Below are 55576 nucleotides of genomic sequence, written 5' to 3'. Positions count from 1 at the left end.
CCAGCCGATTCCATGGCGCCGTCATCCATGACTGCCCACACTTGTGCCCCCATGCCGTCGTCGAGAGCTGGCTGGCCGTTGACCATGGCGCCGCCCTTGCCCATGTCAGAGCTGATCACAATGTCGAGGCTCGCGCCCATCGCGTCGGCCTGACCTTGACGCGCGTCTGCCTTGGGGATCGAGGACGCAGGCGTGGTGGAAGTATTTGCCGACGTCCACGCCAATGACGAAGTCATAGGCCATGGGTGTGTTCCTCCTAGCGATGAATTAGAAGTTGGACTATTTGAGCTTCATCGCTGGGGGTGGTCGGACATACTTAGTACTGGCATCTACATTACTGTGAGACCTCATACCACCTGGGCTGGGTCAGGTTCCTATTAGCAGTTTGAGTATGTCACTGTCTTCGGCGGCATCACCCCCGGATCATTTTCAGACAGGGGCGGGAATAAGCCATACCGAAGCCAGCGACTAGTTCTACTGTCCTTTCAGACGGAGGGAACGGAAATAAACATAACCCGCCCAATCGGGTGGACAGGCTATGAATCTTCGGTGCCCTGAGGTGGAACTGCTAACAACGAAATGGAGGGGAACGGGGGCAAAGTCAATAAATTGAGTCTGGCATAAGTTGATAAGGATTGCCTAACCTAATACTGTTTCAAGTTATGGTCCCGATCGGGAATCGGCAACGGAAGCGAGGCGGCGACGATGAACAGAAAACGTGGATCGACCAGAGAACCCCTCTCCGGAGGGGGAGTCGGGGACGCGGGCCCGGACGGGACGGGCGACGGCGACGCGGTGGCGTCGCAGACGGACGACGGGCGGTTGGTACACGTCGCACCGGTCGCAGTGGGTGGCCGACCATCCACCCGCGACATGCTCGTCGCCGCCGCGATCGGCGTCGCGGGGTCTCTCATCGTCGTGCCCCTGACCTACCTGCAGGTGTTCGCCGGCATCGCCCACGTTTATCTCGTCGCGGCGACGCTCGGGTTGTGGTTCCTGCCGTGCGTCGTTCCCCTCATCGTCGTCCGCAAGCCTGGCGCGAGCCTCATCGCGTGCCTTGCCATGGGCGTCGTGTCCGCGGCGACCACCCCGTTCGGCGTCGCCGCGATCGGGGCGCTGATCATGGAAGGATTGCTCATCGAGCTTCCGTTCATGGTCACCCTGTACCGGCGGTGGACGCGTCCCCAGTTCGTGGCGTCGGCGATGTTATTCTCCGCGCTGATGGGAACGATGGCCCCGCGTGCCGTCGGCGTCGACTCGCCGACCACGCCCATGGCCCTGATCAGCTTCGCCGTAGCCTTGGCATCGAGCCTGGTGTTTTTGGTCCTGGGCTTTGCCGTCGCAAAGGGGCTCCGCAGCCGCGGGGTCACCCGATGACCGGCGGAGCGCCCGCGTGCGCCGGTGCGACACGCGGGACGGCCCCGGCCCGGTTGCGGGTCAGTGGCGCGGGAGTGCGGCACGCCGATGGGCGATGGGCACCCGACATGGTGGACCTCTCCTTCGATTTCGGCACGATCAACGCCATCACGGGACCCGTGGGATGCGGAAAGACGAGCCTGGCCCACCTCATCGCTGGACTGATACCCTCGCACATCCCCATCGACCATGCCGGATCCGTGCACATCGTCGATGCCGACTGCACCGAATGCCCCGTGGACCGGGACCGGGTCACCTTCGTCGGGCAAGACCCGGCGACGCAGGTGCTCACGCTCCGAGTCGTCGATGACGTGTCCATGGCCCTCGAGTTTTCCCTCGTGGAAGCCGGCATCGTCGTCAAGCGATCAGCCGAGGCCCTAGCGGAGCTCGGGCTGTCAGAGCTCGCGGAGAAGGATCCGTGGGCTTTGTCGGGCGGGCAACGCCAGCGGATGGCCATCGCCGGTGCGGTGGCCAGGGCGCCGGAGGTCATGATCTTCGACGAGCCCGCGGCCCACGTCGACGAGGACGGTCGCCGGTCGCTGTTCGCCGCCATCCGTGACTTGCGGGCCCCGGGGCGCGTCATCCTGCTCATCGAGCACGACCTCCGCCCGTTCGACGGGTGGGTCGACACGGTGACGATTCTCGATGCGGACGGGAGCGTCGCCGCCCACGGAGCGCCGGATGGCATCGCGGTGAAGGGCATTGCGACGTCTGCCGCGACCGCCGGAACGCCGGACGCCAGTACGCCGGGCACGGGGGCGCCGGACCGTCTCAGTCCGGGCCGGCGGCGAAGGCCCCGGGGAGCCGGGGATGGCGCCGATCCGGAATCGGAGGCGGATGCCGTTCCACTGCTGGCCTTGACCGGAGCCCATGTGACCCGGGGCAGGGAGCGGATCCTGAACGGGGCCGAGCTGACACTGGAACGGGGCGAGATTCATGCCCTAGTCGGCACCAACGGAGCTGGTAAGTCCACCTTGCTGGCGGTGCTGTCGGGCCAGATGAAGGCGGGAGCGGACATCCGGATCGACGGCGAGCCAGCCCGGCGCGTCCCCGACGCCTTCGCGTCGTGGGCGTTCCAGAACCCCGAGCACCAGTTCACCCGCGCGACCGTCGCCGCGGAAATCGACTCCGCGCTGGCCGGCACGGACCCGCACGGGCCACTCGGCACCGATGAGCTGCGGAAACTGCGGGAAGCCCTGTTCCCCCGGGCACTTGACCCCGTCTCGCCGTTCGTCCTGTCGGGCGGACAGAAAAGACGGTTGGGCATCTTCCTGGCGGTGGCGGCCAATCGCCGTTTGCTGCTTCTCGACGAGCCGTTGGCGCACCTGGATTCGCCGAGCGCGCGCATCGTGCTGGATGCGCTGGCGGAATACGCCGGGGCCGGCGGAACCGTTGTGTTCACGTGCCACGATCGCCGTGTCGCGCGAACGTGGGCGGATCGGGCGAGCATCGTCGCCGAAGGGAAGGTCGCCTGGTCCGGTCCCGCGGCCGACGTGCCGGCTGCCCCGGAGTCGTCCCGGCGGGATCGCGCACTGCCCGCGGCCGGCGCACGGACGTCCGGGGACGACAGCCCCTGGACCGGTGAATCCGCCGCTCGGAGGCGCGCGGGGTTGAACGCCATCACGATCGTCGCGGCGGTGATGCTCGTCCTCGTCGCCGGGCTGCTCTCCGGCGGAGACGCCGTTCTCGCGCTGACGGGGGTCGCGTTCCTCGCACTCGCTGCAATCGCGGAGCGCGACGTTCGGGCGACGGCGGGGAAGGTCCTCCTCGTCCTGTTGATCGGGGTGTTCTTCGGCCTGCTCGGGTGGCGCTCCGAGTTCTACGGCGGTGGGGATCCGGCGGAGGCCGTCCGCCACGGCATCCATCACGGACTGCTGCTGACGGCCGTGTTCGCGGGGACGGTCCTGGTCTCCGCGTGCATGCGCGTCGAGGAGCTTTTCGACGCCATGGTGCAACGCTTCCGGGTGCCCTACACATGGTGCACCATAGCGATTTCCGGGGTGAGCATCGCGGCGTTCCTGCGCAGCGAAATCCCCCATCTGACATGGGCGATTAGATTGCGCTCGATGCGACCGGGGCAGTCTTTCCGCTCCGGCTTCATTCGCGCGACGACGCCCGCGCGCATCGCCTTTCCCTTGTTCGTCAGCGCCGTGCGCTGCGCCGAAAAGCTGTCCTTGACCCTGGCGATGCGCAACTTCGGCCGCCATCCGCGGCGCACCTTCCGCACCGATCACCCCTGGCGAGTGCGTGACGGATTCGCGGCCGCAGCGTCCGCCGCAGCCTTCGTCGCCGCCCTGGTGTCCGCAGTGACTTGACGGACGCCCGGAACCGGCGGGTCCCGGGCCCGCGAGCGTTTCCGAGCTTGTGCGGAGACGCGCCCCACCCAGTTGCTTTACCCTTTCAACCCTTCAGACACATCCTCCGGGTCACGCCATGCGGGCCCGGTCCGCCCGGCACCGGCATGGCGCCGACAACCGAAAGAGGTACCAATGAACACGATCCGGACCATCAGCGACGTGCTTCGGGACAAGGCCGATGAGACGAAAAAGGGGGCCGATCTTGATCCCGCGCTGGTGTTTCTCGACAGCCTGGCTCCGGGGATCGCGGTCGACGTCGGGGATTTCGGCGCGGAATCCGAAAAGGGGCTGCTGTCCCGGGTGGCGCCCTCGATCGCCGATCTCCCGCACGGAACGCCGGTTGCCCGCCTCTGGGCGGAGTTCGACGGGGTCGATGAGACCGACGGGGAACGGGGGGCCCGTCTGCGTGCCCTGGCCGCAGCAGTCGCACCGACGCTCCTGGAGGACCTTGGGCTTTCCGGCGACCGGGTGACGGCGACGGAGTTCAACTCGCTGCGCTCGCTCATCGATGCCCGCACCCGGTACCGGCCCGAGGGTCGGGTGGGGGAGGCGTTGTTCGTTCTCCCCGATGACGGCGAGGCTCACAACCACGACCAGTGGCGGGACCACCTCGTCGATGACCTCTGCGTCGCCGGCGTCGCGGGAAACCACTATTCGTTCGTCCTCGGAGAGGATGCCGCGCTGACCGGGGCCCTCATCGGGGAGTACATCGAACGCCGGCGCCAGGCGCCGGAAACGGACGACAGGGCAGCGGACCCGTCGTCCGAAGGAATCGACCGGTCGCGGGACCGGGGAAACGAAATGGAACATGACTGACCGACGAAACGGCGGGGAAGCACGGGACCGCGACGCGGGCGAACCCGTGAAAGTGCTGGTGGCCGGAGGTACCGGCGTCAACGGACGGCTCGTCCGGGGGATGCTCGGCGTCGTCGATGGGATTGAGCTGGCCTACACTTCCCGGCAGAAACCGGACGATGGCCCGGGGCGGCACTTCCCGCTGAGGATCGCCGCCGGCCACAACGAGATCTGCAGGGTCTTCCGCAAACACGATTGGGTGGTCAACTGCACCGGCCCGTTCGAGGTGCATGCAGACTCACTCGCCCGTGCTTGCATCGACTCAGGCACCGGGGACATCGACGTCAACGATTCGATCGACGCCCGCCGCGCGATCATGGCCCTCGACGGGGATGCTCGGCGGGAGGGGGTTCCCGTGCTCACCGGGTTCGGCCTGTGCCCGGGCTTGTCGACGGCCCTGTTGATGCTCGGGGCCCGCGCTGCGGGGGCCGAAGAGGTCCGCGATGTGCGGGTCGATCTGCGAATTGGCGCCGACCAGGAATCCGGGGCCGCGTCGGTCGAGTCGATGTTCCGGACTATCCGCGGCGGATACCGCACGATGCTCGGCGGCACCATCGTCGAGGTGCGGCGCAACCCGGTGTCGTCGCAAAGCGGAATCAGCTACGAATGCCCGGACATCGACGTCGTACGCGAGGTGTGCCCCTCGATCCGTGGATATTCCTACCACGTCGCCTTCGATGCCCTCCCCGATGAGTCGGTGGAGAAAATCCGCACGTCGAGACTGTACTCGATGCCCGTTGTCTCCGGTCTGCTCGCCCGTCTCGGGGCGGCCGTGACATCGCGGAAGGCGCGGGCGAAGGGCACTCCGCAACCCGCCGAGCTGGTCGTCGCACTGTCCTCCGCCGGCGCGGGCGATGCGGGGCCGGCGGCCGAGACGACCGTCGTCCGGGCGACCGGCCCGGGTTCCTACAAAATGACCGCGGCGATTGCTGCCGCCACCGTTGTGGCGGTCGCGGGGAAGCCGGTCGCGCCGGGGTGCCGGGATCTCGTCGGCCACCCCCGGCTCCTCGAACCGGTCCTCGCCTTCGCCCGCGATGTGGGCATCCATATCGAGGTGCCACATGACAACCCGACCACGGGGCCGCTGCCGACAGCGGCCCACTGCGATACCAAAGAAAAGGGGAAACGATGACGGATCAAGCTGAACGAGGTGCGGCGATCGTCGTCCGCGACCTCACGAAGAGCTACCCGATTGCGGGCAAAGCGGGCACCCCGCCCGAAGGCGGGGCAGGTGCCCCGCCGGACGGCGGGCGCAAGGGAAAGCGCGGTGCCCGGATGCGCAAGCATGTGCTCGACGGCGTGAGTTTCACCGTGCCCACCGGGGCGATCGTGTCGTTCCTCGGCCACAACGGGGCAGGCAAGACCACCCTCATCCGAATCCTGTCGACGCTCATCACCGCCGACTCCGGCGAGGTGAGCATCTTCTCGCGCGACGTGAAAGAGGACCCGGCGGGCGTGCGCGCTGACATTGCCACCACCGGCCAATTCGCGGCGATCGACGAGAACCTCACCGGCCGGGAGAACCTGGAGTTCTTCGGGCGGCTGCGCGGACTCGACCGCGCCGCCGCGGCCGCCCGCGCGACGGAACTGCTCGCGCAATTCTCGCTCGCAGACAGTGCCTCGACGCTGGCGTCGGCCTATTCGGGTGGCATGCGGCGCCGCCTCGACATCGCCGCGTCGCTGTGCGTCGTGCCCAGGCTGCTGTTCCTCGACGAACCCACGACGGGGCTGGACCCGGTCAGCCGCGAAGAGCTGTGGGGCTTCATCCGGCAACTGCGCGACGACGGAATGACCCTGGTGCTGACCACCCAGTACCTGGAAGAGGCGGAGGCGCTGGCAGACCACGTCCATCTGCTCAAGGATCGCCGCATCGTCGCCAGCGGAACGCCGGAGGAATTGCGCCGCGCCTTCGGGTCGCACGTGCTCCGCGTGTCCTTCGCCACCGCCGCCGAGGCGGAGGCGTTCGCCCGCTGCCTCGGGGGAACGTGCCTGGACGGCGCCCGCGTCGCGGGGAAGTCGGTGTCCCTCGACGTCGACCCCGGACCGCGGGTCCTCGAGGCGGTGGCGCAGGCGATGGAGGCCTCGGAAGCGTTGCCGGATTCGCTGAGCGTGTCGCCGCCCACCCTCAACGAGGTGTTCATATCGATGAACGCAGGGGGTGCGGCGCGATGAGTGCGACGTCGGTCGCGGCGTTTCTCCGTCGGGATCTGCTGCTGTTGCGACGCAACACCGCGTCGCTGATCTCCATGTTCGTGGTTCCGCCCCTCTTCCTGCTGTGCCTGTACGCGGTGTTCGGGTACTCGGCGGAGCAATCCGGCTTCGGGTACCTGCGTTTCGTGCTCGGCGGCTGCCTGTTCCAGGCGGCGATGTTCACCGCCGCGGCGTCGGCGATGGCGGTGGGACAGGACGTCGAATCCGGGCTCGTTGACCGCGTGCGCGTGTTGCCCGGGGCCACAGGCGGCTATGTCGCCGGCAGGCTCGTCACCGATGTGCTGCGGATGTCCGCGTCGATCGCGGCGCTGCTGGTCGTCGCGTGGGCCTGCGGCCTCGACATGGCTGTCGGTGACGTCGCGTGGACTGTCCTGTGGTCGCTGCTCGCCGCGGCGGTCCTGTCCCTGGTCACGGACGGGGTGATCCTGATGGTGCCCGCCCCGGTGTCGACGGCCTCATCGATCCAGGCGCTGGAAATGCTGCTGCTCATGTTCTCCACCGCGTTCATTCCGGCGACCGCTTTGGACGGCTCCCTTCGCGACGTCGTGCGCCACATGCCTTTTTCGCCGGTGATCGAGGTGATTAGGGCGGCGTCCCCGGACGCCTTCCCGGATCGCGCCGGGGAAGAGGCCGCCCTGTGGCTCGGTGTCGCGGCGGTCGCCGGAATCGTCCTGTTCATCCGCCGGTTCACCTCGAGGAGCGAATCATGATTGGCGCCATCTTCGTGCATCTGCGGCGCATCGCCCACATTTGGCTGCGGCGCCCCGACTTCTGGTTCATGACGTTCATTGCTCCGCTCGTGTACCTGTTCATCGTCAACCGCATGTTCGGTGGCCTGGTCAGGCAGCTCACCGGAGAGTTCGAACTCCGGAACGCGGTCATCCTGGTCGTGACGGCGTGGGCGTTCATCCTGGCCATCACGGGATCATCCACCGTGTTCGTTGAACGCAGCAATGGCTTCCACGAGCGGTTGATCACCATGCCGGCGCCGTACGCGGCCGTGCCGGCCGCACGGATCATTGCCGAGTTCATCCGGATCATGGCGATGACGGCCGTCGTCGCGGCGGTGGCCGCCTTGCTTTCCGACGGCCCACCGGAGGTGTCCTGGTGGTGGAGGATCGCGGTGACCGGCGCGATGGTTGCCGCGGCGGCCGCATGCACCGGCACGTACATCGCGTTCTCCATCACCAGCCCCCAGGGTTCCGTGGCCCTCATCCCGTTAATCATCGTTGCGATGTTCGTCAACACGGTGCTGATGCCCGCCGACCACTTCCGTCCCCTCCTGCGCGGAATCGCCGGGCACACCCCCGTATCCGCGGCCGGCGAGGCCGTCAACGGCACCGGGGCTGCGGGTCTGGTGGTCTGCGCGGCCTGGTTCTTAGGCATCGCCGTGCTCGCGGCGTGGGGCATCGCCGTGAAAACGAGGCCGGGGGAGTCTGCATGACGGCCCGCGAATCCGAGCATCTAACCCGAAACCGCCGCGTGGACGCGGCCCACACACCCGGAGACAGAACCAGATGAAGTCGATCGCCCAGATCGTCCAGAACAACCGCAGGCTCCTCGCGGCCTACGAGGACAAGGTCCAGCCGAGGTTCCTAAGCCGCTATGCGCGCGAACCGATGGACGCCGCCGCCGTGTACCGGAAGCTCCGTGCGCTGGACCCCGGGCCGGATGCGCCGGCCCGGGGCCTCGACCTCGGTTGCGGAACCGGGTGGCGAACGGCAGCGCGTTTCGGTGGCCCGCGCCGTGTTGAAGCGGGCGCCGGTGCTGCTGGTGGATGAGGGGACTTCATCGCTCGACGCGTCCGCCGCCGTCGCTGTGCAGGAGGCAATTCGCGAACTTGCCGGGTCGGCGACAGTGCTGGTGATCGCACATCAGGAACACACGGTGGCCGCTGCCGATCAGGTCGTCATGCTCGATGGCGGACGCGTGGCCGCGGCGGGGATACACGAGGATTTGCTGGCTTCGTCGCAGGCGTATGCCCGGCTGTGGGCGCGATAGCCGCATCCGTGACAAGTGGGCATCCACGGGTTGAGAGAACGACTGTTGGACTGTCCGGCTGCCGACGAGTTTTGCGCTCTGCGGCAGTTCGGCGGCAACGAGTGACCGAAGCGGTCAGGAGATCATGACTCGACGATGGATCGGGGCTGCGTGGCCTGTTGGGCCGCAGGCAGGCGGTAGCGTTCCTAGTCCTCCGGTCGCACGAGCTACAGGAATCGCGCAGCGGCGACTCAGGAGTAGTCTGCAAGAACGCGCTGGTTTGACGCTATCAACGGTCATCATGCCACCGTGCGGAATGATCCACTGCGCTCGAGTGTGTCCCAACGGGAAGCCGATGCACACCACGGCGTCGGGGCTGTAGGTGTTGATCTGCTCCAGAACTGCGTCACGGCTTGCCTCCGCATCAGAAGGAAGCGGTAGCCAGGATCCGGGAGGGATTCGAACCCCACGATCGAGGCAAGCGGATCTCCGCGTGCGGCACGGAAAAGACCACGCCAATTGCCCATCACGGATTCGCATCAGTAGGGTGAAACCATGTCGAAGAGCCAGGCGCAGCGTAGCGTGTCGCGCAACCCCCGCACACGCCGACGCTCACCCGGTTGGGTGCCCGACCAACACGGCGCCTGGTTTATGGTCACCGTCCCCGCTATCACCGGCGTCATCCTGGCGCCGTCGTGGACTGCGATTCCCCTGTTGCTGACCTGGTGGCTCGGCTATTTCACGTTTTTCGCCAGCAGCGTCTGGATCCGCTCGCGCTTCCGCGAACGCAACCGGCCCCCGGTCCTTGTCTACGGGGCGCTCGCGGCCGTCGCGGGTGTGACAACGCTGATCTTCGACTGGCGGCTTCTCATGTGGGTCCCGGCGTTCGCACCGTTGGTGGCCATAGCCGTATTCGAGGCATGGAAGCGGCGTCCGAGGTCGCTGTTGTCGGGTGTGTCCACTGTCGTAGCAGCCTGCCTCATCCTGCCGGTGGCCGCCTGGGCCGGGGGAGGCCTGGATGCGGAAGCGTGGGCCGCATTTGCCGTGTACCTGGCGTACTTCGTCGGCACTGTGCCCTACGTGAAGACGCTCATCCGTGAACGCGGCTCCAGACCCTGGTTCATCGGGTCGGTGGGCTATCACGTCGGCGTGCTTGTCGCCGCCGTCGTCGCCGTGCTCGTAACCGGCGGGCATCCGTTCCACCCAGCGATCATCGTCGTGGCCGTCGTGTTGCTCGCGCGGGCGACGCTGATGCCGATCACCGGCGCACGTCGTGAGAAGCCATGGACGCCGAAGGTCGTCGGACTTCTGGACGCTGCCATCACAGTGCTGGTGGTCATCGTTGTGCTGCTCTGAGGCGCCCCATTCGCTGCAGCGTCACAGGATCCTCCGCCAGTAACGCCGCAGGTCAGCAGGGGTAGTGCGGCGGCTTCATGGGCGTCCCTATGTCGCAGGGCCGCGGCAAGGATGACAAGAAGCAGCGCCCGAAAGCGGTCACCAGTGCGGTTGAGAGGGAGGGCAACATCCACGCCCTGCTTGGCGACGCCCCCTTGGTCAACCCCGGCGTCATCGGCTTCAATGTGCGTGGCCGGTAGGCAGGCCAGCGCGCTGGTGTAGTTCGGCGGCGCGCTCGGGGCGTGGCCGCAGCCGCCAGATGTGCGCGCTCACCCCGGCACCGATCCCGACGAGCAGCAATGCCACCGGCCACAGCCCGACCACCACAATCACCACCCATATGGAGGCGCCCATCCCCAACCAGAGTAGCCCCACAATCCGCAGCTTCTGCGCCCGCGTCAGCTGTCCTGAGTAGTAATCAATAATGAACGGCCCGAACGTGTCATGGCGTAGCAGGTAGCGCTCCATCCTCGGCGAACTCCGCGTGAAGCACATCAGCGCAAGCAACAGAAACGGCGTCGTGGGCAGGATCGGCAGCCACACGCCGGCCGCGCCCAGGGCGAACGCCACCAGCCCCACAATCATGTACACGTATCGCATCGTTGCCACATTCTAGGCGCAACATACAACAATAGTTGTATGACTGCCTGCACTATCTTGTACGCCTCGTTCTACGGATCTACCAAGGAATACGCGGATGAGCTTGCAAAACGCCTCGGTACCACCGCCGAGCCAATCCCCGACGCCGACTTCAACCCCGAAGGCCCCATCGTGGTCCTCGCCCCCCATCCATGGCCCGAACAACCCCGGCGCCAGCTTTATCGGCAAGCTTCCCACCCCACTTTTCGGAGCCCGCACCGAGCGCCTCTAGCGACGGCGGACGAGGTCCATCGCGCGCGCGGCGTCGAGGACGTCGAGGTAGGGCAGGGGATCGATGTCCATGTCCTCGACGTAGTCGGTGAGCATGGTGCGCACGACCTGGTGTAGCTCGTCGACGTCCCAGGGCTTGGCAATGTAGTGGTCCAAGTTGGCCTCGTTGACCGCGCGTACCGTGTCGTGCAGCTGCGCCTGGCCGGTGACCAGGACTTTGCGGGTGGCGGCGGTGCGGTCGTCGTCCATCATCTGGACTAGGAACTCCACGCCGGTGGTGCCGGGCATGCGGTGGTCGCAGAGGGCGAGGGCGAGCACGTCGCCGTCTTCGGTGAGCTCGTCGATCACCTCCCAGGCTTCCTCCACATCGGAGGAGACCTCCACGCGGATGTGCTCGGCAAAGGGGAGCAGGTCGCGCTCGACGGCGGCGCGGACTTCCGCCTCGTCCTCGAGGATCAGGATGGCAAGGTTCATGGTGTGTCTCCTTCGTCGTGTGCGTGCGGGCCGTCAATTGGCAGGCCAACGGTGGCGCAGGTGCCATTTGTTGAAGAGGTCAGTTCGATGGTGCCGTGGTGTGCGCTGACGATGCCGCGGCAGATGCTTAAGCCGATACCCATGCCGAAGCGGACCTCCCCGTTCTTCGTGGTGAAGCGGGGTTCGAAGAGTTTATCGATGCGCTCGAGTGGGATGCCGGGGCCGTCGTCAATGACCTCCACGCGCACCCAGCCGGGCTTCGGGGCGCTGGTGCGGATAGTGATGGTGGTGCCTTTGCCGGACTCTTCGATGGCCTCGGCGGCGTTGGTGATCAGGTTTGTCCACACCTGCGCGATCTGCCCGGGCGTACACGTCACGTGCGGCAGTTCGGCAAAATCCCGTTTGACCTCCACACCGCGCAGTTTGTGGGCGATCAGCTGCAGCGTGTCCTCGATGCTTTGGTGCAGGTCCACGTCGGTGACCGGGTCGCCGTCGGGCCGCGCGTATGCGCGTAGCGAGGCTACCAGCTGCGTAATGCGGGTCGATGCGGTGGAGAGGTTGCGCAGGGCAGTGCCTATGGACGCCGCGTGCTCCACCGTCTCGTATTCCAGCTTTCGATTCGCGCGCACCTGCTTGGCAAACTCCACGTCGTGCAAGCCGGCGAGTACCCAGCGCTGGGCGAGCGCCCGATCGCCGGTAACCTCGGTCAGTTCGCGCCGCAGCGCGCGTGCCTCCTTTGTGCTTACCGCGTGCGAGCTGCGCGCCGCCTCCAGCGCGTGGCTGGTCGCTTCCCGCCACCTGCGGTTGGGGCTGGACGCGATCAGGCCTTCGACGTCTTCGGCGAGATGCGCTGCGGTGCGCTCGATCGCCGCCATCGGGTTGTTCAGCTCGTGGGCAACGCCTGCGGCGAGTTCGCCGAGGGAGGCGAAGCGCGCCTGGCTCATCAGCTCGCGGCGCGCTGCTTCCAGGTTGTGCAGCGCCGTGGTCAAGCGTGCGCGCTCGTCTTCGAGTTGCGCGGTGAGTTCGTGCTGCTCGATCTGGATGTCCTCGGCGCGGCGCAGGCGGCGGTCGTAGGAGCGCACGAAGAGGATATTGAACAGGCGCGCAAGCTCCGGCTCCTGGCGGATGAGGTAGTCCACCTGCTCGGTGGGCAGCTGGACTGCGACGACCTCGGTGGTGGTACGCGCGGTAAAGAAGCCGACCCGGTTGCTCGCCAGGGCGAGTAGCCCGATGACGTGGCCTGTGGAGGCGTGGTGCATGACGATATCGCCGGCGTCAGTAAAGCGCTGCAAAAGCACCTGGCCGGAAAGGGCGAAGATGACCTCCTCGACGTAGTGGCCCTCCTTAGTCAGGTAGACCCCCGGCGGGAAAACCAGGCGCGGCTGGTAGCCCAGGTGCATGTCGGCGGCCTGGATGATGCGGCTGATGATCTCCTGGTCGGTCAGCCCTACGTCCAGTTCGGTGACCTCTGGCAGGGCGAAGGTGCCAGCGATAGAGGGGTCGTGCTTGGCGCGCATGTACCAATAGCGGTTGAGCTGCTGCTGGATGTTGTGCAGGAGTGCTTCTGCCTTGATCGCCGGGGTGAACACGAGCATGTCGAGCCGCCCCATGTCCGTAAGTGCATCCAGGCCCGCGATCTCTGGCGCGGTGGTCAGCACCATGACGCGGGTGTACTCGAAACCGGGCTCGGAGATCAGCTCCAGCAACGGGTGGTCGGGCGCCAAGCCGTCCTCGTGGACGGTGACGGTGACAAGCGCGAGCGGGTTACCGTTGAGTAGCGAGCGTAGGTGCTCGACATTATCGGCGGCGAGGATGTCATGCGTGGCGCCCAGTGCCTCGTTGACCACCTGCTGCACGTCGCGGGTGGCCTGGGACTTTCCCACGATAGAGAGGGTGGAACGGGGCAGCACCTAGCTCACCAGCCCCATCAGCTGCCAAACGGAAGGCAGAGCAAAGATCAACAGCAGCGTGGCCACGGTACCGACCACGAGTCCGACTAGCGCCATCTGTGGAATGGAGATCTCCTTGGTGGCGTAGGCAATCGCGTTCGGCGGAGTGGAGATTGGCAGCGCCATGCCCAGCGAGCAGGCGATCGCCACCACCGCGGCAACCACGAGCGGGTCGATGCCGTCGAGCGAGAGCGCCAGCGAGACCGCCAGTGGGACCAGCAGGTTGGCGGCCGCAGAGTGCGAGATGACGTTCGCCATGCCGAAGCCGATCAGGGCCAGCACGGCGAGGATCGCCAGCGCACCCATGACCTCCCAGCTGACCGAACCGACGAGCCACTCGTCCAGGCCACTCGCACCCACGCCCGTACCGAGCGCGATACCACCGGAGACGAGCCACAGCACCGGCCAGTCAAGTGCCTGGACGTCCTTGCCCCTCATCACCTGCAGGCACAACAGTGCCACGACGGGGATGAATCCGACGGTGTTGGAGGAGATGCCGTGGAGCGGCTCGCTCATCCACAACAGGATGGTCAGACCTGCCACGGCGTAGAAAAGTTTCGCGTCGGTGGCGGTGTTCCACTTCGAGCGCATCTCGATGGAGATGCGGGTCTCAGCGGGGATGAAAACGAGACAGAGAAATACCCAGGCAAAGGCGAGGACAACCAGCATGAAAGGCACCGCCATGAGCATCCAATCCACGAAGGACACACGGATGCCGTGCTCGGCGAGCGCACCGATCGCGATCGCGTTCGGGGGTGTGCCCACCGGGGTGCCGATGCCACCCACGTTGGCAGCGAGCGGGATAGACAGCGCCACGCCGGCGCGCGCTTTGCCCGCGGGCAGCGTCTTGAGAATCGGGATGACGACCGCGAACATCGTCGCTGTGGTGGCCGTGTTCGACATGAACATGCTGAGCACGGCGGTAATCAGCATGAGCCCCAGCACGGTCAGGCGCGCCTTGTCTGGGAAGGGGCGCAGCATGATCGCTGCGAGGTTGCGATCTAACCCGAACTTCTCCGCCCCGTGCGCGATCATGAACCCGCCGAGGAAGAGGATGATGACCGGGTGGGCCAGCGCAGAGAAATACGCGGATGCAGGAAGCAGCTGGTCTGCTAGTGCTGTGTCTCCACCGGTGGGGTCGACTATCGCGCCGTCGGAAAGCAGGAGGACCTCCAGCAGGATGACCAACACCGCCGTGGCTGTGAGCGGCACGGGCTCGAGCACCCAGAAGACGATGGCGAGCAGGAAGATCGATAGCATCCGGTGCCCGGGGGTGGACAAGTCCGGGATCTGGACGAAGAAGGGGATGAGGAAGCAGACCACGCCCAAAACCAGGCCCACCAACTGCTTTTTGCTCAGCTGGGGGCCTTTACTGGCTAGCGCGGGCGGGCGTTGTTTCGAGCGGCGTTGTGTCTCCACCATGTGTCGAATTCTACCCGCTACAACAGGGATTACTTGTCTGCTGTGTGTCTGTATCCAAGGCCGCGGCAATCTTGTCGCCGAATTCGTCGTGGTACGCCTGCACGCCTTTGCCTCACAGAAAGGTTCGAGTGTTGCACTCAAGAAAGCGAGAGGTCTAACAGACGCTGCCCGACGAGAAATTTTTGACGTCGAAAGCAACCTGTTTCCTCCGTAGGATGTGGTGCATGAATTACCGGAATGCCCGTATCAACTCCGTCGCGGCGCTTGTCCTAAGCCTGTCAGCGGCGGCGTTCTTCAGCCTGTCAGCGGCGGCGTTCTTCGCCCTAGGTCGGGTTTTGTTCGGGGTGGGCGGATTGATGATGCTCTATTCCGTTCCTATTGGGGCACTCGCGGCACTTTTGCTTCTTGGGCTGTGGTTTGTCCCCGTGCGCAGCGTGAAGGAAGGCCCGGAGACAGGGTCGTCTAAGACCTTCGGGTGGCGCGAGTCTTGGGCCTTCATTGCGGTGACGGTGTTTCTCTTTTTAGCTGGCTTCTTTATCGTCGATGGTGGCGACACCGAGGACAGTGTGAACTCCGTCTTTACCCTGCTAGTAGGGCGGGGGGCGTTAGATCTTTCCTGGATATTGTTTTTGCTCTGTTTCCTGGGGGCGATTGTGTCCTACATTGTGGGCCTTGTTGTGGCGGTGAAAGGACGCATTAAGGATGCTGAGGACCGGGTGTCGCATCCTGGGCCGACCGAAACGCAAGCGTGATGCCAGGCGCTGCCCACCGAGAAAGTTTTGCCGGCGAGAGCAGTGGGTTTTCTCCGTAGGATGTAGTGCATGAATTACCGGAATGTCCGTATCAACTCCGTCGCGGCGCTTGTCCTGAGTCTGTCAGCGGCGGCGTTCTTTGCCTTTGGACGGCTTATGTTTGGGGTGGGCGGATGGCTCATTTTTTACTCCATTCCGGCTGGGCTATTCGTGGCACTTTTGCTTATTGCTCTGTGGTTTATCCCCATGCGCAGCGCGAAGGAAGGCCCAGGGGCAGGCCCGTTTAAGTCCTTCGGGTGGCGCGAGTCTTGGGCCTTCATCGCGGTGACGGTGTTTCTCTTCTTGGCAGGCTTCTTTATGGTCGATACCGGTGATACTGAGGAGAGCGTGAATTCCGTCTTTACGCAGCTTGTGGGGCGCTCGGCGTCAGAGCTTTCCTCTACATTGTGTTTGCTTAGCGTCCTTGGGGTGGTTGTGTCCTACATTGTGGGCGTTGTTGTGTCGGTGAAGGGCCGCAAGGGCGGGGCTGCAGTTTAAACCTTTCGGGCAAGGCATGGCACAGCAGGCTGCGCTGGTTGGTGCATGAGGTGGAATCGCCCATCACAATTAGGACAAGTGCAGAGTCTCGCGCAGTTCGCGAAGAAAGTAATTCGGTGACATTTCACCTAAGCGTCGTATAGTCCGTGTATGTCACACAGCAAGTCTTCAGCAAGTGGTGCGCCGGTTGTGGAAACCTTAGGGATCGATATCGTCCCCGAGTCAGAGCGCACCGCGAAACCCTCCGATCTGTTTTGGCCGTGGTTCGCCGCGAACATTTCGGTGTTCGGTATTTCCTACGGCTCGTTCGTGCTCTGGTTTGGGCTGTCGTTCTGGCAAGGCGCACTCGTCACCGCACTCGGTGTGACGTTCTCGTTCTTCCTCTGCGGCCTCATCGCGGTGGCTGGTAAGCGCGGGTCTGCGCCGACGATGGTGCTCTCCCGCGCCGCGTTCGGTGTGCAAGGGCAGAAGGTGCCGGGCATCGTCTCCTGGTTGACGTCCATTGGTTGGGAGACATTCCTGGCCATCATGGCGGTGCTGGCCACCACCACGGTGATCCGGGAACTCGGCGGCAATCCGGGCACGGCCACAAGTGTGATTGCGACCGTTATCGTCGCAGGCCTGATCGTGGCGGCGTCGGTGCTGGGTTACCACACGATCATGAAGCTGCAGTCGCTGCTGACCTGGCTCACTGGTGCGGTGACGGTGCTGTACATGGTGTTGACCATTCCGCGCATTGATTGGTCTGCGGTCCAGGCGGTCCCGGCCGGCTCTGCAGGCAGCGTAATTGGTGCACTGGTGATGGTGATGACCGGTTTCGGCCTTGGCTGGATCAACATTGCGGCGGACTGGTCGCGCTACCAACGCCGTGACACTCCGGATCGCTCCATCATTTTCTGGAACACGTTCGGTGGCGCCATCGCGCCCGCAATCTTGGTGATCTTCGGCCTTCTGCTCGCCGCGTCGGATGAGTCGCTGGCGGAGGCGATCGCGGACGACCCGATTGGCGCCCTCGCAGTTGTGCTGCCTACCTGGGTGCTCGTACCGTTCTTGATCACCGCGGTACTCGCGCTTGTCTCCGGCGCGGTGCTGGGTATTTACTCCTCGGGACTGACGCTGCTCACGTTGGGCATTAACATCCCGCGCCCGGCGGCTGCCGCCATCGACGGAGTGATCCTGACAATCGGCACCATCTGGGTGGTATTCGTCTCCCAAAGCTTCCTTGGCCCATTCCAGTCCTTCCTGATTACTCTCGGCGTGCCGTTGGCAAGCTGGGCGGGCATCCTCATCGCGGACATCTTCACCCGCACCAAGGATTACGACGAGCCCGCGCTGTACAACTCGGCAGGGCGCTACGGTGCCGTGGACTGGATCTCTATCGGCATCCTCGTAATCTCTTCGGTGATCGGATGGGGCCTGGTGGCCAACCTGTTTGCGGAGGAAGCGGCTTGGAATAACTGGCAGGGATACTTCCTGCCGCTGGTAGGGGAGCACTGGGCTGACGCGAACTTGGGTGTGCTCGTAGCTCTCGTGCTCTCCTTTGTAGCGGCATGGTTTGCGCGCCGGGGCCGCATCCGCCGTCAGGAGGAGATTGCAGCCTAGGCGCCGAAACCCAGCGGCCTACATCGCCGGGTTGCTGACCAGGATGCGATCCACCTGCTCAGCAAGGTCCTCCGGGGCGGAGTCGAAGTCGCCGGGCAGTTCACGGTCAGCCTGCTCCAGCGCTTCTTGGTCGGACTCGCCGGTGGCCAGGGTTGCCTCCGCTTGGTCGAGCAGCCGCTTCAACCGTGTCAGGTTGAGTTGGTAGGCGCCGTCGTTCTCCGGGCCGGGGACTTCCTGGAGCCAACCTGTGCCGATGAAGGTGGGCAGTGTCGCATCGATGATGTCTCGCTTGAGCCAGTTCGTCATGGTTGGCGCTCCGAAGTTGTCCACCCGGCCCGCTGTTGCTTGGTGGACTATCCCGGTGGGGGTGAGGGTTGGTCCGGTGGCGTCTTCAGCAAGTAACGCCACCTGCATCAATATCTTCAGTTCTCGGGGAAATAGGGACGGGGCTTCAATGCACCCCACTGCGGCTTTGAGCAGCTCGCCCAACAACGCCTCCTTATTCTCTTGTGATGGGACGAGGAGACATTATAAAACCGCCCTGCGACACGAGGCGCCGGATTATCGAACGGATGTGTGCCTACGGCTAATTTTCGAAGAGTTCCAGCTGAAACTTCATGGGATTTTTTAACCGCTCGGATTTTGGCATTTCGCCGGGCAGGGTAGTGCTCTCGGCAAAGGGTGCGCCAGGCAGTCGGTCACGGCCGTGCGGCTGCGCCAAGCCCGAGAGATCCGGGCCAGCCGGGACGACACGGGTGGGGTTGATCTCGCGGTGCACGATGTAATAGTGCTGCTTGATCTCCACAAAATCAGTGGTGTCACCGAAACCGGGGGTCTGGAAGAGCTCGCGTAGGTAGCCGTACACATTCGGCATTTCGCTGATCTTGTTCCGGTTGGTTTTGAAGTGGCCGTGGTAGACAGCGTCGAAACGAATCAGCGTCGTGTAGGCGCGGATGTCGGTCTCAGTGATGTGCTCACCCATGATGAACCGACGGGTTGCTAGTCGGTCCTCCAGCCAGTCGAGAACCTCGAAGACGTCCGTATAGGCAGCGTCGTAACCTTCCTGCGATGCCGAGAACCCAGCCCGGTACACGCCGTTATTGAACTTTCTAAAGAGGAAGTCGTTGATCTCCTCCATCTCTTCGCGCTGCTCCTCCGGCGGCAGGAGGTTGGGTGCGCTGGCGCGGTGGTATTCGGTCCACTGCGTTTGGAAGTCACGGACCATCGAGTTGTAGTCGTTGGTTACCACCTTGCCGCTTGCCTCTTCCACGATTGCAGGCACAGTGATTCCGCGTGGGTATTCCGGAAAGCGCTTGAAATACGCGTCTTGTAAGCGGGGGATCTGCAGGACCGGGTCGAGTCCGCCTGGATCCAGGTCGAACGTCCAGGAGCGCTTGTCGTGGGTCGGCCCAGCCAGGCCCAGGGAGATCACGTCTTCCAGGCCCATCAATCGACGCACAATGACCGCACGGTGCGCCCACGGGCAGGCGCGCGCAGCGATAAGGCGGTAGCGGTTCGGCTGCACCGGCCAGTGGCGGGCTTCGTCTGTAACGGATGCGACGATGCGGTCACCGATGTAGTTGGTATCCCGCTTGAACTCGCCATCGGTTGCGGCGTTTTGGGCATCACCAGCCCAGTCCGTCGATGTTGCCTTCTGTGCGTCCGTAGCTATTTGGGGCCTCCCTGTTGAAACGAAAAGTTGGTGATGTGTCAACTATAGAGGAATTTTGGCCAGTGACAACCTGCTGTACCGGGGAGGTCTTGCGGTAGCCCGGGTTTAAAACCACGCCATCACCTGCAAGAAATGCCCGCTTTTTGCTACCGCGAAGACGCGTGCAGCTATGACACAATCGGGGAGTTAGCAAAGACAACTCAATAACCTTGAGGGCATTAGGTATGGCGGATATCGAAAAAGAAGTAGCGGAGAACGCACCAGCAACAGATGGTGCAGAACAGCGTGCTGAACTGCATAAAACAATTTGGAAGATTGCCAATGATCTCCGTGGTTCTGTAGATGGCTGGGATTTCAAGAGCTACGTGCTCAACATGCTGTTCTACCGCTTCGTCTCTGAGAACCTCACGGCCTACCTCAATGCTGAGGATCCCGATCTTGATTACGCCAACCTCTCGGATGAGGATGCGGAGTACGGACGCGGGGGAGTGGTCAAGGATAAGGGCTTCTTCATCCCGCCGTCGCAGCTTTTTGAAAACGTTCAGGCGAAGGCTCATAACGACCCCAACTTGAATGAGACCATCGAGCAGGTCTTCCGCAATATCGAGTCCAGTGCGGTGGGCACGGACTCGGAAGGTGACTTTAAGGGGCTTTTCGATGACTTCCAGGTCAACTCCACCAAGCTCGGTGCGACTGTAGCGGAGCGAAACAAGAAGCTTGCTCAGCTTCTCGACGCTGTAGCGGCCCTGCCACTCGGCAGCTTCGAAGACAACAGCATTGATCTGTTCGGTGATGCATATGAGTTCCTCATGCAGATGTACGCATCGAACGCGGGCAAGTCCGGTGGTGAGTTCTTCACACCTCAGGAAGTCTCCGAACTCCTTGCTCGAATTGCAGCATCTGGCAAGAAGAGTGTTCGCCAGGTCTATGACCCTGCGTGTGGTTCCGGCTCCTTGCTGCTGAAGTTTGCCAAGGTTTTGGGCAAGGAGAACGTCGGCGGGTTCTACGGGCAAGAGATCAACATCACCACGTACAACCTCGCCCGCATGAACATGTTCCTGCACGATATCGGGTTCGAAGCCTTCGACATCCAGCGTGGGGATACGCTTATCAATCCGCTTCACGACGACATCGAGCCGTTCGACGCAATCGTGTCCAACCCGCCGTACTCAATCCGCTGGGAGGGTGCGGATGACCCAGTGCTGATTAACGATGACCGCTATTCGCCAGCCGGTGTACTCGCGCCGAAATCCAAGGCGGATCTCGCGTTCACCATGCACATGCTGTCGTACCTTGACGTTGACGGCACTGCGGCAATCGTTCAATTCCCGGGCGCAATGTATCGCGGGGGCGCGGAGAAGAAGATCCGTGAGTACCTCATCAAAAACAACTTCGTCCAAGCGGTCATCCAACTTCCCGCTGATCTGTTCTTCGGTACCACGATTGCTACTTGCATCCTCGTACTGAAGAGGTCCAAGGAAGACAGCTCCATCCTGTTTGTAGACGCTTCGAAATACTTCAAACGCGTAGGTAAAAACAACAAGCTTTTCCCCGAGCACCAGGACGCGATCCTCAAACTCTACGAAGACCGCGAAGAAGTCGAGTACGAGACAGCGCTGGTTTCCAACGAAGATGTGCTTGATAACGACTCCAACTTGTCGGTCAACTCTTACGTTGCCCGTGAAGAAGTGCGTGAAGTCATCGATGTAAAGGCACTCAACGAAGAGCTGCGTCAGATCGTTGCCCGCCAACAGGTCCTGCGTGAGTCCATCGATGAGATCGTGGCCGACCTTGAAGGCGAGGTGGACGCAGATGAGTAGAGTCGACGAACTAATTCGGGAGTTGTGTCCCGATGGGCTGGAGCGCGTTCAGCTCGGAGAAATTGCGGAACTTAAACGCGGAACCTCAATTAGCAAAAAGAATATGCAGCCAGGGGAGATTCCAGTTATAGCCGGTGGTCTTGCACCGGCTTACTACATAGATCAGTCGAACCGCGAAGGTGAAGTGATTGTCGTCGCTGGTTCAGGGGCGAATGCGGGATTTGTGAGTTTCTGGGATGAGCCTGTTTTTGTATCAGACGCCTTCAGTATCCAGTCGGATGATGACCACTTGCTTCTCAAGTACGCCTTCCACGCTCTGAAATCTAAGCAAGATCATTTGCATGACCTAAAAAGGGGTGGCGGGGTTCCTCATGTTTATGCCAAAGACGTAGCCGGCATCCAGATCCCCCTCCCTCCTCTTCAGGTCCAGGAAGAGATCGTGCGGATTCTCGACCAGTTTGCGGAGCTAGACCGCGAGCTGGAGCAGGAGATTGCTGGACGCGAGAAGCAGTTTGGGATCGTACGAGACAAACTCTTGATGCTTGAAGATTTCGAAAAGGTAAAACTCGGGGAAATCGGTTCAGTTGCAATGTGCAAACGAATCTTTAAAAAGGAAACTGATGACACCGGAGACGTACCATTTTACAAAATCGGCACATTCGGTAAGGTAGCCGATTCCTTTATTTCTCAAGAGCTGTTCGAAGAATACAAATCGAAGTATCCGTATCCCGAAGCAGGTGACCTACTTCTGTCAGCGTCAGGATCAATCGGGCGCGTGGTGGAATTTGATGGCTCTGCTTCGTACTTTCAGGATTCGAACATCGTTTGGTTAAAACATGACGAAACTGTACTCAAAAACTCCTTCTTGAAGTATTGCTACCAAATTATTGAGTGGACCACCGAGGGAGGGACCATCAAACGTCTTTATAATAAGAATATTCTTGACGCTGAAATTCCCCTCCCACCGCTCGAAACCCAGCAAGAAATCGCTGCCAAGCTCGACACATTCACCGAGTACATCGACAACTTGAAGCGTGAGCGTGAGCTGCGGCAGAAGCAATACGAGTATTACCGTGACCTACTGCTCGATTTCCCGGTGAAGGAGTAACTGAAAATGGCACAGTTTTCTAACCCGTCTCGCTCCTTTTCGTCTCGTCCGCAACACGAATACTTCGATCCTGTTGCTGTGACGGACACGTCAACGGTCACCGCTAGCTATGTAGCTGATGGGAAGAGTGCCACGGGGTACCAGTCCGAAGCTGATCTTGAAGATGCCTTCATCAACCAGCTCACCAAGCAGGCTTATGAGCATGCTGATATTCGTACTGCCGAGGCAATGCGTGACAATCTTCGGCAGAAGCTAGAAGAGCTCAACGAGTACAGCTTCACCGATTCGGAGTGGGACAGTTTCTACCGAGCAGAGATAGCAAATCCATCGGCTGGCATCGTGGAAAAGACCCGCACGATGCAGGTTGATCACGAGAAGAATCTGATCCGCGAGGACGGCACGACCAAAAACATCCGGCTGATAGACAAAACGAACATCTACCGGAACTCCCTGCAGGTGATTAACCAGTACGCCACGAAGGGAAGCGACAAAGGCAACCGGTCGAACCGCTATGACGTGACCGTGCTGGTAAACGGCCTTCCGCTGGTGCATGTTGAGCTGAAGCGCCGGGGCGTTGCTATCCGCGAAGCGTTCAACCAGATCGACCGCTATCAGCGAGACTCCTTCTGGGCTGATGAAGGACTCTTCCAATACGTCCAACTGTTCATCATCTCCAACGGCACGCAGACCAAGTACTACTCCAACACCACCCGTGATCTCCACGTGAAGGAAGTAGCGGGCAAGGCTAACCCACGGCGGAACAAGAGGAAGACCTCCAACTCATTTGAGTTCACGTCCTGGTGGGCGGATGCAAGCAATAAGCCGATCATGGATCTGATCGCGTTTGCAAAGACGTTCATGTCTAAGCACACACTGCTGTCAGTGCTGACGAAGTACTGCATTTTCACCGTTGATGAGTTGTTGCTGGTCATGCGTCCGTACCAGATCGCGGCAGCTGAGCGCATTCTCAACCGCATCGAACGATCTGTTCTGAATAAGCAGCTTGGGACAATCAATGCGGGTGGCTACATTTGGCACACCACCGGTTCAGGCAAGACGCTGACCTCGTTCAAGACTGCCCAGCTCGCAACCGAGATGGAGTCAGTAGACAAGGTGATCTTTGTAGTGGACCGCAAGGATCTGGATTATCAGACAATCCGTGAGTACGACCGCTTTGAAAAAGGCGCAGCGAACTCGAATACGTCCACGCGCATTCTCACCCAGCAGCTCTCCACGCCTGAAGAGTTGATGGCTGAGATTGAGCAGCGCGAGCGCGAGAAGCTCTCCACAAAAGGGATTGATATTTCCCGTGCGGACTCAAAGATCGTGATCACCACGATCCAAAAAATGAGCCATTTTATTGCCGGTAACGATAAGCGCGAGATCTACAACAAACACGTGGTGTTCATCTTCGATGAGTGCCACCGCTCCCAATTCGGCAGCATGCACTCGGCGATTAAGAAGAAGTTCAAGAAAGCGAATTTCTTTGGCTTTACCGGCACGCCAATCTTTGAGCAGAACAAGGTTGGCTCCAACCCGAATTTGCAGACAACCGCGCAAGCCTTCGGGGACTTGCTCCACTCGTACACGATTGTGGACGCTATCCGGGATAAGAACGTCCTGCCGTTCCGCGTGGAGTACAACGAGCTTGCACCTGTGGATCCGGATCCGCATTCCACGATTGAGCAGCGGATGGCGGAGTTGCTCGCGCCGGGACGCGTGGAAGCGATTACCAGCTACATTTTGGAGCACTTCGACCAGAAAACGAAGCGCGATCTGGGCCAGAGCTATATCCACAAGATTGTGACCAACGTGGAGCAGTCAGTCCACAAACGGGGCGCATCTGAAGCCACGAAGGCAGACAAGACCGTTCGCGGGTTCAACGCGCTGTTCGCCACCGACTCGATTCCGGCAGCACGGACCTACTACGAGGAATTTGCTCGCCAACAAGAAAACCTGCCACCGGCTCAGCGGTTGAAGGTGGCAACGATCTTCTCCTCCCAATCAAATCCAAACAGTGACGTGGACATCATTGAGGATGAAGACTTCGATACCACCAAGCTCTCCGTGGATAACCTGGAGTTTTTGGCGGGCGCGGTTGCGGATTACAACGAGATGTTCGCGACCAACTATGACGCGTATGATCCCGAATCCTTTGAAAACTACTACAAGGATCTGTCCCAGCGGATTAAGAACCGCGAGGTTGACCTTGTCATTGTGGTGAACATGCTCCTGACCGGGTTTGACGCGACCACGCTCAATACCTTGTTCGTGGACAAGAACCTGCGCATGCACGGTCTGATTCAGGCGTACTCACGCACAAACCGCATCCTCAACTCGGTGAAGACCTACGGCAACATCGTCTGCTTCCGCGACCTGGATGAGAACACGAACGAGGCGCTGGAGCTCTTCGGTAACGCCGACAACGCAGCGCAGGTAGCAATCCTTGCGCCGTTTAAGGACTTCTACCGTGAGTACCAGCGCAAGGTGGAGGACTTAAAGGAGTTCTATCCAGCGGGTGAGCTGATTGCGTCCGAGAAGGCTCAAGCTGGGTTTGTGAAACTCTACGGTGAGATTCTCAAGCTGGAGAACATCTTGACCTCATTTGATGAGTTCAAGGACAAACAGCTCATCACCGAGCGTGAGTCACAAGACTACAAGTCGATGTACCTGGACCTGCATGATGAGTTCAAAGCCAGGCGTGACGCAGAACGCGTGGTGGATGACTCTGGCGTTGAAGAGCCGGAAGATGACCAGCTGGTCTTTGAGATTGAGCTGGTCAAGCAGGTTGAGATCAACGTGGACTACATCGTCATGCTGGTTGATGATTTCCGCGCGAAGCGGGGCGAGGGCGACGACGCTGGTGCGGAAGAAACCCGTGCGATCATCGGGCGCAGCCTCGATTCCTCCCCGACATTGCGTGGCAAGAAGGACCTCTTCGAGGACTTCTTGGACTCCGAGGATGGTGCGAACGCATCGGGCGATACCGATGAGCGTTGGGAACAGTTCGTGGCACTGCGTCGTGATCAGGAGCTCAACGAACTGATCAAGGCGGAGAAGCTCAAGCCTGAGCTGACCTACGCGTTCGTTGGGGAAGCACTGCAGACAGGCGTGGTGCCTACCTCCGGTACCGCGATGACGAAGCTTCTGCCTGCTACCTCAAGGTTTGGGCGGCAAGCCAACCATGATGAGGTCCGTGCCCGCGTGGGCAAGAAACTGGCTGACTTCGTGGAGCGCTTCAAGATGATGTAGGGGAGTTAACGGGCCCCAAATAGCACCTGGTTCTGCGCGCCGGCCTGGATGAGTGCCAGGCGGGCAATGTCGAGCACGTACAGCGTGCCGGAAAGGCCCGGGATTACGGTTGCCTGCCCGTAGGAGCGGATCTGGAACGGCTGCAGGCGCTCCGGCTCCTGGCCAAAGCCCTGGTTCCAGCACTTCTTGCCCACAAAGCGGTCCTGGATGGCAATCGCCGGAATCAGCTGCTGCGGCGGGTTGCATTCCGGCTGGGATTCGCGTGCACGCTGGGACACGCAGAGGGTTTCGTGGGTGGAGTCGAACTGGGTGAGCTCACAACGCACCGAGCCATCCGCGTTGGCAAAGCCTCGGCTGCCAGTGGCTGCTGCGGACGGTGCAAGAGCGCCTACAAGGGTGGCAGCGGCAACGGCTGCCGTGAACACTGGTGTGATACGCATAACATTTAGGGTAAAGCCCAGCGGTGAGCCCCGCCAGGTAAGGAATGCAGCTGCAGCCCGTATTTGGACGCTTGACCTGCGTATTGCTCAACAAAATTTGTTGAGCGTTTGCCCGATGCGCAGTAGACGATGACCTCGCCAGGAGGCAGCGAAGCAAAGACTTCCTCCGCCGCATTACTGTCCTGCGCCACCTGGCTCATGGGGAGGTTCTGGCCGGGATGCGCAATATCGCTAAGCACCTTCTCGTGTGGCTCACGCACATCCAACGCCACCGCCTCGCCGCGGTCCAACAGGTCCAGCAGCTCCTGGCCGTCGTTGCTGGGAAGGGCACACGAAGCGTCGTAAACCCCGAAGCCCTCAACGAGTGCACGCGCCGGGTCGCGAGAAACGTTGAACTGGCGGATGGTGGCGCTCAACGCGTCGTACATGTGCAGCCGCCCCGGGGGCACCGGGGCGAGACCGGTGAGGAACTTCACCGCCTCCGTTGCCATAAGCCCGCCAACCACACTCGTGGTCACGCCAAGCACACCCGCGGTCGCGCAATCCGGCACGCTATCCGCATCCGGCTGGGCGGGGTAGAGGTCCCGCATGCCCACACCATCATCTGGCGCGCCGGGGCCAGACCACCACAAGGCAACATCGCCGCGGTAGCGCAGCACGGACCCCCACATCAGCGGGGTACCGGTGATCTCTGCGGCGTCGGCGGCGAGGAATTTGGTTTGGAAGGTATCGGAGCCGTCGATAAGCAGATCAATGCCCTCAAGCGCCTGGATGAAGTTGTCCTCCGTCAGTCGCTCCTTGTTTGCATGCACGGTGATGTGGGGCTGGATTGCTTGAATGCGCTTCGCGGCAACCTCCACCTTCGCCTTGCCCACATCATCGGCGTCAAACAGGATCTGGCGGTGGATGTTGGAAAGAGCAACCGTGTCATCGTCATGCATCGTGATGTTGCCAACGCCAGTGGCCGCAAGTGTTTGCATAATTGGGCAGCCAAGCCCGCCGGCGCCGATGACCAGCACGTGCGCGTTGTGCAGGCGCTGCTGTTGCTCGGGGCCAAAACCGGGCAGGTTCATCTGCCGGGCAGTGCGCTCAAGTTCCTCGCGGGGGAGTGTTAGCTGGAAATCGGGTGTATTGCTCACTTGCACCAATGTACGGCCTCTGTCAATTGTGCTCTGGTTGTGCTTTGGTGACGTTTTAGTTGGAAGGGCAAACCTTTGAACTCTAGATGGTCAACCGACCAATTGATCAATTGGTTAATTGAATCTATTAAGTTGGAAAGTTTTGGGTCCATAATGAGATTATCTAAGGCCCTGGCCATTGCATTTGTGTTGCCTGTCGAGTTCCGCATCCCCCTAAACGGGGGATAGGGATCATGAATCAGTTTATAGATTATACCTTTTAACGTGGGTTTTAATACTGAATTGATGCAGGTTTATGAATATTATGCGTTGTGACAAATTTCGCACGTCACGGGCACTTTTTCTGTCCTAGGGTGAAAAGCATGTCAAACACTTCTCCTAACAGCGCAGCTGGCGTGGCAACGGCCTCGCCGGTCAAGCCCGTGTCACACGGCAGCGCTCTTGCCGTCCTGGCTCTGGGTACGGCCTTCCTTGCGGCGACACCGCTGCAGGTGAAGGCAGCGAACATGGACCCGGCTACCCAGGCTTTCCTCCGTGTCTTTATTGGTTTCCTGATTCTTCTACCCTTCGCTATCTGGGAGATGAAGAAGAAGGAAAAGCTGAGCAAGCAGGCCGTCATTCTCTCGCTGGTCTCTGGCGTGTTCCTGGGTATTGACTTCACTGCGTGGAACTACTCCATCTTCTACATTGGCGCTGGTGTGGCAGCGGTTCTTCTGAACCTGCAGGTCATCATTGTGCCGATGCTTGCGGCAATCTTTGATAAGTACAAGATTCCGCCAGTGTTCCTCGTGCTTGTGCCAATCATGGCTGTTGGTGTGTTGCTGACCGGTGGCGTGTTTGAAGGCTCTGCTGAGGCAACCGGCCCGGAAACCATCTACGGTGTGAAGACCGCAGTTCTGGGTACCGCGTTCGGCCTGACCTCCGGTATTTGCTACTCCTTCTACCTGTACTTCTCCCGCAAGGCGGGCACCTCGGCACGCAAGGACCTCTACGTCCAGCCGATGATGTACACGGCTATCACCCAGATGATCGCCCCGGTTTTGGTGGCATTCACCTTCTCTCCGCGTGGCGGCTTCGACTTCACCCACGGTGTGCTGGTTGACGGCGTCCTGCCGTCGGTGAACCCGGAGACCACCCTGGGTGACCCGCTAACCGCTGGCAACTGGATCGCACTGATCACCCTGGCAGTCTTCGGTCAGGCACTTGCATGGACCATGGTCCAGTACGGCTCCGTCTGGCTCGACCCGACGCTGTCTGCTGGCATCCTGCTGCTGTCCCCGGTTACCTCCGTCATCATTGCAGCGCCGCTGTTCGGTGAAATTCCGTCCATGCTGCAGATCATCGGTGTCCTGATGATTCTGGCAACGGTGGCCTACCAAAACGGCCTGTTTGCCCTCATACTTGGCAGAAAGAAGAAGCCAGATGAGGAGAACCCCGACGAAACTCTCTCGGAACAACTACAAAGGGAGGGGCTAGCACCTGGCCACTCACCGGAGGAAGTTCCGGAGAATCGGAAAAAGCTGTAACTAAACCAAGGCCCTAAGCGGGAACACTTCCCGCGGGGCCCATAACCATAAGGAGCAGTCAATGCATCTGACTAAGCGTGAACAGGAAAAGCTTCTCATTGTGGTCGCCGCTGACGTGGCTCGCCGCCGCAAGGAGCGTGGCCTGAAGCTCAACCACCCAGAGGCCGTAGCACTTATTTCGGACTTCTTGCTTGAGGGCGCTCGTGACGGCAAGACCGTGGCGCAGCTGATGAGTGAGGGTGTTGAGGTTCTCAGCCGCGAAGACGTCATGGAGGGCGTGCCCGAGATGATCTCTGACGTTCAGGTTGAGGCAACTTTCCCTGACGGCACCAAGCTTGTTACCGTCCACAACCCGATCCGCTAAGAGGAGTGACAAATATGATTCCTGGCGAGTACTTCATTTCTGACAATGGCCCGCTGACCATTAATGAGGGCCGCGAGGCTCTGACCCTCGAGGTAACCAACCGAGGGGATCGCCCCGTGCAGGTCGGCTCCCACTTCCACTTCGCTGAGGCAAACGCCTCCCTGGAGTTTGACCGCGAAGCTGCAAAGGGCAAGCGCCTCGACATCCCTGCTGGCACCGCTGTGCGCCTTGAGCCCGGCGATAGCCGCACCGTCAACCTGATTGACTTTGGTGGAAGCCGTGAGGTGTACGGCTTCAACAGCAAGGTCAATGGGAAGCTCGACTAGTCCACCCAATCTCTTTCAAGAAAGGCATTAGACAATGGCATTTGAGATGGAGCGTCGACAGTACGCTGAGCTCTACGGCCCGACTACCGGCGATGGTATTCGCCTGGCCGATACCGACCTCGTGGCACGCGTTGAGAAGGACCTGACCCACTACGGTGAAGAGGTCACCTTCGGTGGCGGCAAGGTTATCCGTGACGGCATGGGCCAGAACAGCCGCACGATGGGCGACGAGCAGATTCCGGACGTTGTTATCACCGGCGCGACCGTGATTGACTACACCGGCATTTACGTTGCTGACATTGCAATCAAGGATGGCAAGATTGCCAAGATCGGTGCTGCCGGTAACCCGGACGTGCAGGACGACATTGACATTGTCGTTGGCGTTGGCACCGAGGTTATTGCAGGCCAGGGTCGTATTGTGACCGCTGGTGCTGTGGATACCCACATTCACTACATTTCCCCTGAGCAGGCAGAGGTTGCTCTGGACAACGGCACCACCACCCTGGTCGGTGGCGGCGTTGGCCCGGCTGAGTCCTCCAACGCAACCACGGTGACCTCCGGTGCGGCCAACATCACCCGCATGATCGAGGCAACCCGTGACTTCCCGGTCAACGTTGGCTTCCTGGGCAAGGGCCACGCATCTGACGCGAACCCGCTGCGTGAGCAGATCCGCGCTGGTGCAATCGGCCTGAAGATCCACGAGGACTGGGGTGCAACCGCTAACTCCATCGACACCGCACTGACCGTTGCGGATGAGCTGGACATTCAGATTGCAATCCACACCGACACCCTGAACGAGGGCGGCTTTGTGGACAACACCCTGGCTGCAATCGGTGACCGCGTAATCCACACCTTCCACACCGAGGGTGCTGGCGGCGGCCACGCACCGGACATCATCGAGGCAGCTGGCCTGCCGAACGTGCTGCCGGCGTCCACCAACCCGACCCTGCCGTACACGGTGAACACCCTGGATGAGCACCTTGACATGATCATGGTGTGCCACCACCTCAACCCGGACCTGCCGGAGGACGTGGCATTCGCTGACTCCCGCATCCGCCGCGAGACCATCGCAGCTGAGGACGTCCTGCACGACATGGGCGCACTGTCCATCACCTCTTCTGACTCCCAGGCAATGGGCCGCGTCGGTGAGGTTGTACTGCGCACCTGGCAGGTTGCTCACCGCATGAAGGAGCAGTTCGGTCCGCTGGAGGGTGATACCCAGGACAACGACAACAACCGCATCAAGCGCTACGTTGCCAAGTACACCATCAACCCGGCGATTGCCGCTGGTATTGGCCATGCTGTTGGTTCCGTTGAGGAAGGCAAGATTGCTGACCTGGTTATCTGGGAGCCGGCATACTTCGGTGTCAAGCCGTACCTGGTACTCAAGAGCGGTTTCATCGTTCGTGCCCTGATGGGTGACTCCAACGCATCGATCCCGACCCCGCAGCCGCGCACCATGCGCAACATGTTCGGCGCATACGGCCACGCTGCTGCACGCACCTCGGTTACCTTCTTACCGACGGTTGCGATCGAGGCCGGCGTACCGGACACCCTGAACATTGGCCGCAAGTTTGTCGAGGCGAAGAACATGCGCAACATCTCCAAGAAGGACATGAAGCACAATGACGCCACGCCAGACATTAAGGTGGACCCGGAGACCTACGTTCTGTCCGTGGACGGCAAGGAGATCACCTCTGAGCCGGCCGAGGTTCTACCGATGGCGCAGCGCTACTTCCTGTTCTAGTCAGTAGCACGTCATTCAAACCCTGAAAGCGGAGAGGCCTTGGCCACTCCGCTCTCGCTATTTATGAAGGAGAGCACAATGATTGTCACCGAACTTCGTGGCAACATTCGGGACGCGGGCGAAGGCGCCCGTGTTGCAGACCGGGTGGTGTTTGACAATGAAAGCCGACTCAAGCGCATCCAGCGCGTCACCACCGCCGGTGGGGTGGAGATGGGCTTGCAGCTGGATAAGTCCGTGCGTGAGCTGGAAGATGGCGACATCCTGGCTGAAACCGAAAACGGCTACGTCATCGCAGAGATGGCTCCGCTGGACGTGCTGGTGATCGCTCCGAAGACCATTGAAGAGGCGCTGGAAGTGGCTCACTCCTTGGGTAACCGCCACCTGCAGGCGCAGTTCTTTGGCAAGGACAGCCAGTTCAACGCTGAGGTAATGGTTGTGCGCTATGACCACACGGTTGAACACCACCTGGATCACATGTCCGTGGACTACCACCGCGGTGACTACGTCATGCCGAAGGCTTTCCGTCATGCAGAACACACCCACTAACGCGCGTGCGAATCTGGTGGTGTGGCACATCACCGATTCCGCTCTCCCTACAGGCGCGTTCGCACACTCCGCAGGGTTAGAGACCTACATCCAGCGTGATGAGGTTCATGACCCAGAGAGCTACCTGCGCTGGCTGGTTGGCTACCTACACCAGGCCACCTACGGTGAAGCCCTGGCGGTGCTTTTGGCGGTGCGCTTGCAAGCTGCCAACCTGGAGCAGGAGCAGGCAATCGTTGCGCTGCGTGAGTTGGATGAGATTTGCCACGCAACGCAGACCCCGCAGGAGCTGCGTGCATCCATGCAGGCAATGGGCAAGCGTATGGCCAAGGTTGCCAAGATTATGGACGCTGACAATGCGCTGGTTGACGCCTACGACGCCGGCCTGCGCAAGCGAGAGTTCTTTGGCAACCCCGGCATTGCCGCTGGTCTGGTGTTGGGCGCCGCCGGGGTGGATGAACACACCGCGGTATCGGCATACTTGATGCAGATGGCTAACTCGATGACGCAAAACGCCATCCGTGCCATCCCGCTCGGCCAAGACGCTGGACAGCGGATCCTGATTGATGTGTACGAGTATCTGCCGAAGTTTGCGGAGGAGACTCTGGCACACGACGTGGCTGATCTCGGTGTGTCCTTCCCGCGGCTTGAGATCGCGCAGATGGAACATCAGTACATGCGCTCGCGCATGTTCATGTCTTAAAACGAAAGGAATTGAAACATTATGACCACTATCAAGGTTGGCATCGGCGGGCCGGTTGGCTCCGGCAAGACCCAGCTGATTGAGCGCATCACCCGTGCGCTCGACGGTGAGGTTTCCATGGCCGCTATTACCAATGACATTTACACCACCGAGGATGCGAAGATCCTTGCGCGCGAAGGCATTTTGCCGAAGGACCGCATTATCGGTGTTGAGACCGGTGGCTGCCCGCACACCGCGATTCGTGAGGACACCTCGATGAACGAGGCCGCCTACGAGGAGCTTATTGAGCGCCACCCGGACCTGGAGCTGGTGTTCGTGGAGTCCGGCGGCGACAACCTGTCTGCTACCTTCTCCCCGGAGCTGGTGGATTTCTCCATCTACATCATTGACGTAGCCCAGGGCGAGAAGATCCCGCGCAAGGCGGGCCAGGGCATGATCAAGTCTGACCTGTTTGTGATTAACAAGACGGACCTGGCTCCGTACGTTGGCGCCAACCTGCAGGTCATGGCTGATGATTCGAAGCAGTTCCGTGGGGATAAGCCGTTTGTGCTGACCAACCTCAAGACTGATGAGGGCCTGGATGAAGTACTGCAGTGGATCCGCCGTGACGTCCTGATGCAGGACATCAAGGGCTAGTATGTGGTCCATTTCGCCAGAACGCTTCAACAAAGCTCCCGGCACGGATTTCACCGGCACCCTTGATCTGGGGATTGCTGTTCGCGCTGGCCGTTCCGTGGCCACCAAGCAGTACCACGACGGTGCGCTGAAGATCATCCGCCCGCACTACCTGGATGACAGTGGGCAGGTCTACTACATCACCGTCAACCCCGGCGGGGGATACGTGGGAGGAGACTCCTACGACATCGCCGTCAGCGTGGATGATGGTGCCTCGGTGCTGCTGACTGACCAGTCCGCAACCAAGGTGTACCGCACCCCGGGTTCGTATGTGAGCCAGAACCTGCACTTCAAGGTAGGTGCGGGTGCTGTGCTGGAGTACATTCCGGATCAGCTGATCCTGTACCGTGACGCGGATTTTCGTCAGCACATGACGGTTGAGGTGGATCCTGAAGCCCACGTGTTTCTTTCAGACATTGTCACCCCAGGCTGGTCGCCTGATAAGGAGATGTTCCGCTACCGCCAGGCGCACCTGCGCTCAACAGTGCGGGTAGGGGACACACTTGCCTTGGTGGACAATATGCGCATCCAGCCGCTGGAAGAGCACGAGGAGATTGCTTCTCCAACGTTCCTGGGAGAAAACACCCACTTCGCCACCGCCATCTGCTTCGACCCGCAGATGGATGAGGACCTGATTGTGCAGGTCCGTGACGCCATCAGTGAGGTTGAGGGAGTACAGGCATCCGTCACCCCAACGGATGTGCCTGGGTTTGTGCTGCGTGGTGTGGCTGACCGCACCGAGCACCTCATGGAAGTGGTGCTTCGCGCAGCGCATGTGGTTCGCTCCACCCTGCGTGGCCAGGGCAAGGTGCACCTGCGCCAGTACTAAACCACGTACTGCGTGAGTAGGGGGTTACTCCTCTGGATCCGCGTAATCCGCGGCCCAGTGGAGGAGGCGGTGAATGCGCTCATCTGCAAGACCGTAGAAGATGCTGCGGCCTTCCCGGATTGAGCGCACCGTGCCCATCTTTTCCATCGCACGCAATGACGCGGATGCTGTAGCTACCCGCGTGCCAGTCGCGTTGGCCAGGTCAGTTACGGTCAGCTTGTTTTCGCCTGCCGTATGCATAGCGTCTAAAAGCCTCAGCCGCGTGGTGTCACCTAAGGTTTTGAACACCTCTGCCCAAGTCTCGTGATACCGCATAGGGCTCAAGCCTAGCGGTTAATCACCGGCCCGTGGACAATCAGGGAATGTTCACCATCCGCCTTGCGTAACCACGCATCAACGCCAAACGTTTCCCGCAACAACTCCGGCGTCAACGTCTCACTCGGATCCCCAAGCCCCGCAACGTGGCCGTGCTCCATCACCAGCACCGTGTCGCAGAAACGTGCCGCCAAGACTAGGTCATGCAGCGCCAACACCACTGTGGTGCCGTGGTTTCTGCCCACGTGATCCAGCATGTTCATCAGCCGGTACTGGTGATGCAGGTCCAGGTGGTTGGTTGGCTCATCGAGCAGCAAAAACTTCGCGTTTTGCGCCAGTGCTCGTGCCGTCATTGCGCGTTGCACTTGCCCGCCAGAAAGTGCACGCAGGGAGCGATCTTTCAACCCCACCAGGTCGGAGTGGATCAGTGCCTCTTCAACGATGGCCTCATCTCCGCCGCTGCCACGTCCAAATAGGCCGTAGGCGGCGCTTTGGCCCATCTCCACCAGCTGCTGGACTGTCAGGTCCGGCAGGGTTCCGTGGCTTTGCGCCACGTAGGCCACGGTGTGTACGCGCTCGGCGCGGGACATGGAGGTGAGCGGTGTGCCGTCGTAAAGAATGCTGCCCTTGGCGTCACTGACTCCCGCCATGGCACGCAGCAGGGTGGACTTGCCCGAGCCATTCGGGCCGACGATGCCGATGATGCCCGGGGTGGGAATCGAGGTCTCCACATCAAGGCGGAATGACTGCACCTGGGCTTGAACCTTGATGTCAATCATCGGTTGATCCTCCTCAAAATGATGAAGAACACCGGCACACCAATCAGCGCCGTAATCACGCCAACTGGCAGCTCCTGCGGCGCGAACAGCACACGTGCAATCGCGTCAGCGATCACCATAAACAGCGCGCCAACGATTGCCGCTACCGGAATCAAACGAGCATGCAACGGCCCCTGCACCATGCGCACTGCGTGGGGCACGATCAAGCCGACGAAACCGATTGCACCAACCGCGGCCACAGTCGCAGCGGTGAGAAGCGAAACGACAATGAGCACCGTGTATCGCACGGCGACGACGGGGACACCCATGGTGTGGGCCGTAGCGTCGCCAAGCGTCAGCGCATCCAAGTGGCGCGAGAGCAACCACAGCACCACCAGTCCAACCGCACCAGCGATGGCCACCACGATCAGCGTGTTCCAGCGCGCCGCCGAGAGGACACCAAGCAGCCAAAACATGATGCCGCGGGTGGACTCCGCGTTACCGGAGGCGGTGACCACCAGCGACGTCAAGGACTGGAACAAAAAGCCCACCAGCACACCGGTAAGCACCACGCGAGTGGCATCAGCACGTGTATGGCGAAGCAGCGCCATCAGCAGCAAGAACGACGTCAAGCCACCAACCGCAGCGCCAACCACAATGCCCCACTGCCACGTGGAGAACATGATGGCAATGACAGCGCCAGTAGACGCACCCGAGGAAATACCAAGCAGGTACGGCTCAGCTAGGTCGTTGTGCGTAATGGCCTGCATGGCCACACCACACACCGCCAGGATTGCACCCACGCACGCAGCCATAAGCACACGCGGCAGACGCAACTCCGTCAGGATGGAACGCTGCACCGGCGACATGCTATCCAGGTCAAACACGGAGATACCGCTAGAGCCAAGCGGCAGCGAAATGACAATCGCCGCCGCAAGCGCTAGCAGTGATAACAGCCCGAAGGCGATGGACTTCTTCACGCTTTTCGGTTCTTACTGCTTACTCTGTGATGCCGTTTGCAATGGCGTCAGAGATCTGCTGCAAGCCCTGGTAGGAGCGCGCCGATGGGGAGGTGGTCACGCCGTTGATCACGATGAAACGCTCCTCCTTCACTGCACGCATGCTGTTGACACCCGGCGTTGCCTTCAGTGCCTCAACCTTTTCCTCCCAGGTATCGCCAGGCTCACCACGAGTTGGCAGATCGCCCAAGATGAGCACGTCCGGGTCAGCTTCCGCCAAAGCCTCCCAGGAAATCTGCGGCCACTCTTCCTTCACATCACCGAACACGTTGACCATGTTCACCGAGTCACCCATCTCCGTAACAATGGACGGGCCGCCAGCCACGTACGGCGCGCCACCGATAGTGGAGTACACCATGGCAAAGGTCGTGCCGTCTGGGGCCTGGGCGGCGCCAGCCTTGGTGTCGCGCAGCTTCTGGATCAGGTCAGCCGCGACGTCCTCGTGGGCGAAGAGCTGGCCGAGCTCCGTAATGTCACGCTCAATCAGCTCAAAGGTGGTCTTGCCCTTGTTCTCACCGTGGTCCTGGCACTCCACGTTGGACTGGTAGGTGCGAACACCCAGCTTCTGCCACTCCTCACGGGTGCCCGCAGAGTCTGCTGTCCACACCAAACGGAACGGGGAGTAGACAAAGTCCGGGTCCACCGCGCGGATCTGCTCAGCGGTAGGGATGCTAGGCGCGATGATCTTCGGGGTCTCGTAGCCCTCCGGCGGGTTGTCCTTCTGGTGGCCAACGCCAGCGATTTGGTCCGCAGCGCCCAAAAGCAGCAGGGTGTCGGAAGAGCCCTGCTCAAGCGCGACCGCGCGCTCAACTGTCGGAGCGGCATCAATCATGACGCCGCAGTTATCAATCTGGTTGGCGCTAGCTTCGGCGCTGGTGTCAGTGCTGGTGGTGGTGTCAATCTCGCCGCCTGCGCAGCCAGCTAGCGCAAGTGCGGAGATGAGAGAAATGGGAAGTAGGCGACGCATGATGAACCTTCCTTCAAACGGTCAATCTAGTGTTTGAATGAAGTGTCCTACGTCTGGCACGCCTTGACAAGTTTTTCTTCACGCTGGCCCTAAAAGGGGCTAGCTACAGCACCTAGCTACAACACACCTAGCTACAACACCTGGTCTGCCCAGCTAGCCAAGCCATCAAAGCTTGAGGATGCCACCGCGTGCTCCCGCTTCGGAATCCGTCCGGCGTCGCGCGCCAGACGGCCAGCGTCCACAGCCAGGCGCATCGCCTCAGCCATCGCCACCGGATCCTGGCAGCGGTTCACGGCGCTAGCCAACAGCACGCCGGAGCAGCCCAGTTCCATGGCAAGGGAGGCATCGGAGGCGGTGCCCACGCCAGCGTCGATAAGCACGGGCACCTCGGCACGCGAACAAATCAGCTCAATGTTGTGCGGGTTTAAAATGCCCAGACCAGTGCCGATGGGGGAGCCAAGCGGCATGACCGCCGCCGCACCCAGATCCTCCAGACGCTTCGCCGCAACCGGATCATCAGAGGTGTACGCAAGCACCGTAAAGCCCTCCGCCACCAGCATCTCGCAGGCATCGACGGTTTCAACCACGTCGGGCAGAAGCGTGCGATCATCCGCGATCACCTCAAGCTTGACCCAGTTCGTGCCCAGCGCCTCACGCGCAAGCTTCGCCGTAATCACCGCGTCACGCGCCGTGCGGCAGCCCGCCGTATTCGGCAGCGGCGCGATGCCCAGCCGCTGCAGCATGTCAAAGACACTCTCGCCGCTGGTTGGGGCTTTGGCGTACCTGCGCATCGCCACCGTAGTCAGCTCCGTGCCTGACGCCACCAGTGCCTTTTCCAGCATGTCCATCGAGCTCGCCCCACCCGTACCCATAATCAGGTGTGAGTTGAACTGCGTATCTGCAATAGAAAGCAACGCTTAGCCTCCCTGGACTGCGGTGAGGATGTCTACACGTGCGCCGCTCACAAGCTTGGTGCTACCCCACGTGGAACGGGGAACCACATCACCATCGAGCGCTACCGCCGTGCCAGCCTCCGGCACCTCGCCGAGGACCTCGTGCACAAGCTGTTCAACCGACGCTGCTTCTGTCGTGCGGGTTTCATCATTCACTGTGAGAGTAATGGCCATGGCTACCTCCTAAGCCCGTTGATGACGCCAGGGGTCACACGCTTCCAACGATATTGCAGGTGCCTTTTGTTCCACCAGATCGGCCCCGCAACGCGCCGCCATGCCGGCCAACAGGATGCCGTGGCGGAAATACCCAGTAGAGACCGTGACACGCTCGTTGACTCTGCCAAGGTACGGCAGGTCATCCGGCGAACCCGGACGCGCACCGGCATCGGCTTCCAGAAAGTCGCACTCTTCCAGCGCCGGGCAGACCTCAATCGCATCACGCAGCAGCTGGTAGACGCCCTGGACCTGGGGTTCCGCGCGGCCGTCCTCACGCGTGGTGGCGCCGATGGTCAACGTGCCATCACCACGCGGAATGAGATAAATCGGACGATCCTCCACAAAGCCGCGCACCACACGATCCAGCAGCGGGAACTGGTGCTTGGGCACGCGCACGTGCAAGATGTCGCCGTAGACAGGCCGCAGCTCAAGCGGGTTTACACCTGTAAACCAGCCGGTGATCTCCGCCGCGCCAAGGCCCGCGGCGATCAGCACCTGATCTGCGTCAAGGTCGTTGGCGTCATCGACGTTGGTCACCGCCTCTTTAACAATTGTCACGCCCGTGTTCACGCACGCATCCAGCAGCGCCTGTGCAAACAGGCGCGGCTGCACCTGGTGATCCCCGATGATCTCCACTGCACCCGCCAACGCAGGCGACAGCGCAGGCTCGCGCTTTCGCGCCTCACGGGTAGTCAGCCGGTTAACCTCCATCCCGTGCAGGGCCTGGTATGCGGAAAGCTCCTCCAGGTGCGTGTTATCCGCGCGATCTCGCGCTACCACCAACGTGCCGTCCGTGCGATACCCGGTGGGCAAATCGCTGTACTTGTTCACCAGCTGGATCAGCTCCGGATACCACTTGGCGGCAGCGTTCATCAGCGGAAACAGCGGCTCCTGCTTGTACACAACCTCCGCCGTAGGCGCCAACATGCCACCCGCATGCCACGACGCACCAGAGACCGGCGCCGGATCAAACACCGTGACCCTATGACCCCGATCCGCCAGTGTCAGCGCAGAAGTCAAGCCGATGATGCCCCCACCGATAACGGCGACGTTCATGTTCTCCATGGGAATTACCGTACGCCGTGTGGATGATGGGGGAGGGATCAGTTGTTCCCTAAGGGCCGAGCAATCCGATGGGCACGAGCCAGGTGCGCTCACCAACTTCTGCGACCGTACCTGTTGGCGTGACAATCAGCAGCCCTTCTGGGGGCCTTCCGATGGTGTCGGCGACTTCGCGTAAACGTGGGGCGGCTTCCTTAGCTGCCTGTGGTGATAGTTTCACTTCGACTCCGACCCAGCGACCGTCGCGAAGCTCAAGCACAATATCCATTTCGGCAGTGCCATCCTTGTTCCTGAAATGGAAGGCCGTGCCGCGCAACGGTTGGCTGTACACCCGCAGGTCACGCAAGACGAGAGATTCAAAAAGGAATCCAAGAGTGCGTGGGTCGATAGCTAAAGCGCTATGTGAAGCACCCAGCGCAGATGCGGCAAGCGAAGGGTCCACGAGGTGGCGTTTAGGTGTAGCGCTCAGCCGGGTTTTAGACCTGCGTGCCGGTGCCCATGGCGGCTGGTCCTCTACGAGATGCATCCGGTTTGCAAACTCATGGAACTGGTACCCAAACCGTTCACCAACCTCCACGCCATCTTCCCCCAGACGCTCTTGCACTGTGCTCAGCGGGGCCGGGTGAGCGGTGAGTGAAGCATAGGCCCGAAGAAAATGGAGAAGGCGCTGAGGCGATCGGCGCGGCCCACCCACGAAAGGAAAATCGCGCTGTGCCAACGTGTCCATGTAACCCTCAACAAGGAGTTCGACCTGGTCAGCCTCCCTGTCCACCCATGCCGGCCATCCGCCTCGGGTGATCAATGCGCAGACGTCATCAATTGAATGGGGGCTGAGCTGCTGCCCCTGTACAGGAGCTTCACCTTGGAACACGCGGGAAAGGGAAAAGCTTCCCGTTGAGTCGCCCGACTCATATAGGGTCATCGGGCGCATTGGAAGGTCAATGATTCTTCCTGCCCCGGAATGGCGCAGAGCTGTGTCATCTGGCCATGCTGATCCCGAAAGCAGAAATCGGCCAGGCGTTGGGTCTGTATCCACAGCTCGACGGACTGCGCCCCAGAGATCTGGTGCTAGCTGCCACTCGTCGATCAAACGTGGTGTATCGCCTTCAAGGAGTGCAGATGGGTTTAGCGATGCGGCTTCAATTATTTCCGGCCGCTGACCGTCTAACTGGATTGAGGAATTAGCTGACTGGAGGGCGGTGGTTGTCTTCCCAGTCGCCCTTGCACCAGTGATATTCACCGCTGATGAAGCCTTGAGGTACTGCTCAAGAACTGAATCAAGAATCCGCGGCCTGTAAGCTCTCATACTGCGAAAATACCTGAAAATGACAGGATTGTCGAGCTGAACGTGACAGGATTGTCGAGCTGAACGTGACAGGATTGTCGAGCTGAACCTGTAGCTAGGCGAGCGCAGCGCGGCCGCGGTCGAACTCCGTGACCACCCGCTGGCAGTAGGTGCGGGGATTTTCGGCGTGCATGATGCCGCGGACAATAGCCACGCCATCGACGCCGGTGCGGGCAAGCGCATACGCGTCATCAACCGTGACATCGCCGATGGCAACCATTGGAAGCCGGGAGGCCTCCACCAGCGCCGGGTAGCCATCCAGACCGATGGGCTTGCGGCCGGAGTCTTTAGTCGGAGTATTGTGAAACGGCCCGCAGCCGATGTAATCAATCACGCCTTCAAGCTCATTTGCGGCCCTGACCAGCTCAAGTGTGCCGGTAGTTAGGCCGATCACAGCATCAGGCCCGAGCAGGCGGCGCGCCTCGCGCGGGTCCAGATCGTCTTGGCCCAGATGCACACCGTGGACGCCTTGGTTTTGAAGGGCGAGGGCGATGTCCACGCGGTCGTCGATAAGCACAATGCTCTCGGGCGGAAGCTTGGCGGCAATCGCGGACGACAGGGAGTAGAGCTCACGCGCGGAAATCGGTTTGGAGCGCACCTGGATCACGCCGGCGCCGCCGTGGGCCGCCTCAACGGCGCGCTCGACCACATCGGGGCCCTGGCCGGTGACAAAGTAACAGCGCAGGTCCAGATTACGGGGGTTCATCGGGGTGGTATCAGCCATGCCCAAAGCCTACTGGGGCAGTGGTGGGGTGTACGGCTCCAGCCGCTTCGTTTTGCCGTAGCTTGCGCGGCGGTGCAGCTGCTCAAACGGCCCCGGCACACCCGCACGCTCCAGCGCCATTGCAAGCAGCAGGGTGATCAGCCACACCACAAAGCCCACCAGGAGCTTCCCGCTTATCGACGCCTCCAGGCCCCACCCCAGCCCAAACGGCATCACCAGCGCAATGAACAGGAACGACTGCGCCAAGTAGCCGGACATCGAGCGCTTGCCCAACGCGATGAACGGGCGTGCCCACGCCGGTGTCTGGCCGGTGGTGTTGATGCGCTGCTGCACGCCGTTGGTGGCAAGCGCCAATGCCGCCAGGATTGCCGGGCCGGTGAACAGACCCCAGGCCAGGTTGAGCATAAAGAGGGGTTCTTCAAGCTTCGGGTCGATGAAGCCTGCGGCACTGAGGCCCCACGGCACGCCCGTGACCAGGGCGACCACCGTGCCCAGGATTGTCCACCGGATCAGTACGCCCTTGTGCTGCTCAACGTTGACCAGGTAGCCCTCGCGCGCCCAGACGTAGCCCAGCAATACCAGCCCACCCAGCTGGAATACCGCAAACGGGGCGTTGAGCAACATGCCCAACCCGCCTAGGAGGTTCTCGCTGAAGTAGACGCCCAGGCTGGTCATCTCAGGGGTGGCTGTCTGCTCCATCGCGCCGATCGGCGCCTGGACGCTGTACACCGCCACCGCAATAACAGTGCCGAACACGGCGCTGACCAGCAGCACTGAGTAGGCGGTAATGCGCAGTGCCTTGTTGCTTGCCGTGAACATGGTGGCAACCAGCATGCCCATCAGGCCGTAGTAGAACATGATGTCGCCGTGGAACACCAGCAGCATGTGCACGATGCCAAACAGGGCAAGGAACCCGTATCTGCGCACCAGCATCAAGCGCGCATCAGCTGCCGGATAGCCCTTACGCCACGCACTTGCCGCCACAAGGCCAATGCCAAAGCCCAGCAGTGTGGAAAACATTGGCAGCCCGCGTACGTGCAAAAACACGGCCGAAAGGATCGCAGCAATCTGGTCGAGTGTGCTGTCTGGGCGCACACCGCCAAGGGTGGAACCCGGCTGGTCCAGCGCGTCAATGTCGTTGATCATCCACGTCTGCACCGCATTGGCCATGGCAATGCCCATGAGGGCAAGGCCACGCGCAAGGTCGGGGACTAAGAGTCGGGGAGTGGTTGCTTGGTTTGGCGCTAGCGCTTGATTCACGGCACCGAACGTATCACTTATGCCCTACGCCGTGATCGGCCCGGTGGTGGTTTTAATCCCCAGCGGCTCAATATGCACGATGGTTTCCGCACTACCCAGGGCTGCAGCGAGGCCCTCCTCAACATTGTCGGCGTGCTCATGGGAGTGGGACACCGTCCAGCCGCCGGGGACCTGCATGACAACGTTGATCAGACGTTGGCGCCCATACGCAGTGGTGCGAAGCGACGTAAACGCCACACCATTGTCTTTGGCGTAGTTGTCCAAGAACTCCTGCGCCGTTGCCACTTCTTCCTCTGGCAGGGTCTCAGAAAGCAGACCCTGGATGGCCTCGCGCAGAAGCTTGTAGCCGGTGTAGAGGATGTTGGCACCAACCAGGATGGCCACAATCGGGTCGAGTACCTGCCATCCAGTCATCCACACCAGGGCCATGCCGACGATGACGCCGACGGTGGTCCAGACGTCTGTAAGCAAATGCTTCCCGTCGGCAACCAGGGTGCTGGAGCGGTGCCTGCGGCCGGCACGCACCAGCATCGCGCCCACACCCAGGTTGATCAGCGTGGCTACTACGGAAAACAGCAAACCAATGCCAAGCTGCTCCACCGGCTGCGGGGTGATCAGGCGCTGCCCGGCCGTGTAGATAATGGCCACCGACGCCACCAAAATCAGACTGCCTTCCACCTGGGCGGCGAAGTACTCCGCCTTGGTGTGGCCGAAATTGTGGTTCTCATCCGCAGGCTTGGCGGACAGCTTCAGTGCCCAGAGGCCAACCATGGCGGCGGCGACGTTGGCTACAGACTCCAGCGCGTCCGAAAGGAAACCAACTGAGCCCGTGACGTAGGCGGCATAGGCCTTCAGTGCGATAACAAACAGGGAAGCGGTGATAGAGATCCACATGAAGCGCTCAAGCATGCGCTGTTCTTCACAGGGATGGGCAGACATAGGAAATCCTTTCGGTGCAGTGAACAACCGAAGGTCTCGCTCGCCTGTAAAGCATGTCCTGTAAAGCGTGTAAGGCCAACCGCCCGGGCTCTACGTGGAGAACCAGTATGTCGAGCGAGTTGTTGGTGAGCTACTCCCCTTCAAACCTTTATGAAACTTCAAAAATCATACCACTGGGCTCAGGGGCGTTCCAGCCGCATGGCGATGTGGGGGATCGTGCCGTCTAAAAACTCCTCACCCTCTTCGTTGAAGCCGAAGCGGTTGTAGTAGCCGACAAGTCCGCTCTGCGCCTCAATGACAACGTCGCCTGGCCAGCGGGTGGTGAACGCTAGCGCCTTGCGGACAATCTCGGGGCCAATTCCGGTGCCGCGCGCGAACGGCGCAACGACGAAACGGCCAAAGCGCGCGGGGTTTGCCGTCTGCAACCTCGGGGTAGACGCGTGCGCAGCCGGCGAGCCTGCCTGCGTTGTCGTAGGCGAGGACGTGGAAGGTGTCCTCGGCTGCGTCAATGTCATCAAGCTCATTGAAGGGACAGTCCTGCTCGGCCACAAACACGTCCACGCGGAGGCGAAATAGGTCGAAGGCCTCTCGTGAGCTCATCTGGTCGAGGGTTTTGAACGTCATTGCAGGATGCAGCGCAGGGTGTGTCACGGGGGTGATCCTAACACCGCTGTGACGTAAGGTGTTTGTGTTAACTGAAGTTACGTTTGTGATTTCCTGCCTGACGCATACAAGACACATAAAAGGGGTCCGCATGTTCCGACGCATCGCCGCTGTCGCCGCCGCAGCCGTTATCTCTGCCACTGCTTTGCTCGCGCCAGCCGCGAGTGCGCAGCCAGCTGACCCTAATTACGTCTGGCGCACGGACCTCATGTCCAAGGCACTTGCCGGCAAGCTCAACGCGGATCGCGTGCTGCACCGCGTGCCCACCTCGTTCCATGACGCCCCGCGTACGCCCGCCGAAGCCACCCAGGCCCAAGCCCGCGGCAACGCGCTCTACGGCCCCGGCACCCCGATCTACGTGGGGCACGCCCCGAACGATATGATCTGCACCGTCGCCGTTGCCGGCTACAACGACGCTGGCGAAAAGATCGCCCTGACCGCAGGCCACTGCGCAGGCAACGTGGGCGACCCGGTGGTCAACGCGGATGCCCGCGCCCTTGGCCAGACCGGCCGCGTGATCGCCGTGGACCGCAACCTGGACTACGCCGTAATCCAGCTGCACCCCAACACGGAAGTCTCCCGCAGCTATGACGGGCTGACCATCAACCACCTGGGCGCCGCACCCGTGCCGACGGGGCAGACCGTGTGCAAGAAGGGCGTTGCCTCCGGCGTGACCTGCGGTATGACCTGGCAAGACGCCGGTGTTATGAACATCAACCAGGTCTGCGCAATGCAGGGCGACTCCGGCGGCCCGCTCTACACTGGCGACCGCCTCGTGGGCATTATCAACGGCGGCATGTTCCCGCAGCCGTTCGCGCTGGCCTGCTACACCCCGCTGCAGGGCCCGCTGCATGCGCCGACGGGCTCCGCGCGTGCAGACGCCTTCCTGCCCACCGTCCCCGGTGGCTTCCGCCTGCCTTAACTGGAAGAAACTAGCCCTGCAGGCGGCCAAGCACTTCGTCGTGCAGCAGCCCGTTGGTGGCAACCGCGTCACCACCGTGCGGGCCATCGACACCCGCCAATGAGGTGAAACGGCCACCGGCTTCAGTAACCAACAGCGCCAGCGGCGCGAGGTCCCACAGCGAGACCTCCGGCTCACACGCAATGTCTACCGAGCCCTCTGCCACCAGGCAGTAGGAGAAGAAATCACCAAACCCGCGCAGACGCCACGCAGCGTCCGTCAGCTCAATGAACTGCTCGCGCAAGCCGCGGTCACGCCAACCGGTCAGCGAGGAAAACGACACGGACGCATCCTCCAGCTTGGTCACGGAAGACACACGCATCGGGCTTGCCTTGCCGTCACCAATCTCGCGCCACGCACCCTCGCCCTTCGCCGCGTACCAACGGCGAGACAGGGCAGGGGAGGAGACGACGGCGACGACCGGCTCGCCGTCTTCAAGCAGGGCAATCAACGTGGCCCACACCGGCACGCCGCGCACGAAGTTCTTCGTGCCATCAATCGGGTCGATCACCCACTGGCGGCCGGAAAACACGGCGTCACCACCAAATTCCTCGCCAAGCACCGCATCATCCGGGCGCTTTTCCGCGAGGTGCTCGCGCAGCTCCTTTTCCGTAGCCAGGTCCGCATCAGAGACCGGCGTTAGGTCCGGCTTGGACTCAACGTGCAGGTCAGCGGCATCAAACCGGGAAGAAGTGATGTCATCTGCCAGGTCGGCGAGTTCGAGGGCGAGTTTCAGATCGTGGTTACGCTGCATGCCCGACAAGCCTACTCGCCACCTGCTCAACCAGCAGCGGATTTCCGGCCACGCACCACGTCACCCCGCCCGCATCAACCTTTGTGGCCACCCCGCCGACAGCCTCAATCAGCGCCTTGCCCGGCAGCCAATCCCAATCCGGCACCGAATGCTGCAGCCAGCCACCCATTCGGCCTGCAGCGATGTTGGCCAGGTCCACGCTGCCCGCACCCATCATCCGGATCGTCGCCGCATCTTTGACCGCACGCATCCACGCGCCCACAATCGCCTCATCACCCATAAAGGTCGGATGCAGGTAGGTCACCAGGGCTTTTTCGCTTAGGTGCGCCGCGTCCAACACCCCCAACCGCTCCCCATCACACCACGCCTGACCATTGGCAGCGAGCCACGTCGTATTCGTCGCCGGGCGGTGCACCGCACCAATTGACGCTTTGCCTTCTGCCGGATCGCCCTCGGCCACCGCCAACGCGGAGCAGAAGTAATCCGAGCCCTGTGCGAAGTTGTACGTCCCGTCAACCGGGTCAATTACCCAGGTGCGTCCCGTTTGTGAGGCGCGGGCGTGGCCTTCTTCCCCCAGCACACCGTCGGCGGGGCGCAGCGCGTCGAGCACTTCTGCCACGAAGCTCTCCGCGGCGTGGTCTGCCTCAGTCACCACATCGGAGACTGACGTCTTGCGCTGCGTGGAAAGCGTGTCCAAACCACCATCACGCATAGAAAGCGCAAGCTGGCCAGCATGCGCTACAAGCGCTGCGGCCAGCTGTGCGTCATCGTCATTACGGTGAGCGTCAATAAAAGCTGCAGTAGAAATGGGTGCGGAAGTCACGCACCCATTCATACCCCAGTTACTGCGGCTGCGACTGCTCCTCCAAGTAGACCTGGGAGCCCTGCTCACGGAACTCTTCCGCCATCTCCTGCTCACCGGCAATCGCGTCGTTTGCGCTCACGGCAGCCACATCTGCTGGAATCTCCGGAATGCCAAGGTCCGCCAGGCGGTCCCCAAACTCATCACGAATGTCCTGGCTAATGCGCATGGAGCAGAACTTCGGGCCGCACATGGAGCAGAAGTGCGCGGTCTTCGCGGGCTCTGCCGGCAGCGTCTCATCGTGGAAAGACTGCGCGGTGTCTGGATCCAGGGACAGTGCGAACTGGTCGTGCCAACGGAACTCAAAACGCGCCTTACTCATCGCGTCGTCCCAGTCGCGCGCACCCGGATGCCCCTTGGCCACGTCGGCCGCATGGGCGGCGAGTTTGTAGGTGATCACGCCCGTTTTCACATCATCCTTGTTCGGCAGGCCCAGGTGCTCCTTCGGGGTGACGTAGCACAGCATCGCCGTGCCACCCATAGCAATGTGGGCCGCGCCGATTGCAGACGTAATGTGGTCATACCCAGGCGCAATATCCGTCACCAACGGGCCAAGGGTGTAGAACGGCGCGCCACCGCACCACTGTTCTTCCTTCTCGTTGTTGACCTGGATCATGTTCAGCGGCACGTGACCCGGGCCCTCAATCATCACCTGCACGTCATACTCCCAGGCGCGCTTGCACAGCTCACCGATGGTCTTCAGCTCTGCAAACTGCGCTGGGTCGTTGGCGTCGGCGACGGAGCCTGGCCGCAGGCCGTCGCCAAGCGAGAAGGCAACATCGTACTGCGCGAAAATCTCGCACAGCTCGTCGAAGTTCTCGTACAGGAAGCTCTCCTTGTGGTGCGCCAAGCACCAGCCGGCCATGATCGAGCCACCACGAGAGACGATGCCGGTCACGCGGTTCGCCGTCAGCGGCACAAACGGCAGGCGCACGCCAGCGTGCACCGTCATGTAGTCCACGCCCTGCTCCGCCTGCTCAATAACCGTGTCGCGGAAGATCTCCCACGTCAGGTCTTCTGCAATACCGTTGACCTTCTCCAGTGCCTGGTAGATCGGCACCGTGCCAATCGGCACAGGCGAGTTGCGCAGAATCCACTCGCGGGTGGTGTGAATGTCATTGCCCGTGGACAAATCCATCACCGTATCCGCACCCCAACGGGTAGCCCAGCGCAACTTGTCCACCTCCTCACGGATAGAGGAAGTCACCGCAGAGTTACCAATGTTCGCATTGATCTTGGTCAGGAACTGGTTGCCAATGATCATTGGCTCGCTCTCTGGGTGGTTCACGTTGTTCGGAATGATCGCACGTCCGCTTGCCACCGCCGCGCGCACTTTCTCCGGATCGCAGTGCTCACGCAGGGCGACAAACTTCATCTCTTCCGTGATGATGCCCTGGCGTGCGTAGTGCATCTGGGTGACGCGCTTGCCTTCCTTGGCGCGCAGCACCGGGCGGGTTGCACCGCGCCACTCCTCGGAGGCGGCGCCGCGCTTGGCGGCCCGTGTTCCGTCGTCAAGCAGATTGCGCCTGCGGCCCTCAATTACTTCCACATCGCCGCGACCGGTGATCCACTCGGAGCGAAGTCCCGGCAGGCCAACCTCCGGCTCGGCGTAGGGGCCGCGGGTGCGGTAGACGCGGAACGGCTCATTCGGCCCGGTGGGGGAGTCATCAAGCTGGATCGCGGTCTCCGGCACCTCAAGCCCGTCCTGGATAATGGGGGCGTAGCTGTGCTTCGGGTGGATTTCTTGCGCGTAAATGTCGGCCATTGCCGCTCCTTCTACTTCCTTCGCTGGTGCTAACCAGACAGGTTCAAACGGTGCTCGTGCGGCATTAGCACGATCTCAGCCCTTAAGCCTTGGGCGCCCGTGTTGGGCACGAAACAGTGTAGCGGCCACCATGGCGGTAGGTGAGTAAAACCGAGCAACTAGACTGCATGGTTATGCAACCGGAGACCCAAGCTCGCATCAAGGAACTCGAAACCACCCTGCAGACTATTGAGCAGGTGATGGACCTCGACGCCATGGCGGCGCGCGTCCGCGAGCTTGAGCAGCAGGCGCAGGACCCCTCGCTTTGGGACGATCCCTCGCACGCCCAACAAGTCACCACCGAGCTATCCAACGTGCAGGCGCGCCTGAAGAAGGTCACGTCGCTGCGTTCGCGTTTGGATGACCTGCCGGTGATGTACGAGCTTGCCGAAGAGGAAGGCGACGCCTCTATGGCGGACGATGAGCTTTCCGAGATCACCTCGGCCATCGAATCGCTTGAGGTGCAAACGATGCTTTCCGGCGAGTATGACGAGCGCGAAGCCGTAGTGAACATCCGCTCCGGCGCCGGCGGTGTGGACGCGGCAGACTGGGCGGAGATGCTGATGCGCATGTACGTGCGCTGGGCCGAAAAACACGGCCATAAAGTAGATGTCTACGACATTTCCTACGCCGAAGAAGCCGGCATCAAATCCGCAACGTTCGTGGTGCACGGCGAGTACATGTACGGCCAGCTCTCCGTGGAGCAGGGCGCGCACCGCCTAGTGCGCATCTCTCCCTTTGATAACCAGGGGCGCCGCCAGACCTCATTTGCTGAGGTAGAAGTGCTGCCAGTGGTGGAGCAAACCGACCACATTGACATCCCGGATGCAGACATCCGCGTGGACGTCTACCGTTCCTCCGGCCCGGGTGGTCAGAGCGTGAACACCACCGACTCCGCGGTGCGCATCACGCACATTCCAACCGGCATTGTGGTGACCTGCCAAAACGAGAAGTCCCAGATCCAAAACAAGGCGTCTGCGCTCAACGTGTTGCAGTCCAAGCTTTTGGAAAAGAAGCGCCAAGAAGAAAAGGCCGAGATGGATGCTCTCGGCGCTGGCGGCAACGCAAGCTGGGGCAACCAGATGCGTTCCTACGTGTTGCACCCGTACCAGATGGTCAAAGACCTGCGCACGGAGTACGAAGTGGGAGATCCCCAAAAGGTGCTCGATGGGGATCTCGATGGCTTCCTCGAATCCGGCATTCGCTGGCGCATGGCGCAGCAGCAAACCGAGTCACAATAGTCACACCCGTAACAGGTAGAGTGGTCGGCGTGATCCGCTTTGACCATGTGACCAAGTCGTACCCAACGTCGACACGGCCCGCCCTGGATAATGTCTCCCTTGAGATTCCAGACGGGGACTTTGCCTTTCTTATCGGCCCGTCCGGTTCCGGCAAGTCGACGTTTTTGCAGTTGATGATCCGTGAGGAAAACGTCACCTCGGGCGATATTTGGTTCAACGATTTCCACGTCAATGCGCTCAAGGGCAAGGACGTGAACAAGCTGCGCCAGGCTATTGGCTACGTCTTCCAGGATTTCCGCCTCCTGCCGCGGCTGAATGTCTACGACAACGTTGCTTTTGCGCTTGAGGTCATTGGCATGAAAAAGACCAGGATTGCCAAGTTGGTGCCGGAGGCGTTGGAGTTGGTGGGGTTGGCGTCCAAAAGCACAAGGATGCCCCATGAGCTCTCGGGCGGTGAGCAGCAGCGAGTGGCCATTGCGCGCGCGTTTGTGAACAAGCCGAAGCTGATGCTGGCGGATGAGCCGACGGGCAACCTGGACCCGGAGACGGCGGATGAGATTATGGCGCTTCTGTCTCGCATCAACCGGCTGGGCACGACAGTGGTCATGTCCACCCATAACGCGCGTGCGGTCAACGACATGCGCAAACGTGTCATTGAGTTGGATTTGGGCAAGCTTGTGCGTGATGACGCCAACGGTGTCTACGGGAGGGCATAAATGAACTGGGGCTTTATCTTCCGCGAAGGCGTTAAGGGCCTGGGGCGCAACATCACCATGACGATTGCGCTGGTGATTACTACTGCGCTGTCGCTGGCGCTGGTGGGCACGGGCATTTTGATGTCGCGCGCAACCGCTGAGACGAAGAACCTCTACCTGGACCGCGTTGAGGTGATGGTGGAGCTGGACGAAGAGATTTCGGCCAATGACCAGGACTGTTCCTCCGAGGCATGCCTTGAGGTGCGCGACAAGCTGCAGAGCGACGATCGGGTGGAGCAGGTGACGTTCCGCTCCCGCGAGCAGTCATACGAGCGTTTCGTGGAACTGTTCCAGGACACGGAGCCGGACCTGGTGCGCGAGACCAGCCCGGAGGCGCTGCCGGCGGTGCTGCACGTGCGCCTGAAGGATCCGGGCGACCAGGGCCCGATTAGTGAGATTGCCACCATGCCGCAGGTCAGTGTGGTTACCGATCAGGCGGATACCGTGCGCCAGGCGGCGAAAACGATGGACACCTTCCGCAACGTCACCTGGATGGTGGCGGCTGTGCAGGGGTTGGCGGCGCTGTTTCTCATTGTGAACATGGTGCAGTTGGCGGCGTTTCACCGTCGTGAACAAATCGGCATCATGCGTATGGTGGGTGCGTCCCGGTGGTTCACCCAAGCCCCGTTCGTGCTTGAAGCGGTGCTTTCTGTGCTCATGGGCTCGGTCTTGGCCACGCTGTTGGTGTGGGTTGGCAAGCGCTCTGTGATCGATTCCATGCTGGGGGAGTTGTACGCCTCGCAGCTGGTTGCGCACGTGCCGGATTCTGCGGTGTTTGTGGTGTTGCCGCTGGTAGGCCTTGGTGCGATGCTGATTGGCGGGCTGGCCGCGCAGGTGGCGCTTCGTTCCTACGTGCGTAAGTAGTAGACTTTGGACTCTTATGGCCAAGAAAAAGAAGTCCAAGCTGAGCAATTCCGGGGTGCTTGCCACTAACCGGAAAGCCCGCCATGACTACACCATCTTGGATTCCTGGGAGTGCGGCATTGTGCTGCAGGGCACCGAGATCAAGGCGTTGCGCGAGGGCAAGGTCTCGCTTGTAGAGGCCTTCGCCACCATTGACAACGGCGAAGTCTGGCTGCGCAACATGCACATTCCGGAGTACTCGCGCGGCCACTGGACAAACCACCCGCCGCGCCGCACCCGCAAGCTGCTTATGCACCGCCGGGAGATTGACTCCCTGGAGGGCAAGCTTCGGGACGGCAACCGCACCCTCGTCCCCCTCTCCCTCTATTTGAAGGACGGGCGCGCCAAGGTCGAACTCGGCCTTGCGCAGGGTAAACAGGACTACGATAAGCGCCGTGACATTAAGCGCCGCACTGAGGACCGTGAAATCACGCGCGAGCTGGGCCGCAAGCTGAAGGGGATTAAGGCGTAAACGATGAAGAAGACTGCACTGATTACGGGTGCCACCCGCGGCATTGGTCGCGCGATTGCTGAGGAGCTGGGCAAGGATCACCACATTTACGCAGGTGCCTCTACCGATGCTTCCGAGGTTGTCGCCGCGCTGCCAAGCGCTGAGCCGTTCGTTGCGGACCTCACGGATACCGATGCGATCCTGCGCGCCGCTGCCCAGATCGAGCAGCTCGACGTGCTCGTGTTGTGCGCTGGCGTGATGGAGCACGGCCCGTTGGAGCAGCTCGATGACGCAGCATGGCGCCGGATGATGGAGGTCAACCTGTTCGCGCCCGTCACCCTGACCCGCGCATTGCTTCCTGCTTTACGACGCCAACGTGGCCTCCTCATCACCCTCAACTCTGGCGCCGGCTTCCACGGTATTGCGGACAACTCCGGTTATTGCGCCTCCAAGTTCGCCCTGCGCGGCTTTACTGAGTCGCTGCAGCTTGAAGAGGCCGACAAGATCCGCGTGACCTCCCTGCACCCGGGACGCACGGACACCGACATGCTCGCCGGTGATGACGCGTTGCCGAAGATGCCCGCAACCGAAGTAGCCAAAGCTGCGCGTCTTGCCGTGGACGCCGGGCCCGATGCGGTGGTGGAGTTCTTGCGCGTGAGGCCGTCGGCAAGCTAGAGTGCTTCTTTACCTACGTTTTCTCGTAGTGGACATGGGGTCGATTCTGGTTTCGACTTCATCTACTTAGCCAGGGGAAGCGTGCCGGTGCAGGCAGGAGACCACCGTGAGCGTCGCTGTAACTAATAAACGCAGAGAAGAACTCTCAGCGTGACTACGCCCTCGCTGCCTAATACATAGAGCAAGCGACCTGCGTGTCCGTCAGGCCGGGGAAGTCCCCGACCCGGTACCTGGCGTCGACTTAGGGGACTTGCCTTCCGGCCCTGTCAGTGGGGCCTTGGAAGGGACACCTTTCACTGACTGGGCCCGTCATCCGGACATGTTCGTCTGATCCGGAGGGTCGAGTAGAGATTCTGTGCGAACTGCGCACGGAGAAGCCCTGGCGCGGTGATGAAGGACCCGGGTTCAATTCCCGGCGGCTCCACTGAACACAAACCCCCAGACCCTCACGGGCCTGGGGGTTTCTCAGTCTGATTTTCTCCGGGGTTGGAGACGCTTCCTTTGGGAGATCAGTTTTCGATCTGCTTCTTTAAGCGCCTCGATGAGATCGTTCTCGGCTTCGCGGTACTCAATTTCTTTGCGTCCCTCGTTGTAAAGGCCATAGCGGTCCTCAGCGAGCTTATTTGCGTCTTTACGTGTAATGCGGCCGTGATCGTTTAGTGGTTCGTATTCATTGAACTCGATGAACTGGTCTGCCTTGTCCAGCCAGTCAGACATGTGGATAACTTTACGACGTTCGGCCTGGTCCTGGGCGTAGTTGAGGAATCCGGATACGAGGAAATTAAGCCGCCGCAGTTCATCATCAGTGAGGTAGTTTTTCGCTGTCGTGACGTCACCTTTGCGTACGACCCCGCCTTTCCAGTTGGTCAGGCCGAGATTGTCAGCAGATGGGTCGCAGCGGGTGGCGATGATCTCGGCGGCAGTATTGCCGGTGATGGCGTAGTGGAGCTTGTCCTGGATCTTCGCGAAAAGGTAGTGGGTGCGTTGACTGTTGGCATCATAATCGTCCGCAAGGGCAATGATGTTGCGCAGCTCGAGGTAGAGTCGCGCTTCGCTGGAGCGGATATCTCGGATGCGCGCGAGGAGCTCGTCAAAGTAGTCCACACCGAGAGGGTCTTTCAGCTTCTCGTCGTTAAGGACGAAGCCTTTGATGAGGTACTCCTTGAGGACAGTGGTTGCCCAAGAGCGGAACTGCGTTCCGCGGGGCCCACGTACGCGAAAGCCCACGGCCATGATGGCATCAAGGTTGTAATGATCAGTGGAGCGAGTGACGTTTCGATCTCCTTCAGTTCGAACTGTCAAGAATTTCTTAATAGTTCGATCCCTGCTCAGCTCGTTTTCCGCATAGATATTTGTAAGGTGCGAGCTGATATTGGCACGTGTGACATCGAAAAGCTCGGACATTTCGGCCTGGGTCATCCAAACTGAGCCATCGATAAGACGTAAGTGAACTTCGGTCCGACCGTCCTCCGTGTTGTAGATGACGAACTCGCCTGTGGAATCGGTGTGCGTTGTGAGGGGTGATCTGGAGTTTTTCATAACGGTGTTAGTCCTCGTGTTCATTGTTGCTAGTTGATGGTCACTTTAGTCAGCTGCCGTGTCCAGAAATTCAAGCGCATTGGCTGATATCAACCAGGTGATCATGGGTTTGATTGAGGGCGACACCAAAGCCAACACGTTTTCTAGGGGTCTGTTGGTGTCGGGGTTGGGGCGACGGTGGCGTCGATAAGCAAAAGGAGCCCCCGCCGGACGGTGGTGTGGAGGGCAAAACTCGCTGGTCAAAGCGATGTCAGCGGGTTTTACGTTTCTTCTGACGTACATTACAGGTGCCGATTTTAAAATTTTGGGGCATGAATCGCACGTTCAATGCACGACTGGTTGCCGTATGTGCCGCGGGCTTGCTCGCGGGATGTGGTGGCGCGCCCGAGACCGTGACGGAGACAGTGACGGAAACTGTTGGTGAAACGGTTTCGCAGCCTCCTGCTTCGGAGTCAGCTCCCCAACCTGATCCGGAACCTGCGGAGCCCGAGCGCGGCGTGCCTGGCGCCCCGCTAGCGTATCCAGGTGCAGGTGGCCCGATTCCGCCGAACGCTCGCCCGATAGCAACGGTGAAGAGCTATGAAGGTATGGATGTTGAGTACGCAGTGTTTACTGCGCCATCCGGAAACATCGGCTGCATGATGAATCTTGAAAATCCCCCGATGTTCGACTGCGGTGTCGAGTCCTACATGGAAACTGAGCAGTACGGTATCGGTGAACTGGGGATGCCTCGCTGGATGGTCGAGGTATTGCATGGATATGTCCGTGAGCAGAATGAGCCCCCGCTGTACTCGGATTTGGTGTGGCCTGAGGGCTCACCTTCTGCCGAGGTAGTGCAATACGGCGAGGTGGTCTACCACGGACCCTTCGTCTGTGCGGTGGAGGAAACGGGCGTGACCTGCTGGGATTCCGAAAGTGGTAGGGGAGCGTGGATGGAGCGAGAAAACACGGTGTTTTTCTAGCTTCTAGTTTCCCTGTTTTTGCTGGTCAGGAGTGTGTGGGGGTTGGGGGCTATACTGAATGCAACCGCTAGTGTGCCTACCGAATGCATAAACGAAAATCAATGCAATAAATCCTGGGTTAGGCCTTGCGTGTCGAATGATTTGTCGGGTATAATTAGGGCAACAAAATAAAGCGCAAAGCAGCAATGGGGGTAGACCGTGGGCGAACCATACTTCCGCACACAGCGACCAGAGGATCCGCGCAGTATCCGCGGTCAACGTATCCGCGACGTGTACTGGGATGAATTCGGCCACTTCGCCACCCCGGGGGCAAGTATTGATGGCTTTGAAGTGGAAGTAGTGGCCATTAGGGAAGCGACCGGCTGGGCTAAAAGCGTGGTTGAGCAAGCGATCTTCTCGCATGCACGCCTGAAGCACTTACCGAAGCTGCGTGCCTTGCAAGCTGAGACCCGTGTGATGGATCTGCAGCATTTACGCGCCATCG

At 61.0% G+C, this 55576-nt stretch carries 56 protein-coding genes, 1 other RNA gene, 2 pseudogenes and 1 riboswitch (1 of these 60 cut by a window edge); of the genes and pseudogenes, 33 read left to right on the top strand and 26 right to left on the bottom strand.

Annotated elements, in window-relative coordinates; all coding sequences use genetic code 11:
* Positions 1 to 140: the 5' portion of an anti-sigma factor gene (locus HMPREF3104_RS11810; protein ID WP_068538772.1), read on the bottom strand. The gene continues 136 nt to the left of window position 1, outside the view; the window shows 140 of its 276 coding nt (coding positions 1-140); it begins with the start codon at positions 138 to 140; its stop codon lies off the left edge, out of view.
* 565 nt (positions 141 to 705) lie between these two features.
* Here HMPREF3104_RS11810 and HMPREF3104_RS11805 point away from each other — a divergent pair.
* From HMPREF3104_RS11805 to HMPREF3104_RS12540, 10 genes are all read left to right on the top strand, one after another.
* Positions 706 to 1377 carry an ECF transporter S component gene (locus tag HMPREF3104_RS11805; RefSeq protein ID WP_141738245.1) on the top strand — a complete coding sequence of 224 codons (672 nt, stop codon included), beginning with the start codon at positions 706 to 708 and terminating at the stop codon, positions 1375 to 1377.
* A 107-nt stretch (positions 1378 to 1484) separates the two neighbouring features.
* The gene (locus HMPREF3104_RS11800) at positions 1485 to 3731 is read left to right on the top strand and encodes an ATP-binding cassette domain-containing protein (protein WP_246816434.1); all 2247 of its coding nucleotides are present in this window, start codon (positions 1485 to 1487) and stop codon (positions 3729 to 3731) included.
* A 174-nt stretch (positions 3732 to 3905) separates the two neighbouring features.
* Positions 3906 to 4589, top strand: a complete 684-nt coding sequence (locus tag HMPREF3104_RS11795; RefSeq protein ID WP_070496137.1) for a hypothetical protein — start codon at positions 3906 to 3908, stop codon at positions 4587 to 4589.
* Complete coding sequence (locus HMPREF3104_RS11790; protein WP_070496135.1) at positions 4582 to 5760, top strand: saccharopine dehydrogenase family protein; 1179 nt, start codon at positions 4582 to 4584, stop codon at positions 5758 to 5760. Before HMPREF3104_RS11795 ends, HMPREF3104_RS11790 begins: the two co-directional genes overlap by 8 nt.
* Positions 5757 to 6800: an ABC transporter ATP-binding protein gene (locus HMPREF3104_RS11785; RefSeq protein WP_034666007.1), complete on the top strand. Its 1044-nt coding sequence runs from the start codon at positions 5757 to 5759 to the stop codon at positions 6798 to 6800. Before HMPREF3104_RS11790 ends, HMPREF3104_RS11785 begins: the two co-directional genes overlap by 4 nt.
* Positions 6797 to 7549, top strand: a complete 753-nt coding sequence (locus tag HMPREF3104_RS11780; protein WP_034666004.1) for an ABC transporter permease — start codon at positions 6797 to 6799, stop codon at positions 7547 to 7549. The genes HMPREF3104_RS11785 and HMPREF3104_RS11780 overlap by 4 nt, the downstream gene beginning before the upstream one ends.
* Entirely contained in the window at positions 7546 to 8283 is a 738-nt protein-coding gene (locus HMPREF3104_RS11775; protein ID WP_052205195.1) for an ABC transporter permease, read from the top strand. The genes HMPREF3104_RS11780 and HMPREF3104_RS11775 overlap by 4 nt, the downstream gene beginning before the upstream one ends.
* A 206-nt stretch (positions 8284 to 8489) precedes the next feature.
* On the top strand, positions 8490 to 8840 hold the full coding sequence (locus tag HMPREF3104_RS11765) for a hypothetical protein (protein WP_168156388.1): 351 nt from the start codon (positions 8490 to 8492) through the stop codon (positions 8838 to 8840).
* Positions 8841 to 9374: 534 nt separating this feature from the next.
* Positions 9375 to 10175, top strand: a complete 801-nt coding sequence (locus HMPREF3104_RS11760) for a YwiC-like family protein (RefSeq protein ID WP_371441061.1) — start codon at positions 9375 to 9377, stop codon at positions 10173 to 10175.
* 77 nt (positions 10176 to 10252) lie between these two features.
* Positions 10253 to 10414, top strand: a complete 162-nt coding sequence (locus HMPREF3104_RS12540; protein ID WP_168156390.1) for a hypothetical protein — start codon at positions 10253 to 10255, stop codon at positions 10412 to 10414.
* Here HMPREF3104_RS12540 and HMPREF3104_RS11755 read toward each other — a convergent pair.
* The 4 genes from HMPREF3104_RS11755 to HMPREF3104_RS11740 all read right to left on the bottom strand — a co-directional run bounded on the left by HMPREF3104_RS11755 (position 10395) and on the right by HMPREF3104_RS11740 (position 14929).
* On the bottom strand, positions 10395 to 10814 hold the full coding sequence (locus HMPREF3104_RS11755; protein ID WP_052205191.1) for a YbaN family protein: 420 nt from the start codon (positions 10812 to 10814) through the stop codon (positions 10395 to 10397). The genes HMPREF3104_RS12540 and HMPREF3104_RS11755 overlap by 20 nt on opposite strands.
* 267 nt (positions 10815 to 11081) lie before the next feature.
* Positions 11082 to 11558 carry a response regulator gene (locus tag HMPREF3104_RS11750; RefSeq protein ID WP_070496132.1) on the bottom strand — a complete coding sequence of 159 codons (477 nt, stop codon included), beginning with the start codon at positions 11556 to 11558 and terminating at the stop codon, positions 11082 to 11084.
* Entirely contained in the window at positions 11555 to 13441 is a 1887-nt protein-coding gene (locus HMPREF3104_RS11745) for a sensor histidine kinase (RefSeq protein ID WP_141738244.1), read from the bottom strand. The genes HMPREF3104_RS11750 and HMPREF3104_RS11745 overlap by 4 nt, the downstream gene beginning before the upstream one ends.
* Before the next feature lie 27 nt (positions 13442 to 13468).
* The gene (locus HMPREF3104_RS11740; protein ID WP_070496130.1) at positions 13469 to 14929 is read right to left on the bottom strand and encodes an SLC13 family permease; all 1461 of its coding nucleotides are present in this window, start codon (positions 14927 to 14929) and stop codon (positions 13469 to 13471) included.
* Positions 14930 to 15153: 224 nt separating this feature from the next.
* Here HMPREF3104_RS11740 and HMPREF3104_RS11735 point away from each other — a divergent pair, with 224 nt between their 5' ends.
* From HMPREF3104_RS11735 to HMPREF3104_RS11725, 3 genes are all read left to right on the top strand, one after another.
* Positions 15154 to 15681 (top strand): hypothetical protein, encoded by a 528-nt coding sequence (locus tag HMPREF3104_RS11735; RefSeq protein WP_141738243.1) that lies wholly within the window; start codon positions 15154 to 15156, stop codon positions 15679 to 15681.
* Between the two features lie 69 nt (positions 15682 to 15750).
* A complete protein-coding gene (locus tag HMPREF3104_RS11730) occupies positions 15751 to 16218 on the top strand; it encodes a hypothetical protein (RefSeq protein ID WP_070496126.1) in 468 nt (155 codons plus the stop codon).
* A 150-nt stretch (positions 16219 to 16368) separates the two neighbouring features.
* Entirely contained in the window at positions 16369 to 17820 is a 1452-nt protein-coding gene (locus tag HMPREF3104_RS11725) for a purine-cytosine permease family protein (RefSeq protein ID WP_070496124.1), read from the top strand.
* Positions 17821 to 17838: 18 nt separating this feature from the next.
* Here the strand turns inward: HMPREF3104_RS11725 and HMPREF3104_RS11720 are convergent, their stop codons facing one another.
* Positions 17839 to 18234, bottom strand: coding sequence for a hypothetical protein (locus HMPREF3104_RS11720; RefSeq protein WP_141738242.1), 396 nt, complete (start codon positions 18232 to 18234; stop codon positions 17839 to 17841).
* A 172-nt stretch (positions 18235 to 18406) separates the two neighbouring features.
* A complete protein-coding gene (locus HMPREF3104_RS11715) occupies positions 18407 to 19492 on the bottom strand; it encodes a glutathione S-transferase C-terminal domain-containing protein (RefSeq protein WP_070496161.1) in 1086 nt (361 codons plus the stop codon).
* 224 nt (positions 19493 to 19716) lie between these two features.
* Between HMPREF3104_RS11715 and HMPREF3104_RS11710 the strand changes: the two genes are divergently transcribed.
* Genes HMPREF3104_RS11710 through HMPREF3104_RS11700 form a run of 3 tightly spaced genes read left to right on the top strand, consistent with a single transcriptional unit; the run spans position 19717 to position 25672 of the window.
* Positions 19717 to 21312, top strand: coding sequence for a type I restriction-modification system subunit M (locus HMPREF3104_RS11710; RefSeq protein WP_070496120.1), 1596 nt, complete (start codon positions 19717 to 19719; stop codon positions 21310 to 21312).
* Positions 21305 to 22420: a restriction endonuclease subunit S gene (locus HMPREF3104_RS11705; RefSeq protein ID WP_070496118.1), complete on the top strand. Its 1116-nt coding sequence runs from the start codon at positions 21305 to 21307 to the stop codon at positions 22418 to 22420. The genes HMPREF3104_RS11710 and HMPREF3104_RS11705 overlap by 8 nt, the downstream gene beginning before the upstream one ends.
* A 6-nt stretch (positions 22421 to 22426) precedes the next feature.
* Positions 22427 to 25672 (top strand): type I restriction endonuclease subunit R, encoded by a 3246-nt coding sequence (locus tag HMPREF3104_RS11700; protein WP_070496116.1) that lies wholly within the window; start codon positions 22427 to 22429, stop codon positions 25670 to 25672.
* Positions 25673 to 25677: 5 nt separating this feature from the next.
* Here the strand turns inward: HMPREF3104_RS11700 and HMPREF3104_RS11695 are convergent, their stop codons facing one another.
* Positions 25678 to 26112: a hypothetical protein gene (locus HMPREF3104_RS11695; protein WP_070496114.1), complete on the bottom strand. Its 435-nt coding sequence runs from the start codon at positions 26110 to 26112 to the stop codon at positions 25678 to 25680.
* Positions 26113 to 26117: 5 nt separating this feature from the next.
* Positions 26118 to 27251 (bottom strand): ThiF family adenylyltransferase, encoded by a 1134-nt coding sequence (locus tag HMPREF3104_RS11690; protein WP_083279128.1) that lies wholly within the window; start codon positions 27249 to 27251, stop codon positions 26118 to 26120.
* Positions 27252 to 27613: 362 nt separating this feature from the next.
* On the opposite strand from HMPREF3104_RS11690, the gene HMPREF3104_RS11685 reads away from it, so the two are divergent.
* The 8 genes from HMPREF3104_RS11685 to HMPREF3104_RS11650 all read left to right on the top strand — a co-directional run bounded on the left by HMPREF3104_RS11685 (position 27614) and on the right by HMPREF3104_RS11650 (position 33964).
* Entirely contained in the window at positions 27614 to 28777 is a 1164-nt protein-coding gene (locus tag HMPREF3104_RS11685) for a DMT family transporter (RefSeq protein ID WP_070496110.1), read from the top strand.
* Positions 28778 to 28838: 61 nt separating this feature from the next.
* A complete protein-coding gene (locus HMPREF3104_RS11680) occupies positions 28839 to 29141 on the top strand; it encodes an urease subunit gamma (RefSeq protein WP_052205171.1) in 303 nt (100 codons plus the stop codon).
* Between the two features lie 14 nt (positions 29142 to 29155).
* Complete coding sequence (locus tag HMPREF3104_RS11675; protein WP_052205170.1) at positions 29156 to 29467, top strand: urease subunit beta; 312 nt, start codon at positions 29156 to 29158, stop codon at positions 29465 to 29467.
* Positions 29468 to 29501: 34 nt separating this feature from the next.
* Positions 29502 to 31214, top strand: a complete 1713-nt coding sequence (gene ureC / locus HMPREF3104_RS11670; protein ID WP_070496108.1) for an urease subunit alpha — start codon at positions 29502 to 29504, stop codon at positions 31212 to 31214.
* Positions 31215 to 31292: 78 nt separating this feature from the next.
* Positions 31293 to 31760 (top strand): urease accessory protein UreE, encoded by a 468-nt coding sequence (locus HMPREF3104_RS11665; protein WP_052205168.1) that lies wholly within the window; start codon positions 31293 to 31295, stop codon positions 31758 to 31760.
* Complete coding sequence (locus HMPREF3104_RS11660) at positions 31741 to 32460, top strand: urease accessory protein UreF (protein WP_052205167.1); 720 nt, start codon at positions 31741 to 31743, stop codon at positions 32458 to 32460. Before HMPREF3104_RS11665 ends, HMPREF3104_RS11660 begins: the two co-directional genes overlap by 20 nt.
* 21 nt (positions 32461 to 32481) lie before the next feature.
* Positions 32482 to 33096 carry an urease accessory protein UreG gene (gene ureG / locus HMPREF3104_RS11655; protein WP_052205166.1) on the top strand — a complete coding sequence of 205 codons (615 nt, stop codon included), beginning with the start codon at positions 32482 to 32484 and terminating at the stop codon, positions 33094 to 33096.
* 1 nt (position 33097) lies between these two features.
* Positions 33098 to 33964, top strand: coding sequence for an urease accessory protein UreD (locus HMPREF3104_RS11650; RefSeq protein ID WP_052205165.1), 867 nt, complete (start codon positions 33098 to 33100; stop codon positions 33962 to 33964).
* Between the two features lie 24 nt (positions 33965 to 33988).
* Here the strand turns inward: HMPREF3104_RS11650 and HMPREF3104_RS11645 are convergent, their stop codons facing one another.
* From HMPREF3104_RS11645 to HMPREF3104_RS11590, 13 genes and pseudogenes are all read right to left on the bottom strand, one after another.
* Positions 33989 to 34279 carry an ArsR/SmtB family transcription factor gene (locus tag HMPREF3104_RS11645; protein WP_052205164.1) on the bottom strand — a complete coding sequence of 97 codons (291 nt, stop codon included), beginning with the start codon at positions 34277 to 34279 and terminating at the stop codon, positions 33989 to 33991.
* An 11-nt stretch (positions 34280 to 34290) separates the two neighbouring features.
* Positions 34291 to 35058: an ABC transporter ATP-binding protein gene (locus tag HMPREF3104_RS11640; RefSeq protein ID WP_070496106.1), complete on the bottom strand. Its 768-nt coding sequence runs from the start codon at positions 35056 to 35058 to the stop codon at positions 34291 to 34293.
* Positions 35055 to 36017: a FecCD family ABC transporter permease gene (locus HMPREF3104_RS11635; protein WP_052205162.1), complete on the bottom strand. Its 963-nt coding sequence runs from the start codon at positions 36015 to 36017 to the stop codon at positions 35055 to 35057. Before HMPREF3104_RS11635 ends, HMPREF3104_RS11640 begins: the two co-directional genes overlap by 4 nt.
* 19 nt (positions 36018 to 36036) lie before the next feature.
* Positions 36037 to 37023: an ABC transporter substrate-binding protein gene (locus HMPREF3104_RS11630; protein ID WP_070496104.1), complete on the bottom strand. Its 987-nt coding sequence runs from the start codon at positions 37021 to 37023 to the stop codon at positions 36037 to 36039.
* Positions 37024 to 37154: 131 nt separating this feature from the next.
* Positions 37155 to 37937 (bottom strand): thiazole synthase, encoded by a 783-nt coding sequence (locus HMPREF3104_RS11625; RefSeq protein WP_070496102.1) that lies wholly within the window; start codon positions 37935 to 37937, stop codon positions 37155 to 37157.
* Positions 37938 to 37940: 3 nt separating this feature from the next.
* Complete coding sequence (thiS, locus tag HMPREF3104_RS11620; RefSeq protein WP_210386509.1) at positions 37941 to 38150, bottom strand: sulfur carrier protein ThiS; 210 nt, start codon at positions 38148 to 38150, stop codon at positions 37941 to 37943.
* A 9-nt stretch (positions 38151 to 38159) separates the two neighbouring features.
* Positions 38160 to 39257, bottom strand: a complete 1098-nt coding sequence (gene thiO / locus HMPREF3104_RS11615; RefSeq protein WP_070496100.1) for a glycine oxidase ThiO — start codon at positions 39255 to 39257, stop codon at positions 38160 to 38162.
* A 49-nt stretch (positions 39258 to 39306) separates the two neighbouring features.
* Entirely contained in the window at positions 39307 to 40125 is an 819-nt protein-coding gene (locus HMPREF3104_RS11610) for an ATP-binding protein (RefSeq protein ID WP_246816433.1), read from the bottom strand.
* 48 nt (positions 40126 to 40173) lie between these two features.
* Positions 40174 to 40560: pseudogene (locus tag HMPREF3104_RS12990) on the bottom strand (AAA family ATPase); the annotation flags it as partial.
* 94 nt (positions 40561 to 40654) lie between these two features.
* Positions 40655 to 41323: a thiamine phosphate synthase gene (locus HMPREF3104_RS11605; protein ID WP_371441060.1), complete on the bottom strand. Its 669-nt coding sequence runs from the start codon at positions 41321 to 41323 to the stop codon at positions 40655 to 40657.
* A 9-nt stretch (positions 41324 to 41332) separates the two neighbouring features.
* Complete coding sequence (locus tag HMPREF3104_RS11600) at positions 41333 to 42583, bottom strand: DUF418 domain-containing protein (RefSeq protein WP_246816432.1); 1251 nt, start codon at positions 42581 to 42583, stop codon at positions 41333 to 41335.
* A gap of 24 nt (positions 42584 to 42607) precedes the next feature.
* Positions 42608 to 43522 carry a cation diffusion facilitator family transporter gene (locus HMPREF3104_RS11595; RefSeq protein WP_070496095.1) on the bottom strand — a complete coding sequence of 305 codons (915 nt, stop codon included), beginning with the start codon at positions 43520 to 43522 and terminating at the stop codon, positions 42608 to 42610.
* Positions 43523 to 43701: 179 nt separating this feature from the next.
* Entirely contained in the window at positions 43702 to 44046 is a 345-nt protein-coding gene (locus HMPREF3104_RS11590; RefSeq protein ID WP_246816431.1) for a GNAT family N-acetyltransferase, read from the bottom strand.
* A 230-nt stretch (positions 44047 to 44276) separates the two neighbouring features.
* Between HMPREF3104_RS11590 and HMPREF3104_RS11585 the strand changes: the two genes are divergently transcribed.
* Positions 44277 to 45107 (top strand): S1 family peptidase, encoded by an 831-nt coding sequence (locus tag HMPREF3104_RS11585; RefSeq protein WP_070496093.1) that lies wholly within the window; start codon positions 44277 to 44279, stop codon positions 45105 to 45107.
* 10 nt (positions 45108 to 45117) lie between these two features.
* Here HMPREF3104_RS11585 and hisN read toward each other — a convergent pair whose 3' ends face one another.
* The 3 genes from hisN to thiC all read right to left on the bottom strand — a co-directional run bounded on the left by hisN (position 45118) and on the right by thiC (position 48527).
* Entirely contained in the window at positions 45118 to 45900 is a 783-nt protein-coding gene (gene hisN / locus HMPREF3104_RS11580) for a histidinol-phosphatase (RefSeq protein WP_070496091.1), read from the bottom strand.
* Positions 45890 to 46723 carry an inositol monophosphatase family protein gene (locus tag HMPREF3104_RS11575; protein ID WP_246816430.1) on the bottom strand — a complete coding sequence of 278 codons (834 nt, stop codon included), beginning with the start codon at positions 46721 to 46723 and terminating at the stop codon, positions 45890 to 45892. Before HMPREF3104_RS11575 ends, hisN begins: the two co-directional genes overlap by 11 nt.
* 19 nt (positions 46724 to 46742) lie before the next feature.
* Positions 46743 to 48527, bottom strand: coding sequence for a phosphomethylpyrimidine synthase ThiC (gene thiC / locus HMPREF3104_RS11570; RefSeq protein WP_070496087.1), 1785 nt, complete (start codon positions 48525 to 48527; stop codon positions 46743 to 46745).
* A riboswitch (TPP riboswitch) is annotated at positions 48526 to 48638 on the bottom strand. (Overlaps the previous gene by 2 nt.)
* Before the next feature lie 62 nt (positions 48639 to 48700).
* Between thiC and prfB the strand changes: the two genes are divergently transcribed.
* From prfB to ssrA, 6 genes are all read left to right on the top strand, one after another.
* Positions 48701 to 49807, top strand: coding sequence for a peptide chain release factor 2 (gene prfB / locus HMPREF3104_RS11565; protein WP_070496155.1), 1107 nt, complete (start codon positions 48701 to 48703; stop codon positions 49805 to 49807).
* Between the two features lie 29 nt (positions 49808 to 49836).
* Positions 49837 to 50523, top strand: a complete 687-nt coding sequence (ftsE, locus tag HMPREF3104_RS11560; protein WP_070496153.1) for a cell division ATP-binding protein FtsE — start codon at positions 49837 to 49839, stop codon at positions 50521 to 50523.
* A complete protein-coding gene (gene ftsX, locus HMPREF3104_RS11555) occupies positions 50524 to 51426 on the top strand; it encodes a permease-like cell division protein FtsX (protein ID WP_070496085.1) in 903 nt (300 codons plus the stop codon).
* Between the two features lie 16 nt (positions 51427 to 51442).
* Positions 51443 to 51937: an SsrA-binding protein SmpB gene (smpB, locus tag HMPREF3104_RS11550; protein ID WP_052205149.1), complete on the top strand. Its 495-nt coding sequence runs from the start codon at positions 51443 to 51445 to the stop codon at positions 51935 to 51937.
* Between the two features lie 3 nt (positions 51938 to 51940).
* On the top strand, positions 51941 to 52591 hold the full coding sequence (locus HMPREF3104_RS11545) for an SDR family oxidoreductase (protein WP_070496083.1): 651 nt from the start codon (positions 51941 to 51943) through the stop codon (positions 52589 to 52591).
* 36 nt (positions 52592 to 52627) lie between these two features.
* Positions 52628 to 53018, top strand: a transfer-messenger RNA (tmRNA) gene (ssrA, locus tag HMPREF3104_RS11540).
* Positions 53019 to 53056: 38 nt separating this feature from the next.
* Here the strand turns inward: ssrA and rhuM are convergent.
* Positions 53057 to 54130 (bottom strand): RhuM family protein, encoded by a 1074-nt coding sequence (gene rhuM, locus HMPREF3104_RS11535; protein WP_070496152.1) that lies wholly within the window; start codon positions 54128 to 54130, stop codon positions 53057 to 53059.
* A 311-nt stretch (positions 54131 to 54441) separates the two neighbouring features.
* On the opposite strand from rhuM, the gene HMPREF3104_RS12370 reads away from it, so the two are divergent.
* Positions 54442 to 55092, top strand: coding sequence for a hypothetical protein (locus HMPREF3104_RS12370; protein ID WP_141738240.1), 651 nt, complete (start codon positions 54442 to 54444; stop codon positions 55090 to 55092).
* Between the two features lie 198 nt (positions 55093 to 55290).
* Positions 55291 to 55576, top strand: a pseudogene (locus HMPREF3104_RS11525) (HNH endonuclease); the annotation flags it as partial.

The sequence above is a fragment of the Corynebacterium sp. HMSC30G07 genome, from assembly GCF_001806945.1.
Lineage (GTDB): Bacteria > Actinomycetota > Actinomycetes > Mycobacteriales > Mycobacteriaceae > Corynebacterium > Corynebacterium riegelii.
Note: the sequence above shows the minus strand (reverse complement) of the source record. Positions and strands in the feature narration are given on the sequence as shown.

What these genes read in the sequence shown, in the direction of transcription:
- HMPREF3104_RS11805 (WP_141738245.1), top strand. Translation starts at nt 706, where the DNA reads ATGAACAGAAAACGTGGATCGACCAGAGAACCCCTCTCCGGAGGGGGA.
- HMPREF3104_RS11800 (WP_246816434.1), top strand. Translation starts at nt 1,485, where the DNA reads ATGGTGGACCTCTCCTTCGATTTCGGCACGATCAACGCCATCACGGGA.
- HMPREF3104_RS11795 (WP_070496137.1), top strand. Translation starts at nt 3,906, where the DNA reads ATGAACACGATCCGGACCATCAGCGACGTGCTTCGGGACAAGGCCGAT.
- HMPREF3104_RS11790 (WP_070496135.1), top strand. Translation starts at nt 4,582, where the DNA reads ATGACTGACCGACGAAACGGCGGGGAAGCACGGGACCGCGACGCGGGC.
- HMPREF3104_RS11785 (WP_034666007.1), top strand. Translation starts at nt 5,757, where the DNA reads ATGACGGATCAAGCTGAACGAGGTGCGGCGATCGTCGTCCGCGACCTC.
- HMPREF3104_RS11780 (WP_034666004.1), top strand. Translation starts at nt 6,797, where the DNA reads ATGAGTGCGACGTCGGTCGCGGCGTTTCTCCGTCGGGATCTGCTGCTG.
- HMPREF3104_RS11775 (WP_052205195.1), top strand. Translation starts at nt 7,546, where the DNA reads ATGATTGGCGCCATCTTCGTGCATCTGCGGCGCATCGCCCACATTTGG.
- HMPREF3104_RS11760 (WP_371441061.1), top strand. Translation starts at nt 9,375, where the DNA reads ATGTCGAAGAGCCAGGCGCAGCGTAGCGTGTCGCGCAACCCCCGCACA.
- HMPREF3104_RS12540 (WP_168156390.1), top strand. Translation starts at nt 10,253, where the DNA reads ATGGGCGTCCCTATGTCGCAGGGCCGCGGCAAGGATGACAAGAAGCAG.
- HMPREF3104_RS11755 (WP_052205191.1), bottom strand. Translation starts at nt 10,814, where the DNA reads ATGCGATACGTGTACATGATTGTGGGGCTGGTGGCGTTCGCCCTGGGC.
- HMPREF3104_RS11750 (WP_070496132.1), bottom strand. Translation starts at nt 11,558, where the DNA reads ATGAACCTTGCCATCCTGATCCTCGAGGACGAGGCGGAAGTCCGCGCC.
- HMPREF3104_RS11740 (WP_070496130.1), bottom strand. Translation starts at nt 14,929, where the DNA reads ATGGTGGAGACACAACGCCGCTCGAAACAACGCCCGCCCGCGCTAGCC.
- HMPREF3104_RS11735 (WP_141738243.1), top strand. Translation starts at nt 15,154, where the DNA reads ATGAATTACCGGAATGCCCGTATCAACTCCGTCGCGGCGCTTGTCCTA.
- HMPREF3104_RS11730 (WP_070496126.1), top strand. Translation starts at nt 15,751, where the DNA reads ATGAATTACCGGAATGTCCGTATCAACTCCGTCGCGGCGCTTGTCCTG.
- HMPREF3104_RS11725 (WP_070496124.1), top strand. Translation starts at nt 16,369, where the DNA reads ATGTCACACAGCAAGTCTTCAGCAAGTGGTGCGCCGGTTGTGGAAACC.
- HMPREF3104_RS11720 (WP_141738242.1), bottom strand. Translation starts at nt 18,234, where the DNA reads ATGCAGGTGGCGTTACTTGCTGAAGACGCCACCGGACCAACCCTCACC.
- HMPREF3104_RS11710 (WP_070496120.1), top strand. Translation starts at nt 19,717, where the DNA reads ATGGCGGATATCGAAAAAGAAGTAGCGGAGAACGCACCAGCAACAGAT.
- HMPREF3104_RS11705 (WP_070496118.1), top strand. Translation starts at nt 21,305, where the DNA reads ATGAGTAGAGTCGACGAACTAATTCGGGAGTTGTGTCCCGATGGGCTG.
- HMPREF3104_RS11700 (WP_070496116.1), top strand. Translation starts at nt 22,427, where the DNA reads ATGGCACAGTTTTCTAACCCGTCTCGCTCCTTTTCGTCTCGTCCGCAA.
- HMPREF3104_RS11695 (WP_070496114.1), bottom strand. Translation starts at nt 26,112, where the DNA reads ATGCGTATCACACCAGTGTTCACGGCAGCCGTTGCCGCTGCCACCCTT.
- HMPREF3104_RS11685 (WP_070496110.1), top strand. Translation starts at nt 27,614, where the DNA reads ATGTCAAACACTTCTCCTAACAGCGCAGCTGGCGTGGCAACGGCCTCG.
- HMPREF3104_RS11680 (WP_052205171.1), top strand. Translation starts at nt 28,839, where the DNA reads ATGCATCTGACTAAGCGTGAACAGGAAAAGCTTCTCATTGTGGTCGCC.
- HMPREF3104_RS11675 (WP_052205170.1), top strand. Translation starts at nt 29,156, where the DNA reads ATGATTCCTGGCGAGTACTTCATTTCTGACAATGGCCCGCTGACCATT.
- ureC (WP_070496108.1), top strand. Translation starts at nt 29,502, where the DNA reads ATGGCATTTGAGATGGAGCGTCGACAGTACGCTGAGCTCTACGGCCCG.
- HMPREF3104_RS11665 (WP_052205168.1), top strand. Translation starts at nt 31,293, where the DNA reads ATGATTGTCACCGAACTTCGTGGCAACATTCGGGACGCGGGCGAAGGC.
- HMPREF3104_RS11660 (WP_052205167.1), top strand. Translation starts at nt 31,741, where the DNA reads ATGCAGAACACACCCACTAACGCGCGTGCGAATCTGGTGGTGTGGCAC.
- ureG (WP_052205166.1), top strand. Translation starts at nt 32,482, where the DNA reads ATGACCACTATCAAGGTTGGCATCGGCGGGCCGGTTGGCTCCGGCAAG.
- HMPREF3104_RS11650 (WP_052205165.1), top strand. Translation starts at nt 33,098, where the DNA reads ATGTGGTCCATTTCGCCAGAACGCTTCAACAAAGCTCCCGGCACGGAT.
- HMPREF3104_RS11645 (WP_052205164.1), bottom strand. Translation starts at nt 34,279, where the DNA reads ATGCGGTATCACGAGACTTGGGCAGAGGTGTTCAAAACCTTAGGTGAC.
- HMPREF3104_RS11640 (WP_070496106.1), bottom strand. Translation starts at nt 35,058, where the DNA reads ATGATTGACATCAAGGTTCAAGCCCAGGTGCAGTCATTCCGCCTTGAT.
- HMPREF3104_RS11630 (WP_070496104.1), bottom strand. Translation starts at nt 37,023, where the DNA reads ATGCGTCGCCTACTTCCCATTTCTCTCATCTCCGCACTTGCGCTAGCT.
- thiS (WP_210386509.1), bottom strand. Translation starts at nt 38,150, where the DNA reads ATGGCCATTACTCTCACAGTGAATGATGAAACCCGCACGACAGAAGCA.
- thiO (WP_070496100.1), bottom strand. Translation starts at nt 39,257, where the DNA reads ATGGAGAACATGAACGTCGCCGTTATCGGTGGGGGCATCATCGGCTTG.
- HMPREF3104_RS11605 (WP_371441060.1), bottom strand. Translation starts at nt 41,323, where the DNA reads ATGGCTGATACCACCCCGATGAACCCCCGTAATCTGGACCTGCGCTGT.
- HMPREF3104_RS11595 (WP_070496095.1), bottom strand. Translation starts at nt 43,522, where the DNA reads ATGTCTGCCCATCCCTGTGAAGAACAGCGCATGCTTGAGCGCTTCATG.
- HMPREF3104_RS11590 (WP_246816431.1), bottom strand. Translation starts at nt 44,046, where the DNA reads ATGAGCTTGATGACATTGACGCAGCCGAGGACACCTTCCACGTCCTCG.
- HMPREF3104_RS11585 (WP_070496093.1), top strand. Translation starts at nt 44,277, where the DNA reads ATGTTCCGACGCATCGCCGCTGTCGCCGCCGCAGCCGTTATCTCTGCC.
- hisN (WP_070496091.1), bottom strand. Translation starts at nt 45,900, where the DNA reads ATGCAGCGTAACCACGATCTGAAACTCGCCCTCGAACTCGCCGACCTG.
- thiC (WP_070496087.1), bottom strand. Translation starts at nt 48,527, where the DNA reads ATGGCCGACATTTACGCGCAAGAAATCCACCCGAAGCACAGCTACGCC.
- prfB (WP_070496155.1), top strand. Translation starts at nt 48,701, where the DNA reads ATGCAACCGGAGACCCAAGCTCGCATCAAGGAACTCGAAACCACCCTG.
- ftsX (WP_070496085.1), top strand. Translation starts at nt 50,524, where the DNA reads ATGAACTGGGGCTTTATCTTCCGCGAAGGCGTTAAGGGCCTGGGGCGC.
- smpB (WP_052205149.1), top strand. Translation starts at nt 51,443, where the DNA reads ATGGCCAAGAAAAAGAAGTCCAAGCTGAGCAATTCCGGGGTGCTTGCC.
- HMPREF3104_RS11545 (WP_070496083.1), top strand. Translation starts at nt 51,941, where the DNA reads ATGAAGAAGACTGCACTGATTACGGGTGCCACCCGCGGCATTGGTCGC.
- rhuM (WP_070496152.1), bottom strand. Translation starts at nt 54,130, where the DNA reads ATGAAAAACTCCAGATCACCCCTCACAACGCACACCGATTCCACAGGC.
- HMPREF3104_RS12370 (WP_141738240.1), top strand. Translation starts at nt 54,442, where the DNA reads ATGAATCGCACGTTCAATGCACGACTGGTTGCCGTATGTGCCGCGGGC.